The 55,933-nt window shown below is 52.5% G+C and carries 51 protein-coding genes and 2 tRNA genes; 45 read left to right on the top strand and 8 right to left on the bottom strand.

Annotated elements, in window-relative coordinates:
- Nucleotides 1-132: 132 nt before the first annotated feature.
- Genes dnaJ through L971_RS13875 form a run of 3 tightly spaced genes read left to right on the top strand, consistent with a single transcriptional unit; the run spans nt 133 to nt 2,943 of the window.
- Nucleotides 133-1,236 carry a molecular chaperone DnaJ gene (gene dnaJ, locus L971_RS13885; protein ID WP_024371428.1) on the top strand — a complete coding sequence of 368 codons (1,104 nt, stop codon included), beginning with the start codon at nt 133-135 and terminating at the stop codon, nt 1,234-1,236.
- Between the two features lie 17 nt (nt 1,237-1,253).
- Nucleotides 1,254-2,192: a 50S ribosomal protein L11 methyltransferase gene (gene prmA, locus L971_RS13880; RefSeq protein WP_024371429.1), complete on the top strand. Its 939-nt coding sequence runs from the start codon at nt 1,254-1,256 to the stop codon at nt 2,190-2,192.
- Between the two features lie 4 nt (nt 2,193-2,196).
- Nucleotides 2,197-2,943: a 16S rRNA (uracil(1498)-N(3))-methyltransferase gene (locus tag L971_RS13875; protein ID WP_047376355.1), complete on the top strand. Its 747-nt coding sequence runs from the start codon at nt 2,197-2,199 to the stop codon at nt 2,941-2,943.
- A gap of 35 nt (nt 2,944-2,978) precedes the next feature.
- On the opposite strand, the gene L971_RS13870 is transcribed toward L971_RS13875, so the two are convergent.
- Entirely contained in the window at nt 2,979-6,644 is a 3,666-nt protein-coding gene (locus L971_RS13870; protein WP_052200413.1) for a S8 family serine peptidase, read from the bottom strand.
- Between the two features lie 318 nt (nt 6,645-6,962).
- Here L971_RS13870 and L971_RS13865 point away from each other — a divergent pair, with 318 nt between their 5' ends.
- From L971_RS13865 to L971_RS13740, 26 genes are all read left to right on the top strand, one after another.
- The gene (locus tag L971_RS13865) at nt 6,963-7,607 is read left to right on the top strand and encodes a trans-aconitate 2-methyltransferase (RefSeq protein WP_024371432.1); all 645 of its coding nucleotides are present in this window, start codon (nt 6,963-6,965) and stop codon (nt 7,605-7,607) included.
- On the top strand, nt 7,604-8,071 hold the full coding sequence (locus L971_RS13860; RefSeq protein ID WP_021065678.1) for an S-ribosylhomocysteine lyase: 468 nt from the start codon (nt 7,604-7,606) through the stop codon (nt 8,069-8,071). The genes L971_RS13865 and L971_RS13860 overlap by 4 nt, the downstream gene beginning before the upstream one ends.
- Nucleotides 8,072-9,010, top strand: coding sequence for a PLP-dependent cysteine synthase family protein (locus L971_RS13855; RefSeq protein ID WP_024371433.1), 939 nt, complete (start codon nt 8,072-8,074; stop codon nt 9,008-9,010). It begins immediately after the preceding gene.
- A complete protein-coding gene (locus tag L971_RS13850; protein ID WP_047376351.1) occupies nt 8,976-10,133 on the top strand; it encodes a bifunctional cystathionine gamma-lyase/homocysteine desulfhydrase in 1,158 nt (385 codons plus the stop codon). Before L971_RS13855 ends, L971_RS13850 begins: the two co-directional genes overlap by 35 nt.
- A 146-nt stretch (nt 10,134-10,279) precedes the next feature.
- The gene (rarD, locus tag L971_RS13845; protein ID WP_231557616.1) at nt 10,280-11,143 is read left to right on the top strand and encodes an EamA family transporter RarD; all 864 of its coding nucleotides are present in this window, start codon (nt 10,280-10,282) and stop codon (nt 11,141-11,143) included.
- A 90-nt stretch (nt 11,144-11,233) separates the two neighbouring features.
- Nucleotides 11,234-11,899: a deoxyribose-phosphate aldolase gene (gene deoC, locus L971_RS13840; protein ID WP_024371436.1), complete on the top strand. Its 666-nt coding sequence runs from the start codon at nt 11,234-11,236 to the stop codon at nt 11,897-11,899.
- 77 nt (nt 11,900-11,976) lie between these two features.
- On the top strand, nt 11,977-12,171 hold the full coding sequence (gene rpsU, locus L971_RS13835; protein ID WP_029334745.1) for a 30S ribosomal protein S21: 195 nt from the start codon (nt 11,977-11,979) through the stop codon (nt 12,169-12,171).
- A 33-nt stretch (nt 12,172-12,204) separates the two neighbouring features.
- Nucleotides 12,205-12,654, top strand: a complete 450-nt coding sequence (locus L971_RS13830) for a GatB/YqeY domain-containing protein (RefSeq protein WP_024371437.1) — start codon at nt 12,205-12,207, stop codon at nt 12,652-12,654.
- Between the two features lie 133 nt (nt 12,655-12,787).
- Complete coding sequence (locus L971_RS13825; protein ID WP_024371438.1) at nt 12,788-13,300, top strand: NfeD family protein; 513 nt, start codon at nt 12,788-12,790, stop codon at nt 13,298-13,300.
- A complete protein-coding gene (gene floA / locus L971_RS13820; RefSeq protein ID WP_024371439.1) occupies nt 13,297-14,280 on the top strand; it encodes a flotillin-like protein FloA in 984 nt (327 codons plus the stop codon). The genes L971_RS13825 and floA overlap by 4 nt, the downstream gene beginning before the upstream one ends.
- Nucleotides 14,281-14,285: 5 nt before the next feature.
- Complete coding sequence (locus L971_RS13815) at nt 14,286-14,735, top strand: hypothetical protein (RefSeq protein ID WP_024371440.1); 450 nt, start codon at nt 14,286-14,288, stop codon at nt 14,733-14,735.
- 186 nt (nt 14,736-14,921) lie between these two features.
- On the top strand, nt 14,922-15,878 hold the full coding sequence (locus L971_RS13810; protein WP_029334746.1) for a PhoH family protein: 957 nt from the start codon (nt 14,922-14,924) through the stop codon (nt 15,876-15,878).
- A 17-nt stretch (nt 15,879-15,895) separates the two neighbouring features.
- Entirely contained in the window at nt 15,896-17,977 is a 2,082-nt protein-coding gene (locus tag L971_RS13805; RefSeq protein WP_047376346.1) for an HD family phosphohydrolase, read from the top strand.
- Nucleotides 17,955-18,431 carry an rRNA maturation RNase YbeY gene (gene ybeY / locus L971_RS13800; protein ID WP_047376345.1) on the top strand — a complete coding sequence of 159 codons (477 nt, stop codon included), beginning with the start codon at nt 17,955-17,957 and terminating at the stop codon, nt 18,429-18,431. Before L971_RS13805 ends, ybeY begins: the two co-directional genes overlap by 23 nt.
- Complete coding sequence (locus tag L971_RS13795; RefSeq protein ID WP_024371444.1) at nt 18,428-18,772, top strand: diacylglycerol kinase family protein; 345 nt, start codon at nt 18,428-18,430, stop codon at nt 18,770-18,772. Before ybeY ends, L971_RS13795 begins: the two co-directional genes overlap by 4 nt.
- 43 nt (nt 18,773-18,815) lie before the next feature.
- Nucleotides 18,816-19,724: a GTPase Era gene (gene era / locus L971_RS13790; protein ID WP_047376342.1), complete on the top strand. Its 909-nt coding sequence runs from the start codon at nt 18,816-18,818 to the stop codon at nt 19,722-19,724.
- 3 nt (nt 19,725-19,727) lie between these two features.
- Nucleotides 19,728-20,477, top strand: a complete 750-nt coding sequence (gene recO / locus L971_RS13785) for a DNA repair protein RecO (protein ID WP_024371446.1) — start codon at nt 19,728-19,730, stop codon at nt 20,475-20,477.
- 290 nt (nt 20,478-20,767) lie between these two features.
- Nucleotides 20,768-21,661 carry a glycine--tRNA ligase subunit alpha gene (glyQ, locus tag L971_RS13780; RefSeq protein WP_369793398.1) on the top strand — a complete coding sequence of 298 codons (894 nt, stop codon included), beginning with the start codon at nt 20,768-20,770 and terminating at the stop codon, nt 21,659-21,661.
- Nucleotides 21,654-23,708, top strand: a complete 2,055-nt coding sequence (glyS, locus tag L971_RS13775) for a glycine--tRNA ligase subunit beta (protein ID WP_047376340.1) — start codon at nt 21,654-21,656, stop codon at nt 23,706-23,708. The genes glyQ and glyS overlap by 8 nt, the downstream gene beginning before the upstream one ends.
- 21 nt (nt 23,709-23,729) lie before the next feature.
- Nucleotides 23,730-24,359: a helix-turn-helix transcriptional regulator gene (locus tag L971_RS13770; protein ID WP_024371449.1), complete on the top strand. Its 630-nt coding sequence runs from the start codon at nt 23,730-23,732 to the stop codon at nt 24,357-24,359.
- Nucleotides 24,346-25,179: a pyruvate, water dikinase regulatory protein gene (locus L971_RS13765; RefSeq protein WP_024371450.1), complete on the top strand. Its 834-nt coding sequence runs from the start codon at nt 24,346-24,348 to the stop codon at nt 25,177-25,179. The genes L971_RS13770 and L971_RS13765 overlap by 14 nt, the downstream gene beginning before the upstream one ends.
- 120 nt (nt 25,180-25,299) lie before the next feature.
- The gene (gene dnaG, locus L971_RS13760) at nt 25,300-27,117 is read left to right on the top strand and encodes a DNA primase (RefSeq protein WP_052200410.1); all 1,818 of its coding nucleotides are present in this window, start codon (nt 25,300-25,302) and stop codon (nt 27,115-27,117) included.
- A gap of 35 nt (nt 27,118-27,152) precedes the next feature.
- On the top strand, nt 27,153-28,247 hold the full coding sequence (gene rpoD / locus L971_RS13755) for an RNA polymerase sigma factor RpoD (protein WP_024371452.1): 1,095 nt from the start codon (nt 27,153-27,155) through the stop codon (nt 28,245-28,247).
- Nucleotides 28,248-28,379: 132 nt separating this feature from the next.
- Complete coding sequence (gene cccA, locus L971_RS13750; protein ID WP_024371453.1) at nt 28,380-28,718, top strand: cytochrome c550; 339 nt, start codon at nt 28,380-28,382, stop codon at nt 28,716-28,718.
- 102 nt (nt 28,719-28,820) lie between these two features.
- Nucleotides 28,821-29,537: a class I SAM-dependent methyltransferase gene (locus tag L971_RS13745; protein WP_024371454.1), complete on the top strand. Its 717-nt coding sequence runs from the start codon at nt 28,821-28,823 to the stop codon at nt 29,535-29,537.
- Nucleotides 29,537-30,649: a Nif3-like dinuclear metal center hexameric protein gene (locus L971_RS13740; RefSeq protein WP_029334753.1), complete on the top strand. Its 1,113-nt coding sequence runs from the start codon at nt 29,537-29,539 to the stop codon at nt 30,647-30,649. The genes L971_RS13745 and L971_RS13740 overlap by 1 nt, the downstream gene beginning before the upstream one ends.
- A 42-nt stretch (nt 30,650-30,691) precedes the next feature.
- Here the strand turns inward: L971_RS13740 and L971_RS13735 are convergent, their stop codons facing one another.
- Nucleotides 30,692-31,645, bottom strand: coding sequence for a 4-hydroxy-3-methylbut-2-enyl diphosphate reductase (locus tag L971_RS13735; RefSeq protein ID WP_024371456.1), 954 nt, complete (start codon nt 31,643-31,645; stop codon nt 30,692-30,694).
- 120 nt (nt 31,646-31,765) lie between these two features.
- Between L971_RS13735 and L971_RS13730 the strand changes: the two genes are divergently transcribed.
- The 5 genes from L971_RS13730 (at nt 31,766) to L971_RS13710 (ending at nt 37,423) form a co-directional block, all read left to right on the top strand.
- Nucleotides 31,766-33,529 (top strand): ATP-binding protein, encoded by a 1,764-nt coding sequence (locus tag L971_RS13730; RefSeq protein WP_047376336.1) that lies wholly within the window; start codon nt 31,766-31,768, stop codon nt 33,527-33,529.
- On the top strand, nt 33,526-34,461 hold the full coding sequence (locus L971_RS13725; RefSeq protein WP_029334754.1) for a sugar ABC transporter substrate-binding protein: 936 nt from the start codon (nt 33,526-33,528) through the stop codon (nt 34,459-34,461). The genes L971_RS13730 and L971_RS13725 overlap by 4 nt, the downstream gene beginning before the upstream one ends.
- A gap of 61 nt (nt 34,462-34,522) precedes the next feature.
- Nucleotides 34,523-35,866, top strand: coding sequence for a DEAD/DEAH box helicase (locus L971_RS13720; protein WP_024371459.1), 1,344 nt, complete (start codon nt 34,523-34,525; stop codon nt 35,864-35,866).
- Nucleotides 35,867-35,947: 81 nt separating this feature from the next.
- Complete coding sequence (locus L971_RS13715) at nt 35,948-36,850, top strand: deoxyribonuclease IV (protein WP_029334756.1); 903 nt, start codon at nt 35,948-35,950, stop codon at nt 36,848-36,850.
- Between the two features lie 3 nt (nt 36,851-36,853).
- Nucleotides 36,854-37,423: a hypothetical protein gene (locus L971_RS13710; protein WP_047376334.1), complete on the top strand. Its 570-nt coding sequence runs from the start codon at nt 36,854-36,856 to the stop codon at nt 37,421-37,423.
- Nucleotides 37,424-37,461: 38 nt separating this feature from the next.
- Here the strand turns inward: L971_RS13710 and L971_RS13705 are convergent, their stop codons facing one another.
- The 3 genes from L971_RS13705 to L971_RS13695 form a co-directional block, all read right to left on the bottom strand.
- Nucleotides 37,462-37,632 (bottom strand): DUF1427 family protein, encoded by a 171-nt coding sequence (locus L971_RS13705; RefSeq protein ID WP_174233462.1) that lies wholly within the window; start codon nt 37,630-37,632, stop codon nt 37,462-37,464.
- A gap of 90 nt (nt 37,633-37,722) precedes the next feature.
- Entirely contained in the window at nt 37,723-39,888 is a 2,166-nt protein-coding gene (locus L971_RS13700; protein ID WP_047376333.1) for an RNA degradosome polyphosphate kinase, read from the bottom strand.
- Nucleotides 39,885-41,420, bottom strand: a complete 1,536-nt coding sequence (locus L971_RS13695; RefSeq protein WP_047376332.1) for a Ppx/GppA family phosphatase — start codon at nt 41,418-41,420, stop codon at nt 39,885-39,887. Before L971_RS13695 ends, L971_RS13700 begins: the two co-directional genes overlap by 4 nt.
- A 185-nt stretch (nt 41,421-41,605) precedes the next feature.
- Here L971_RS13695 and L971_RS13690 point away from each other — a divergent pair, with 185 nt between their 5' ends.
- The 4 genes from L971_RS13690 to L971_RS13675 are packed head-to-tail and all read left to right on the top strand — an operon-like array spanning nt 41,606 to nt 45,077.
- Nucleotides 41,606-42,364, top strand: a complete 759-nt coding sequence (locus tag L971_RS13690; protein ID WP_029334760.1) for a metal ABC transporter ATP-binding protein — start codon at nt 41,606-41,608, stop codon at nt 42,362-42,364.
- The gene (locus L971_RS13685) at nt 42,361-43,218 is read left to right on the top strand and encodes a metal ABC transporter permease (RefSeq protein WP_024371465.1); all 858 of its coding nucleotides are present in this window, start codon (nt 42,361-42,363) and stop codon (nt 43,216-43,218) included. The genes L971_RS13690 and L971_RS13685 overlap by 4 nt, the downstream gene beginning before the upstream one ends.
- On the top strand, nt 43,211-43,633 hold the full coding sequence (locus tag L971_RS13680; protein ID WP_024371466.1) for a Fur family transcriptional regulator: 423 nt from the start codon (nt 43,211-43,213) through the stop codon (nt 43,631-43,633). Before L971_RS13685 ends, L971_RS13680 begins: the two co-directional genes overlap by 8 nt.
- 46 nt (nt 43,634-43,679) lie before the next feature.
- Nucleotides 43,680-45,077 (top strand): bifunctional ADP-dependent NAD(P)H-hydrate dehydratase/NAD(P)H-hydrate epimerase, encoded by a 1,398-nt coding sequence (locus L971_RS13675; protein ID WP_047376331.1) that lies wholly within the window; start codon nt 43,680-43,682, stop codon nt 45,075-45,077.
- Between the two features lie 37 nt (nt 45,078-45,114).
- Here L971_RS13675 and L971_RS13670 read toward each other — a convergent pair whose 3' ends face one another.
- Together L971_RS13670 and ispG are read right to left on the bottom strand one after the other, a co-directional pair.
- Nucleotides 45,115-45,699 carry a hypothetical protein gene (locus tag L971_RS13670; RefSeq protein ID WP_034799070.1) on the bottom strand — a complete coding sequence of 195 codons (585 nt, stop codon included), beginning with the start codon at nt 45,697-45,699 and terminating at the stop codon, nt 45,115-45,117.
- 71 nt (nt 45,700-45,770) lie between these two features.
- Nucleotides 45,771-46,892, bottom strand: a complete 1,122-nt coding sequence (gene ispG, locus L971_RS13665; RefSeq protein ID WP_024371469.1) for a flavodoxin-dependent (E)-4-hydroxy-3-methylbut-2-enyl-diphosphate synthase — start codon at nt 46,890-46,892, stop codon at nt 45,771-45,773.
- Nucleotides 46,893-47,113: 221 nt separating this feature from the next.
- Between ispG and L971_RS13660 the strand changes: the two genes are divergently transcribed.
- The gene (locus L971_RS13660; protein ID WP_231557615.1) at nt 47,114-48,784 is read left to right on the top strand and encodes a methyl-accepting chemotaxis protein; all 1,671 of its coding nucleotides are present in this window, start codon (nt 47,114-47,116) and stop codon (nt 48,782-48,784) included.
- Between the two features lie 17 nt (nt 48,785-48,801).
- On the opposite strand, the gene L971_RS13655 is transcribed toward L971_RS13660, so the two are convergent.
- Nucleotides 48,802-49,269, bottom strand: a complete 468-nt coding sequence (locus tag L971_RS13655; RefSeq protein WP_024371471.1) for a hypothetical protein — start codon at nt 49,267-49,269, stop codon at nt 48,802-48,804.
- Nucleotides 49,270-49,464: 195 nt separating this feature from the next.
- Here L971_RS13655 and L971_RS13650 point away from each other — a divergent pair, with 195 nt between their 5' ends.
- From L971_RS13650 to L971_RS13625, 6 genes are all read left to right on the top strand, one after another.
- A complete protein-coding gene (locus tag L971_RS13650; RefSeq protein ID WP_029693757.1) occupies nt 49,465-51,090 on the top strand; it encodes a Na/Pi cotransporter family protein in 1,626 nt (541 codons plus the stop codon).
- A gap of 111 nt (nt 51,091-51,201) precedes the next feature.
- Nucleotides 51,202-51,275 (top strand) — tRNA-Met (locus L971_RS13645).
- Between the two features lie 7 nt (nt 51,276-51,282).
- A tRNA-Ile gene (locus tag L971_RS13640) sits at nt 51,283-51,356 on the top strand.
- 113 nt (nt 51,357-51,469) lie between these two features.
- Nucleotides 51,470-52,939 (top strand): alpha-amylase, encoded by a 1,470-nt coding sequence (locus tag L971_RS13635; RefSeq protein ID WP_024371473.1) that lies wholly within the window; start codon nt 51,470-51,472, stop codon nt 52,937-52,939.
- 84 nt (nt 52,940-53,023) lie between these two features.
- Nucleotides 53,024-53,632, top strand: a complete 609-nt coding sequence (locus L971_RS13630) for a superoxide dismutase (RefSeq protein ID WP_024371474.1) — start codon at nt 53,024-53,026, stop codon at nt 53,630-53,632.
- Nucleotides 53,633-53,786: 154 nt separating this feature from the next.
- Nucleotides 53,787-55,844, top strand: a complete 2,058-nt coding sequence (locus L971_RS13625; RefSeq protein WP_052200408.1) for a penicillin-binding protein 2 — start codon at nt 53,787-53,789, stop codon at nt 55,842-55,844.
- Nucleotides 55,845-55,933: the final 89 nt, after the last annotated feature.

Raw genomic sequence — 55,933 nt, 5'->3', positions numbered from 1 at the left:
TGAAGACCTCGACGATCGTAAATAATAAAACCGATAGGAGGGTGCCAAAGCAGGTTTCTGCTTTGGCTCTTTCTATGTTAAGGTAGAGTCGGTAAAAATTGAACTTTATGTACAAGAATAGGAGAGAGTGAAGTGGCGAAACGAGATTATTATGAAGTGCTTGGCCTAGATAAATCGGCCTCGGCGCAGGACATTAAACGAGCGTATCGTAAGCTCGCGCGTGAATATCACCCGGACATCAACCAAGAGCCGGATGCGGCCGATAAGTTTAAAGAACTCGGCGAGGCGTATGAAGTGTTATCCGATGAACAAAAACGGGCCCAATACGACCGATTCGGCTTTGAAGGGGCAAGCCAGTTCGGCGGCGGTGACTTCCAAGGCGGGTTCGGCGATATCTTTGACATGTTCTTCGGTGGCGGCGGACGTCGTCAAGACCCGAACGCGCCGCGACGCGGTGAAGACTATCAATACGTCGTCGATCTCGACTTTATGGAAAGTGTCACTGGGAAGACGGAGACGATCGAACTCGAGATCGAAGTCGAATGTGACACGTGTATGGGCAGCGGGGCCAAACCGGGAACGAAACCGGAGACGTGTGGACGTTGTGGCGGCAGCGGTGTCGAGACGGTCGAGCAGAACACGATTCTCGGACGGATGGTCAACCAACGCCCATGTAGCCAATGTCACGGCACCGGGAAGACGATCAAAGAGAAATGTTCGACATGTCACGGCTCAGGCCATGTGAAGAAAACGCAACGCGTCGAAGTGAAAATTCCAGCCGGTATCGACAACGGTCAACAAATCCGGATGTCTGGAAAAGGAGGCCCCGGTTTCAACGGTGGACCGGCGGGAGACTTGTACGTCGTCGTCCGTGTCCGCGGTCACGAAATCTTTGAACGGGTCGACCAACACATCGCGATGGAGATGCCGGTCACGTTCACCCAAGCGGCGCTCGGTGCTGAAATCGAAGTTCCGACCGTACACGGTAAAGTCAGCTTGAAAGTTCCTGCCGGCACGCAGACCGGATCAAAATTCCGGTTGCGCGGCAAAGGGATGCCGAGCGTCCGAGGCGGTGGGCACGGGGATCAATACGTCACAATCGTCATCATGACACCGACAAACATGACCGATCGTCAAAAAGAACTGCTCCGCGAGTTCGAAGAGATTAGCGGAGAAGCAGGCGTCGAAGAACAACACGGGTTGTTCCAAAAGATGAAAAAGTTTTTTAGTCACTAAAAGGAGCGTGTGAAGCGATGAAATGGTCTGAAATTTGTGTCCACACGACACAACAGGCAGTCGAAGCCGTATCAAACTTATTACATGAAGTGGGGGCGCAAGGGGTCGTCATCGAGGACGTGGAAGACTACGACCAGATGATGGCCGAAGACCATTTCGGAGAGATTTGGGACGTTTCTGGACGTGACTCGTACCCGACGTCAGGTGTGTACGTGAAAGCGTACGTCCCGACGTCGAGTGATTTCCAAGACACGCTTGCCGCCTTTAAAAAAGAAGTCGACCGTCTCCGGGACGTGCTCGACGTCGGCACCGGTGACGTGACGGTGGCCGAGATGGACGAGGAGGACTGGGCCCATTCGTGGAAACAGTACTACAAACCCGTCAAAATCTCGCAACAGCTCACGATCGTCCCGTTATGGGAAGACTACGTGCCGCAACCGGAAGAAAACGTGATTTTACTCGATCCTGGGATGGCGTTCGGGACGGGGACGCATCCGACGACGATGTTGTGCATTCAAGCAATCGAGAACTACATCCAACCGAATGATCGCTTGATTGATGTCGGGACGGGATCGGGTGTACTCGCCATCGCGGCGGCGAAACTCGGGGCAAATCATGTCGAGGCGCTCGATTTAGATGCCGTCGCCGTCGAGTCGGCACGACAAAACGTCGAGACGAACGGTGTCGGCGACGTCGTCAACGTCAAGACCGGTGATTTGCTGAAAGGGATGACGGGTGAGTATGATCTCGTCGTCGCCAATATTTTGGCCGACGTCATCATGCTCTTCATCGATGACGCGTATGCGCGCGTCAAACCGGGCGGCTATTTCATCACATCGGGTATTATCGGACAAAAACGGGCGGAAGTGACCGAGGCGTTGAAAGCGGCCGGGTTCATGATCGAAGAGACACGGGTCATGGAAGATTGGGTTGCCATCATCGCGAAAAAGGGGTGAGGGCATGCAACGATACTTTCTAAACCGTGACGCGTTCGCGCATGACCTCGTCGCACTGCCAGCGGACGTCGCCCATCATATCGGCACGGTGCTTCGGGAAAGCCCAGGCTATCAACTTGTGCTCTTGGATGGGACCGGATATGAATACGTGGCCGAGGTGGTGACGCTCGATAAGAAATCGGGGATGGCGCGTGTGATTGAGAAGCGGCGGGCGACGACCGAACTGCCGATCGACGTGACGCTTGCTTACGCGCTCCCGAAAGGCGACAAAGTCGAACTCGTCGCGCAAAAAGCGACCGAACTCGGTTTGCATCACTTGCTGCTCTTCGAGTCGAAGCGCTCTGTCGCGAAGTGGGACGTGAAAAAAGCACCGAAGAAAGTCGAACGCCTTCAAAAGATCATGCAGGAGGCGGCCGAACAATCGTACCGCGCCGTCGTCCCGACGTGTTCTTATATCAGCTCACGAGAGTTGTCAGGACAGCTCAAGGCATATGATGCCGTCGTGCTCGCCTATGAGGAATCGGCGAAAGACGGTGAACAGTCGTCATTTGCCACAATCCTGCAGACACTAAAACCCGAGGCGCGTCTTCTTGTCATCGTCGGTCCCGAAGGCGGATTCGACGTGGACGAAGTGGCCGGATGGATAGAACAAGGTGGAGTCGCATGTGCGTTCGGTCCCCGAATCCTTCGCTCGGAGACGGCGCCGCTCTATGCGCTCGCTGCCATCTCCTATGCGCTCGAATTGACGTGAAACAGCTCTTGCCGCGTGCGGCAAGAGCTGTTTTTTTATTTCTTCGTCAAGGTGATCGTCTCTTTCGTGACGTTCCCCGCGAGGTCGACCGCCTCGAACGTGAACGTGTTTTCGCCTGAAACGACAGGCAACGTGAGCGTCTCGGTCCGTGAGAATGGACGCATCTCATACGGCGCCTTAAGTGCTTGGCTGAACTTCAAATCTCCGTTGACGAGAAGTTTCACTTCGTCAAAGTTGTCTTTCACCGTCACGTCTAAGCGGACGGTCTGTTGATTTTTATTAATATTTTTAGGAAGCTTCCCGAACGAGATCGTCGCCGGTGTCGCATCGACGAAGATCGTCCGTTGGAAATTGGCGACGTTGCCGGCCGCGTCCTCCGCGACGAAACGCAGTTTATGGACACCGTCGACAAACGTCCGCGTCGTGTTGAAGTCGTAACGCTTCGTCGATTCGTTGAACGTGAGCGGGACATCAATGCCGTCGACTTGGAACGACTGGATGGCCGATGCGTCTTGGATCGATCCTGAGATCGGGATGACCGAAGTCGCATACGGTGCGAGCGCGAGCGGCGCGGTCAAGAAAACTCCAGGTTTCTCCGCGTCTGTCGAATAAGCGACCGCTTTCGTCGTACTGTTACCGGCGTGGTCGGTGACGCGCACGCTGACGTTATCCGTCTCGCTAAGTGAGGCGAACGTGTGCGACGCCGAGGCGTTCATCGACGTGGCGACCGCTTTGCCGTTGACGAGATACTCGACCGAGCGTACGCCGGCGAAGTCGTCTTTTGCTTGGACGGCCAAACTGTCTTGAAGCCATTTCGCTGTGAACGTCGGATCCGTGTAGTCGACTTTGACTGGGAAGCGAAGTTTTTGTGCCTCTTTTTTCATGTAATCGATGCTTGCTTCGATCTCATAGAAGTACTTTCCGGCCGGAGCTGGTTTCCCGTTCAACTGACCGTCCCACTTGTAGTCGGCTGAATAGTAGTACGGTGTGTTGCGTCCGCCGTCGAAGTAGTTTTTGCGTAACTCATCGTCTTGACGGAGCGTACGGACGACGTTGCCAGCTTCGTCGACGATGCGATATTTGACGTCTTTGGCGTTTCGGAGCAACGAGAACACCGGTGTGGCTGCGTCTTTCACTCCATCACCGTCCGGAGAGAAGGCGATCGAATCGAAGTTCAATGAATTATCGAGGTTCACGCCTAGGTAATTCCCGGTCTGATCAACCATTCCTGCCGTTTCGTAGAACGATCCCGACTCATACACCGATGCATCGAAGATCGGTGCTTTGCCCCAGTCGCCTTCGAATCCGACGAATGGCACGACGAGGTCCGGGTTGCCTTCTGATCCTTTCGAATCGGTCAAGCGGACGAAGCCGTCGACGAAGTAGCCGTTCTCGAACACGTCTTTCGCTGCCACGAGGCCGCTCAACGTTTTCGGGTTCAACACTTGTGCTTTCGAGACATCGACAGCGACTTTGATTTCTGTCTTTTGCTTCGGTTTTAGCTTCACAGCGTTCACACGTTTACCATTGATCGTCACTGTCGCGTTTTGAAGCGGCTGGGCTTCCATCGCGTTTTGAATGACACCTGCCGTGCGCTCGATTGCGAGGTCAGTCTGGAGTGACGACGACACGTCGTACGAGACGGCTTCGTTCGACAAGTTCTCGACGACAAGCGTGAACGTCGCTTTACTGCGGTTCAATTCTTTCAGTGCGACTTTCGCTTCTTTCGACGTTTTCTCGTAAGCGACGGCCGGAGTCGAGACGGCGGCATGCAATTGCATCAAGCCGGCTCCACCACGACGTGGCGTGTACGGGATGTTTTGTTTCAATTGTTGGTTGTATGGACCGATGTCGGTCACGGCTTTCGACGTGTTGATTAACAAGTTCTTCGCCATCGTGACCCGGTCGACGCCGTCGAGAACAAACTGTTCGTCGACACGTTGAAGGACGAGGGCGGCTCCGCCTGCGACGTGAGGGGCTGCCATCGACGTCCCGCTCATGAGCCCGTATTGGTTATCGTTGAGCGTCGAGAAAATCTGACCGCCTGGAGCCGAGATTTCAGGTTTGAAGTCAAGGTTTGGCGTCACGCCCCACGATGTGAAGTTCGATAAGGCGCCGGCCGCGCGGTTGGCGACGCTAATACGGTCCCCGTTGAACCCGATGCGCATCTGTTCGCCAGCGACGAGACGGTCGCGTAACTCGTTCCCGTCTTTAATGCTGAGGGAGGCCATCGGAATTTTTGGGTTGGCGAGCGCCATGCTGACGTAGTCACCATGACCGACCGCGCCTCGCACGATAACTCCGGCCGCGCCTTGCGCTTCGGCCGTCAGTTGGATGTTCGAGTAGAAGTAGGCACCGTCGCGAACAGCAACGACAATCTTCCCTTTGACGTCTTTGCCGACGTATTGGCTAGGCTGACCGTCGCCGACGTAGACGATATCATATTCGCCGTTTGAAAATGCAGGTCCGTCTTGTTTCTTCCAACCGATTTTCTCGGTCTTCTCGCCTGAACGGACCGAGAAGGCGTCGAGTTGGATTTGGTCGTTCTCGAGAGAGGCGACCGATGTCGAGGCGGAGCTGACACTCGGGGCACCGACGACGCCCGTGTCCGGGTTATTGGCGTAAGGCAAGTCGTAGCCGTTTCCGAAGTAGGCCGAGTTTCCTGCCGAGATCGACATGAACACACCGTTGTCGACTGCGCGCTGGACGGCTTGTTGTTCTGGCGAATCCGCACTGACGAACCCTGCCGTCGAACCGAGGCTCATGTTGATGACGTCGGCACCAAGTTTGATGGCATCGTCGATCGCTTTAATATAGATGTCCCCGTAAGTCGAAGCGTAGTTCGGGTCATTACTGAACACTTTAAGACCGAGTACTTGTGCTTCCGGCGCCACACCTTTCAAGCCACCGGTCGCTTCATCCCCGTTCGCGGCGACCGTGCCGGAGACGTGCATCCCGTGCATCGAGGCGCCCGGTGAATCGTCGCGGATGTCATCGTTCTCATCGTAGTAGTTGTAGGCGTATGGAACTTTATCGTTTATGTAGGCACCTGCCAAACCGAAGTCGGTAACAGCGGACGCTACTTCTGATTCGGATAGCTCGGCTTTTGAGCGGTCGCTCAATCGGAAGTCGCGGTGGTCCGCGTCGACGCCTGTGTCGATGACGGCGACAATCGTTCCTTCACCCGTATAACCGTAGTCGCCCCATGTTTGTTGCGATTGGACCATGCCGTTGCTCGTCACCATGTCAGGCTTCACTTCCGGACGCTCATATTCGTTGACGAGGTGGATGGCGGCAACTTCAGGTAACGCCTCGACTTTTTGAATGTCTGACGTCGTCATGAACGTACTGAAGCCGTTGAACACGGTCGTGAATTCTTCGATCGGCTCAGCTTTCACACCTTTTTTTGAAATCGCATCTTTCGCTTTCTTTTGTTCCGCTTTGACGAGACCGTGGGCCCGGTCTTTCTCTGTTTTCGTGAGGGCGTTAAACTTCTTTCCTTTTTGTTTCGCTTGCTCGATGGCAGGGGCGCCGATAAGCTCGACGACGACGCGTACTTTTTCTTGCTTGTCCGTGACTTCGATACTTTGTTTCACAGATGGTTTCGCGAGTACAGGTTCAGCACCGAGACCGAGTAGGCCTGGCGTCAACGCGAGGCACGTCGCGAGGGATACGTTTACGTAAAACTTAGGTTGTGGCAAAATGATGTCCTCCAATCAATTTTTAAATGATTTAATCCATTTGTGGAAAATCATAGCGGAATAACGATGATAAATCCTGTATTTTTTTAAACGATAGGGTAATGAATTTGAACAAATTAAAAAATTCTGACAATTACTTTTGACCTACCTCTCCATCGGCGAGGTAGGTCTTTTTTCATTTAGTGTGAAAAAAACTAAAAATTCATCTCATTCAAAAACAATTCACTTGAGATTTTTTTGGAAAGTTGGTATTGTCGGTGTATAGAATTCATATAAAACATATCAACATAGTCGGAATAAAAAGGATGAGGTGAATCGATGGGGCTTCAGTTCATGGAAATCTTCAAAGAATGGGCGTCGCAGTACGATGAGACAGTGAGCGGGCACGACGAACAATATAAAGAAGTGTTCGCCGGATACGACACGATGCTTGACGAGGTCGTTGAGCAGTTAGAAGGGCGCGTCATGGAGTTTGGCGTCGGGACAGGTAATTTGAGTGCCCGTATTCTAAAACAGCACGAGTTGATTGCGATCGAGCCTTCTGATGAGATGCGGGAGGTCGCGGTTCAAAAGCTCGGGATTGAAGTGGAGACGGGCGACTTCTTGAACTACCCGGCCGAGCAACGCGTTGATTCGATTGTATCGTCCTACGCGTTCCACCATTTGACGGACGACGAAAAACGTCAGGCAATCGAGAGTTACGTCAACGACCTCGATTCCCCTCGCTTCGTCCTGCTCGACACGATGTTCGCGTCTGTCGAGGCACGAACGGAAATCATCGATTGGGCCGTATCGCAAGGTTTCACTGACTTGGTAGAAGATTTGAATCGCGAGTATTATCCGTACACAGACACGATCCGCTCGATTTTAGAAGACAACGGATACGCTGTGCAGATGGAACAGAAAAACAAATTCGTTTGGCTCGTCGTAGCCACGAAACAATCAGGAGGAACGCAATCATGAAAAGTTATAAAGTCGAAAGCTTTAACTTAGACCATACAAAAGTACAAGCGCCTTACGTCCGTTTAGCCGGAGTGAAGAAAGGAACGGCCGATACGATTTATAAATATGACATCCGCTTCATTCAACCGAACGAGGGGCTCATGCCGATGCGGGCCGTCCACTCGCTCGAGCATTTGATTGCTGAAAACAGCCGCAGCCATTCGAATCAAATTATCGATGTATCGCCGATGGGTTGCCAGACAGGCTTCTATTGGACGATGCTCAACGATGGGGATTACGAAGCGATGCTCGACCTCGTCGAAGCGACGCTCCGCGACGCTGCGAACGCGACGGAGTTACCGGCGCAAAACCCGATTCAATGCGGAAGCGCGAACCATCACGATTTTGAGGGCGCGAAAAAGCTCGCGGCCGATATGCTAGCGAAGCGTGACGAATGGCACATCATCTTCAAGGACGAGGCGTAAATGATCGTCCGGGATGTGTATGAGCTCGTCGGACATACCCCGCTGATCGAGTTGACGACGTTACCTATCCCGAAAGGTGTCAAAGTGTTCGGCAAGATGGAAATGCGAAATCCTGGCGGGAGCGTGAAAGATCGGCTCGGCCTTCAGTTGATTGAGCGCGCCATCGAGCGGGGACAACTTAAACGCGGGGGGATGGTCGTCGAACCGACCGCTGGGAATACAGGGATCGGACTAGCGCTCGCCTGTCAAAAGTTCGGGATTAACCTGATGACGGTCACCCCAGAAAAGTTCAGTCAAGAAAAACAGGCGCTTATGCGCCTGCTCGGGGCGACCGTCATCAACACGCCGACAGAACTTGGTATGAAAGGCGCGATTGAACGAGCGAAAGCGCTGGCACTTGAGCACGACGCGTATTTGCCGGAACAATTCTCGAACCCGGACAATCCGGACGCGTACGTCGAAACGCTCGCCTTGGAATTGCTGCACGACATTCCGCACATTGACGTATTCATTGCGGGAGCAGGTTCCGGGGGGACGTTCACGGGTGTCGCGAAAACGCTTCGACCGAACGGTACGAAAACGATCGTCGTCGAGCCAGAAGGATCGATCTTGAACGGTGGCGCTCCTGGTCCGCATAAGACCGAAGGAATCGGTGTCGAATCGTGGCCCGTCTTCCTAGACGAAACATACGTGGACGGCATCTATACGATTACAGATGAGGAAGCGTTTTACTACGTCGCCCATATGGCCAAACGTGAAGGTCTTCTCATCGGTAGTTCATCGGGCGCTGCCATCGCGGCATGCGTCAAAGAAGCCAATCAAATGACAGACGGCGTGATCGTCACGATTTTGCCGGATAGTGTGGAACGATATTTAAGTCAAGGGATAGTCGAGGAGGCAGAACATGCGTACAAAAACAGCACTCATTCACGGCGGTAAAACGACCGACCCGCTCACTGGGGCCGTCACACCGGCCATCTATCAAACGAGCACGTACAAACAAGACGGAATCGGGAATCTGCGGGAAGGGTATGAGTATTCACGTACCGCCAACCCGACGCGTACAGCGCTCGAGACGCTGATCGCGGACATCGAGGGCGGGGCACGCGGATTCGCGTTCGCCTCAGGGATGGCGGCAGTATCGACGATTTTGATGCTCTTAAAATCTGGGGACCACGTCATCGTCGGTTCTGACGTATATGGGGGAACGTACCGTGTATTCAATCGAGTCTTTCAATCACTTGGCCTGGAGGCATCTTTTGTCGATACGGCCGATGAAACGGCGGTCCGTGCCGCGCTTCAACCGAACACGAAAATGATTTACGTCGAGACGCCGACGAACCCGCTCTTGAACGTCACCGATTTGAAGCAGATGCGTCAAATCGCGGATGAGGCAGACACGTTGTTCGTCGTCGACAACACGTTCATGACGCCGTATTTCCAAAATCCGATCGAGTTCGGAGCGGATTACGTGCTCCACAGTGCGACGAAGTATTTAGGTGGCCATAGTGACGTCGTCGCAGGGCTCGTCGTTTCTCGGACCGAAGAACTCGGTGAGGACTTGGCGTTCCTCCAAAACTCGGTCGGCGCCGTCCTTGGACCACAGGATAGCTTCCTAGTCGTCCGTGGCATCAAGACACTTGCCGTCCGGATGGAAGAAATCGAATCGAACGCACTCGCGCTCGTCGACTTTTTGACAAAACATGAGGCGGTCGGACGCGTATTGCACCCGAGCGTCGCAAGCGATGAAGCGAAGCGCGTGCATACGTCACAAGCACGTGGATTTGGCGGGATGATCGCGTTTGACGTCGGATCGGCCGAAGCGGCAGAACTCATCGTCGCGAAGACACATTACTTCACGCTCGCGGAAAGTCTTGGCGCGGTCGAGAGTTTGATTAGTGTCCCAGCACGGATGACCCACGCGTCCATCCCTCCGGAACGACGCCTTGAGCTTGGGATTACGGATGGGCTCGTCCGCATCTCCGTCGGTCTTGAGGATGTGGCTGATTTGATTGAAGATTTAGAACGAGCGCTCGCATCCGTCGCGACGATTTCAAACTAAAGGAACAAACAAGAGAGGCGCTGCTTTCGGCACGCCTCTTTTTGTCGTGTATAATATGAAAGAAATGTGTTGAATGTCGATAACGCATCGACTAAACTGACGTTAATTGAATGAGAGGGCAGGTGAATATGTTGAATAAAGGAGTCATGACCACAGTCGGCGCGTACGTCATGTGGGGGGTCCTCCCGATTTATTGGAAGTTTCTACAAGAGATCCCGAGCAGTCAAATCCTCGCGCACCGGATCGTCTGGTCGTTTCTCTTCATCTTGCTCGTCTTAAAGTGGACGAAACAATGGACAGAATTCAATTATGCGCTCAGGCACCGGGCGACACGAAACGCATTCATGTTGAACGGGTTTATCGTCAGTGCGAACTGGTTTGTCTACATATGGGCCGTCAACAACGGTTATATCATCGAGGCGTCACTCGGCTATTACATCAATCCGCTCGTCAGCATGGTGTTAGGGGTGCTCGTATTTCGGGAATCATTAAACCGTGTCCAATGGCTCGCCGTCGGCGTGGCGGCGGTCGGTGTGCTCGTCTTGACGTTCGGGTACGGGTCGTTCCCTTGGATCGCGTTCGTACTGGCGAGCACGTTCGGCTTTTACGGGTTGGTGAAGAAGCGACGTCCGCTCGCCTCGACGGTCAGTCTCGGGATCGAGACGCTCGCTGTCGTCCCGGTCGCGATCCTATTCCTTGGGTTTGAGGCGTCGCGCGAGACACTCACGTTGACGACGTCACCAGTCATTTGGCTCGCCCTTCTCGGCACGGGGGTCATGACCGCGTTGCCGCTCTTATTGTTCGGTTACGGGGCCCAGCACATCCCGTTCACGCTCGTCGGTTTCCTGCAGTTCATCGCCCCGACGCTCAGTCTTGCCATCGGCGTCATCTTATATCATGAACCGTTCACGGCATATCATATCTTCGCGTTCACATGTATATGGGTCGCCATCTTTTTCTTCAGTTGGAACAGTTGGGTCCAGACGAGAAAACGGCGTCAACTCATATAAATGAAAGCTGTTACAAAGGAAAGAAACATGATAATATGTTAGATGTCAGACCTATATGTCAGACTAATTGATCGAAGGAGGAATTTAACGATGGAATTAGCACGTTATATCGACCACACAGCTTTGAAGGCTGAGACAACGAAAGACCAGATTACGAAACTTTGTGCAGAGGCGCTCGAATACAAGTTCGCTAGCGTCTGTGTCAACCCGACATGGGTAGCTTACGCGGCTGAACAGCTCAAGTCAGATGACGAGGTAAAAGTTTGTACGGTCATCGGATTCCCACTCGGAGCCAATACGCCAGAAGTGAAGGCGTTTGAAACGAAGGACGCGATCGCCAAAGGTGCGGACGAAGTCGACATGGTCATCAACATCGGTGCGATGAAAGACGGCGACTTCGACCTCGTTGAACGCGACATTCGTGCGGTTGTCGAAGCGGCGAACGGTACGCTCGTCAAAGTGATCTTCGAGACGTGTCTCCTTACGAAAGAAGAAATTAAGAAAGCGGCTGAATTGTCTGTCAAAGCAGGCGCGGATTTTGTGAAGACGTCAACGGGCTTCTCGACAGGTGGAGCGACGGTTGAAGATATTCAACTTATGCGTGAGACGGTCGGACCTGATGTCGGTGTGAAGGCTTCTGGCGGTGTCCGTGACTTCGAAGGCGCGAAAGCAATGATTGATGCCGGCGCGACACGCATCGGTGCTTCGGCTGGAATCGCCATCGTCACAGGCGGTCGTTCAGATAGCGACTATTAATAACTAGTGGTTGACCTTACGAATTAATTTCACTATAATATGTTATGACGTGTGAAACACGTTTCCTTAGTCGTGTAATTCGGAGGGAGGGAAAACTAGTGGAAACTCGTGTCCGTAAAAACGAATCGCTTGAAGACGCTCTTCGTCGTTTCAAACGCGGTGTTTCGAAAGACGGCACTCTTGCCGAAGTTCGTAAACGTCGTCACTACGAAAAGCCAAGCGTAAAACGCAAATTGAAATCAGAAGCTGCGCGTAAGCGTAAGAAATTCTAATTTCAGTTTCTTTTGTAGAAAGGGTGTTGGCTCATGAGTCTTCAAGAACGCTTGACGGACGACATGAAGCAAGCCATGCGCGCCAAACAAAAAGATCGTCTCACGACGATCCGGATGGTGAAAGCGTCGCTCCAAAATGAGGCTATCAAATTTGGCCGACAAGATCTTACCGAGGAAGAGGAACTCACGGTGCTCAACCGAGAGATGAAACAGCGCAGAGACTCCCTCCGAGAATTCGAAAGCGCTGGTCGTGAAGATCTTGCTTCTAAAGTTGCTGACGAGATTGTCGTGCTAGAGGCCTATATGCCTGAACAGCTTTCTGAAGAGGATGTCACCGCGATCGTCAAGGCAGCTATTGCCGAGACGAACGCGGCGGGTCCGTCTGATATGGGTAAGGTGATGGGCGTCGTCATGCCTCAAGTTAAAGGCAAGGCAGACGGTGGTCTTGTGAACCGAATTGTCAAACAACAATTGACGAACTAATGAATTGGCAGTGTCTTTTGGAAATTCCAAAAGATTCTGCCTTTTTTTGCGTATTCTGAAACCACATTCAATCTCGTTTCGTATACACTAGAGATAAGAGGTAGCTTTTTATTTGGAAGGGGGTAGCAATACGATGACATTTGGTCTCGGAGTGATTCTGACAGTTTTTTTCGTCGGAGTCGTCCTTCTTGGAATTGAAGTGTTCGTTGCCGGTTTTGGATTGTTTGGAGTGCTTGGTATAGGGGCGGTCGTCGCCAGTCTGATTATGGCAGGCGCCACGATCGGCCAGCTGTGGCTATCGCTCGGTTTGGCCACGGCCATCGTTGCCGGACTTGGATTTTGGGCGTACCGACGTTTGCAATCGAATCGGTCGCTCATGTACAAGGGCTTGATTTTGACGGACTCGACGTCGTCAGAAAAAGGGTACTTGTCACACGCTGACAAACAAAGTTTGCTCGGTAAGGTCGGCGTCACGTTGACACCACTTCGTCCAGCGGGTACCGCTGAGATTGAAGGAGAACGAATCGATGTCGTGACAGAGGGTAGCTATCTCGATCAACAAACTAAAATTCAGGTGTATAAAGTGGATTCAGGACGCGTCGTCGTCCGAAGCTTTGTAGAGCCGAAGGAGGATGTAACAGAATGACACCAGAACTATTGACCACGTTACTCATCTCAGGTGGAGGTTTGATTGCCCTAGCGGTATTCTTCACGTTCGTACCGGTAGGATTATGGATTAGCTCGTTCGCGGCAGGCGTCCACGTCTCGATTTTCACGCTCGTCGGGATGCGTCTCCGTCGCGTCGTCCCATCAAAAATCGTCAACCCGCTCATTAAAGCAGTTAAGGCCGGTATCGGATTAAACACGAACCAGCTCGAGAGTCACTTTCTTGCTGGTGGTAACGTCGACCGTGTCGTCAACGCGTTGATCGCGGCTCACCGCGCCAACATTGAATTAACGTTTGAGCGGGCGGCAGCCATCGACCTCGCAGGTCGTAACGTGCTAGAAGCCGTTCAAATGTCGGTCAATCCGAAAGTGATTGAGACGCCGTTCATCGCCGGTGTGGCGATGGATGGGATTGAAGTGAAAGCGAAAGCTCGGATCACAGTACGTGCCAACATCGACCGCCTCGTCGGTGGTGCCGGTGAAGAGACGATTATCGCCCGTGTCGGTGAAGGTGTCGTCTCGACGATCGGTTCGCAGCACAACCATAAACACGTTCTCGAAAACCCAGACTTGATTTCGCGTACGGTGTTGACGAAAGGTCTCGATTCAGGAACAGCGTTCGAAATTCTCTCGATCGACATCGCGGACATCGATATCGGTAAAAACATCGGTGCGGTGCTTCAAACGGACCAAGCCGAAGCCGACAAAAAGATTGCCCAAGCGAAAGCGGAAGAGCGCCGCGCGATGGCGATCGCTCGCGAACAAGAGATGAAATCGTCGGTTGAAGAGATGCGCGCGAAAGTTGTCGCGGCCGAAGCCGAAGTACCGCTCGCGATGGCCGAGGCACTCCGCCACGGCAAGCTCGGCGTTATGGACTACGTCAACTACTTGAACGTCCAAGCCGATACAGACATGCGCAAAGCGATCGGTCACCCAGTCGAATCTGACAATAGAGAGTAATCGATATGGATGGATTATGGATCTTACTTCTCGCCGCATTCGGGATCGCCTCGGCGGTCATGAAACGGATAGAGAAATCATCGTCGACGACGGGAGAACGTCCGCCGAGTTCGGACTTGAAACGTTATCTCGATACGGTCGGCGATATGATGAAAGAAGTGGAAGGTTCGCTTGACGAGCCGAAACAAGGGCAGACGTTGCGTCGTCGTGTCGCGACCCCTGTCGAAAAACCGGCAGAAGGTCGCATGTTCGACCCAAACCGTCACGCCCCGAAGGCGCCAGAACGTTCACCAAAAGTGAGTTCGGAATTCGAGCAAACGGTGAAGATTCCATCGCTCACCGAAGTGGAACAGAAACGTCCGTCGCGGTCGCCGCGTATGTCGATGAATCAAGTGCGACAAGCGGTCATCTGGAGTGAAATCATTCAGCCACCGGTCTCAAAACGCCGACGCTGACTATGGCAGTGCCTGTCGAATCGCCTCACCGCGCTGGATTCTCAAATCTAGCCCGTCGAGGTCGGTTCTGACGGCCACTGCTTTTTTGTCTGTTCGAAAAGACGGTCTTTCTTTCACGGACGGCTTGATAGTGCTAAAGTAAAGAAGGAACAAACTATTCAAGAGGGGGACTACATTCCATTGATTATGACTGATAAAATTCCGTTCGTCATGGAACATGCGAACGAAGCGCAAGCACTCCTCGGTCCAAAAGATGAAGTGTTTGAAGCCATCGAAGCAGAACTTTCTGTCGCTTTGACACCTCGGGGAGAAGAGTTGATCATTCAAGCAGATTCAGCGGACACGCTCGAGTTGACAAAGACCGTCATCAAGACGTTGCAGCAACTCGTTAAAAAAGGGGCTCGTCTGAACGAGAGCGATGCGATCAGCGTCATTCAACATATTAAAGTCGGTAAAGGAGACGAGCTGATCGAGCATTATGAGCGCGTCGTCTTCACGACGAATAAAGGGAAACCGATTCGAGCGAAAACGGTCGGACAAAGCCGTTACGTCCGCGCCATCGAAAGGCACGACCTCGTATTCGGGATCGGTCCGGCCGGGACGGGGAAAACGTATCTGGCCGTCGTTTTGGCGGTTCGGGCGTTGAAAGAAGGTCAAGTGAAACGAATCATTTTGACTCGGCCGGCCGTCGAGGCTGGAGAGAACTTAGGCTTCTTGCCAGGCGACTTGAAAGAGAAAGTCGATCCATATTTGCGTCCGCTTTATGACGCCTTGTTTGACGTGTATGGGGTTGAACAGACGAACCGCCTGCTCGAGCGCGGGACGATCGAAGTCGCACCGCTCGCCTATATGCGGGGACGGACGCTAGAAGACGCGTTCGTCATTTTAGATGAGGCGCAGAACACGACGAAAGAACAGATGAAGATGTTTTTGACCCGGCTCGGTTTCGGGTCGAAAATGGTCGTCACCGGCGACTTGACGCAAGTCGACTTGCCGAAAGGAAAAGCGTCAGGACTGCAAGAGGCGTTACGTTTGCTTGAAGGGGTCGATGGGATTCATTTCGAACACTTCACGGCCTCCGACGTCGTTCGTCATCCGCTCGTGAAAAAAATCATTAACGCCTATAGCACAGATATCACATGACGAAAGGGGGGGCGCTGATGCAGCAAGCACGTCACTGGACGGTCGCGACGATTTCTATCGTCTTCTTCCTCATCCTTGGAGCGATATTATACTTTACAGTGCGCCCGTCCATCATTAGTGTCGAACCGCTCGGCATCGCGGAACAAGACATCCGTTCGCCGATCACGATCGAAGACCGGGTGGCGACCGAACGGTTGAGGCAAGAAGCGACGAACGCCGTCGGCAGTCAGTTCTCGCTCCGTCGCGAGTTCGCCGATCAACAAATCGCGAAAGTCGAACAACTTTTCGCGGCGTTTGAGAATACCGATGACGAGACGGAGTTATCCGAGATCAAAAACCGGCTCAATTCGACAGAAGCGAACGGGTTTCTCGGTGACGATGAGTTGGGGGCGTTGTTGCAAGCCAACGAGAACACACGACGCACCGTCGAGGACGTCACGGTGACGGCGCTTCAAGAAGTGATGGCCAATCGGATCGAGACGAGTTCAGAGTCGATTGCCGACGCTCGGGACCGTGCGGCCACGGTCCTCGACCAGTCTCCGCTCTCACTCGAGTTCCGGACGATCGCAAAGAGTTTAAGCGATCAACTGATCGTCCCGAACTATGTGTTCGACTCGGAAGCGACGCGACAAAAAGAGCAAGAAGCGGTCGATGCCGTCGACCCGGTCATCATTCAAGAAGGACAGCTTCTCGTCAACCAAGGAGAAGTCGTCACGCGTGAGATTTATCGTAAGCTCGAGTTGACGGGGGCGATCGACCCGAACCGCTCGTTTGCGCCTCTGTTCGGGGCGTACTTGTTGAGTGGGTTATTGACGGCCGGTTTCTTGTTCATGCTCATCCGCTCGAAGATTCAACAGTTGTTGCTGCGACCTAAAATATTGATTACCGTATATGGGCTGCTCTTGTTTCAATTAGGTCTCTTTTTCGGGGTCGGCTATGTCGGGCTGGAATTTACGACATACGCCTACGTCCTCGCACCGACGGCGTTCGTCGTGTTGTTGCTGCGGATTTTGGTTGATGAACGGGTCGCGCTCGCTTCGGCGCTCATCACGATGGTGGCTGGGGCCATCGTCGTCAGTTATGGGCAAAATACGAGTTTCATGACGGTCGTTTATTTTGCGGCCGGCAGCTTCCTCGCCGTCTTTTTGGTCGAACCGAAGATCCAGCGAAAGCGGCTCTTCTTGTCGGGCGTGTTGCTCGGCATCATCAACATCATCATGGTGCTCGCCTTGTTGTTCTTACGAAACACGCAAGTGACATGGGAGATGGCTGCTTACCTTTCTGGTTTCGCGGTCGTGAGCGCGCTGCTATCGATTGTGCTCACGTTCGGCTTCTTACCGTTCCTCGAACCGTGGTTCGGGGTCCTCTCATCCGGTCGCCTCGTCGAACTGATGAGTCCGACCCATCCGCTCCTGCGGAAGTTGTTGATGGAGGCTCCGGGTACGTACCACCACAGCATGATGGTCGCCAACTTGGCCGAGTCAGCGTGTGAGGCGATTGGGGCCGATGGCCTGCTAGCCCGCGTGGCGAGTTATTATCACGACCTTGGCAAGACCGAACGCCCGCTTCATTTCATCGAGAATCAGCAGAACGGGGTCAACCCCCACGATCGTCTCACCCCGGAAGAGTCGGCCGATATCATCATGGCCCACCCGTATGACGGGGCCGATCTTCTTCGGCGCTATAAGCTGCCGCAAGAGATTATTGACATCGCCGAACAACATCACGGTACGTCACTGCTGAAGTTCTTCTACGTCAAAGCAAAAGAGACACGAGATATCTCGGAGTCACGTTTCCGCTATCCGGGACCGAAGCCGCAAACGCGCGAGGCGGCCGTCGTCATGATCGTCGACTCAATTGAGGCCGCGGTCCGGTCACAAAAACAACCGACACCCGATCGCATCCGCCAGCTCGTCAACGGTATCATTCGTGACAAGCTGCAAGATGGTCAGTTTGAAGATTGTGATTTGACGACAAAAGAAGTATGGCGTGTCGGTGAGAGTGCTTGTGAAACGTTAACCGGCCTTTTCCATGAACGCATCGAATATCCAGAACTAAAGAAAGAAGGCGACATCCATGCAAATCATCTCGAACGATGAACATGAGCTATTGACGAGCGCACAACGCGAGCTTGTCGAAGCAATTTTAGTCCACGCCGCGAAAGAAGAAGACGTCGAGGAACCGAGTGAACTCTCGGTCACGTTCTTGACGAACGATTTGATTCAAGAAATCAACCGGGACTGGCGCGGCAAAGATGCCCCGACAGACGTGATCAGTTTCGCGTTCGATGAGATGGGGGAAGACGAGATGGATTTTTTGCTCGACGAAGACGAGCCACGTCTTCTCGGCGATCTCGTCATTTCGGTCGAACGTTGCCGGGAACAAGCGGCGGACTACGGTCACTCGTTTGAACGAGAACTCGGTTTCTTGGCGATTCACGGTTTTTTGCACCTCCTCGGTTACGACCATATGACGCCGGAAGATGAGGCGGAAATGACCGCACGGCAAGAAGAAGTGCTCGCGCACTTTGAGCTGAAACGAGGCGAGGTGTGAGACCGTTCTGGTTCGCCGTGCAAGGAATCTTGCACGCGGCGCGGACCGAACGGAACATGCGGATTCATCTCATAGCGAGCCTCCTCGTCGGTATTTTCGCCATCTGGCTCGAGACGACTTCGATGGAGAATTTATTGCTATTTGGTTGGATCATTCTCGTCATTTCGCTAGAATTATTGAATACGGCTGTCGAACGGACGGTCGACCTTGTGACGAGCGACGTGAAACCACTCGCCAAACAAGCGAAAGACGTGGCCGCCGGTGCCGTTCTCATCGCCTCGTTCGGCGCGGCCGTGACGGCACTCGTCATTTTTTTACCGTATCTTCTCGCGCTCGTGTGAACGGGCGCGTTCTCAGTCAAGACAATTAGAAAGCAGGTGCACTATGTATCAAGAAGATTTTAAATCAGGTTTCGTCTCGATTATCGGTCGCCCGAACGTCGGGAAATCAACATTTTTAAACCGTGTCATCGGACAAAAGATTGCGATCATGTCAGACAAGCCGCAAACGACTCGAAATAAAGTACAAGGCGTGTACACGACAGATGATGCCCAAATCATCTTTATCGATACGCCGGGGATTCACAAACCGAAGCATCGTCTCGGTGACTTCATGATGAAAGTCGCGACGAACGCTTTGCGTGAAGTCGACGCCATCCTGTTCATGGTAAACGTGACGGAACCGCGCGGTGCGGGAGACGATTTCATCATCGAGAAGTTAAAAGGTCTCGATACCCCAATCGTCCTCGTCATGAACAAGATTGACATGATTCACCCGGATGAGATCCCGGCGGTCATTGAGCAGTATAAAGACAAATTAGACTTTGCCGCATACGTGCCTATCTCGGCGCTACAGGGCAACAACGTCGAACCACTTATCGGCGAAATTAAGAAGTTGCTCCCGGAAGGCCCGATGTACTACCCGGCCGACCAAGTGACCGATCATCCGGAACGGTTCATCATTTCCGAACTGATTCGCGAAAAAGTACTCCATAAGACACGTGATGAAGTACCGCATTCGATCGCGGTCGCCATCGAATCGATTAAGAAGCGGAAAGACTCGGAAATGGTCGACGTCGAAGCCGTCATCATGGTCGAGCGGGATTCGCAAAAAGGAATCGTCATCGGTAAAAAAGGGACGATGCTTCGTGAGATCGGTACGGAAGCCCGTCAAGACATCGAGATGCTCCTCGGTACGAAAGTGTACTTGAACCTTTGGGTGAAAGTACAAAAAGATTGGCGTAATAAGATGGGTCAGCTTCGCGACCTGGGCTTCCGCGACGACGAGTATTGAGCCATGTTGCAAAAAGTCACCGGCATCGTTGTCCGTACCGTCAATTACGGTGAATCGAACAAAGTCGTGACACTGTTCACCGAAGAGCTCGGGAAAGTCGCCGTCATGGCCCGAGGTGCGAAAAAACCGGGCAGTCGGCTCCATGCATCGAGTCAACCGTTCGTCGAGGCGGTCTACATCTTTCCGGCGAGCCGGGGACTCGGACAGTTGAAGTCGTCCGATGTCATCACGTCTTATCCGGAAGTTCGGAAAGATGTGGACCGGATGGCATATGCGATGTACTTGCTCGAACTCGTCGATCGCACCGTTGAGGACCGCGTCCCGAACCGGCCGCTCTACCGGGTGTTGAATGATGCGCTCCAGGCACTGAACGCCGGAATGGATCCGGACGTGATCACCCATCACTTTGAATTGCGGATCCTCCACTTGCTCGGCGTCGCCCCGGTATTGACCGGATGCATCCGCTGTAACGACGTGACCGACCCGATGTACTTCTCGGTGACGGCCGGCGGTTTTCTTTGCTCGCGCCATAACGAGGAAGGCTCGATTCGGATGAGTGAACGGCTGGCGAAACTCCTGTACTGGATGAGCCGTCATGAGCTTTCCGAGTTCACGAACGTTCCGCTCACGAAAGAGACGCGCCTGCTCCTCAGGCAGCTGTTTGATGCGTACATGGACTCATATAGCGGTTTGCGTCTGAAGACGAAGCGGGTGCTCGAACAAATGCAGCGACTTCACTTGAACGATGATTGACTTTTTCGACAAGATTCGATACCATAACTTACGATTAGACAAATGAAATAGCGTGCGCAATGAAGGAAATGAGTAACTTTTCAACGATGGATTCAGCGAGTTCGGGCAGGTGGGAGCCGAGCACCATGTGAAAAGTGAATGGCGATTCTGGAGCGCCCACAATCCAAAGAGTGGCCTCGAAGTTGAGGCAAGTAGGGTGGAACCGCGGGTAATCCCGTCCCTATGTGCATGGCACATAGGGGCGTTTTTTGTCGTTTTAATACTTTTGGAGGTGTCAACATATGAAACATATGACCGTGCAAGAAATTATTCTCACGCTGCAAAATTTCTGGGCGTCGAAAGGTTGCCTGACGATGCAGGCGTACGATGTCGAAAAAGGGGCCGGGACGATGAACCCGATGACGTTTTTACGAAGCCTCGGACCAGAACCATGGAACGTCTGCTACACGGAGCCGTCACGTCGTCCGGCGGATGGACGTTACGGGGAAAACCCGAACCGTCTCTACCAACACCATCAGTTCCAAGTCATCATGAAGCCGTCACCAAACAACATCCAAGAACTTTACTTGGAAAGCTTGGAGCTCATCGGCATCAACCCGCTTGAGCATGATATCCGTTTCGTCGAAGACAACTGGGAGAACCCGACGTTCGGCGCAGCCGGTCTCGGCTGGGAAGTATGGCTCAACGGGATGGAAATCACTCAGTTCACGTACTTCCAACAAGTCGGAGGCATCGAGTGTGACCCGATCGCCGTCGAGATCACGTACGGTCTTGAGCGTCTCGCCTCGTACATTCAAGAAGTCGAGAGCGTGTTCGACCTCGTCTGGACGGACGGGTTCAAATATGGCGACATCTTCTATCAGCCGGAGTTCGAACATTCGAAGTATACGTTCGAACTGTCAGACGTCGATATGTTGTTCACGCTGTTTGACACGTATGAAAAAGAAGCGAAGCGCGCCCTTGACGAGAACCTCGTCTTCCCGGCGTATGACTATATCCTTAAATGCTCGCACACGTTCAACCTTCTCGATGCGAAAGGCGCGATCTCGGTGACGGAACGGACCGGGTTTATCCAACGCGTCCGTAACATGTCCCGTGCATGTGCGGCCAAATTTATCGAAGAGCGGGAACGTCTCGGCTTCCCACTCCTTAATCAAGAGAAAGCAGGTGCCCTTGATGCGTGACCTTTTACTAGAAATCGGACTTGAAGAATTGCCAGCCCAATACGTACTTCGTTCAGAAAAACAATTGGCAGAACGGGTGACTGCGTTCTTGACGGACGCCCGTGTCAACTTCGGCGATGTGACTGTCTATTCGACGCCACGCCGTCTCGCCGTGCTCGTTCACGACGTCGAAGAGAAACAGCAAGATTTGACGGAGACACTCCGTGGACCGGCGAAGAAGATCGCCCAAGACGCAGAAGGCAACTGGTCGAAAGCGGCCGCCGGATTCGCACGTGGGCGTGGCCTCACTGTAGAAGACCTTTACTTCGCTGAAGAGAAAGGTGTCGAGTACGTATTTGCCGACCGTCATGAGTCGGGTCAATCGACGATGAGCCTGCTCGCTGGGCTTGAACATGTCGTCCGCGGCATGACGTTCCCGAAAAATATGAAGTGGGGCACGAGCAGCCTGCGCTATATGCGCCCGATTCGTTGGCTCATCGCTTTGTTCGGGGATGACCAAATCGATTTCGAAATTGAAGGCGTCAAGACGGGCAACGTCACACGCGGCCATCGTTTCTTAAGTAAAGGGGACGTGACGATCACGTCACCTCGCGCCTATGCCGAGACGCTCGAACGTGAATTCGTCGTCGCTTCGTACGAAGACCGACGCGAGCGGATCGTAAGTCAAATCGAGTCGCTTGCGATTAATCAGGGATGGAAGGTTCCGCTCGACGGTTCGCTTCTTGAAGAAGTGACAAACCTCGTCGAATGGCCGACAGCTTTGTTCGGTGAGTTCGATGCGAGTTACCTCGACCTTCCGGAAGAAGTATTGATCACGACGATGAAAGAACATCAGCGTTACTTCCCGGTCTACGTGGAAGAGACGTTGAAAAACTATTTTGTGACCGTTCGCAACGGAAACGCCGATCATCTCGAAAACGTCGCCCGTGGGAACGAGAAAGTGATTCGGGCTCGCCTCGCCGATGCCGTCTTCTTCTACGAGGAAGACAAGAAGACGAACATCGATGATCAGCTCGTTCGTCTCGACCGCATCGTCTTCCATGAAAAACTCGGAACGACAGGGGATAAAGTCCGTCGTGTCGAGCAACTCGCGCTCGAGCTCGCACCGCTCTTTAAAGCGGACGAAACGAAAGTTGCCCGGGCCGGAAAGATCCATAAGTTCGACCTTGTCAGTCAGATGGTATATGAATTTACAGAACTTCAAGGCATCATGGGAGAAAAATACGCGTTAATGCACGGTGAAGACAAAGAAGTCGCTGCTGCGATCCGTGAGCATTACATGCCGCGTTTTGCCGGAGACGAGTCCCCGGCGACCGCAACCGGTGCCACACTCGCCCTTGCCGATAAACTCGATTCGATTGCCGCCTTCTTTGGCATCGGTATGATTCCGAGCGGTTCGCAAGACCCGTTCGCGTTGCGTCGCCAAGCACAAGGAGTCGTTCAAATTCTTGGGGATTGGAACATTGAACTCCCGTTGGCCGCTATCTTGTCACAAGTTGTCGAATCTCAGCTTCAAGCAGGACTTTATGATGCCGATAAAGAACAAGTCAAGGCGCAACTGAACGATTTCTTCTCACTACGTTTGAAGTATCGCCTTCAAGAGCGCCAAGTCCGTTACGACGTCATTGACGCTGTCCTGTCGACGGGCCTCGCGGTCAACCGTCTAGACGCTCGTGCTGAAGCGGTGCAGGCGCTCGTGTCAAACGACGCGAAAGCGTTGATTGAACAGTTGACACGAGTCGGCAATATCGCTAAAAAAGGGGAAAGCGGACCTGTCGATCCAGCGTTGTTCGAGAATGATGCGGAAAAAGCGCTTCATGACGCAGCGGAAACGACACTCGAAGCGACACATAACGCGGTTGATCGAGGCGATTACGTCCAAGCGATCGTGTCACTGCGGGCGCTAGAACAACCGATCAGCGCTTACTTTGAAAATACGATGGTCATGAGTGATGTAGATGCCGTTCGGATGAATCGTCTTCATGAGATGAAACGGCTTGCCGCGGCGATCGAACGCGTCGCCGACTTCAACGCACTCGTGCTTTGACCAAAATAGAGGGGGTTGGCTATGCAGCTGAATGAACGCCAACAGAAAATCATCGAGATCGTGAAAGGGAATGGACCGATCACGGGCGAACAAATCGCCCAGGAGCTGTCGCTCACCCGAGCGACACTCCGTCCGGACCTCGCCATTCTGACGATGACTGGCATACTAGAAGCTAGACCGCGTGTCGGCTATACGTTCGTCGGCAAACGGAACTCATCGATGCTCCGCGAAAAACTGGATTCGTTGAAGGTCGGCGACTTCATGTCGTCGGCAAAAGTCGTCAGTGATGAGATGACCGTCTATGATGCGGTCGTCACACTGTTTTTAGAAGATGTCGGCTCTTTGTTCGTCGTCGGAAAAGACAGTGAGCTCGTCGGTGTGTTGTCCCGGAAAGATTTGCTTCGCGCCGCAATTGGAAATCAAGACCTCGATCAATTGCCGGTCAACGTCATCATGACGCGCATGCCGAATATCACGGTGTGCGAAAAAAGCGAGACGCTCATTCGGGCCGGGATGAAGTTGATCGAGAAACAGATCGATGCGATGCCGGTCGTTGAAGAGAAAGAGGGCAAACTCATCGTCCTCGGCCGCATGACGAAGACGAACATGACGAAAGTGTTAATCGCTCTCGCCAATGATGAATCTTTCTGAGGAGGAACCAGGTTTGACAAAAAAACAACTCGTGTTTGTCGTGAGTGACTCGGTCGGAGAAACGTGTGAACTCGTCGTCCGGGCCGCGAGCATCCAATTCCATGAAAATGCCATCGAGACGTTGCGCATCCCTTTCGTCGAGGATGAACAGACGATTCACGATGTCGTCACTCAAGCGAGAGCACAAGGGGCGATCATCGCCTTCACACTCGTCAACGAGGACCACCGGACGTTGATCATCAACCTCGGCCGCGAGCACGGGGTGAAGACGGTCGATTTACTCGGTGACTTGCTCGACGTCCTGTCGGGCGAGCTTCAAGAGAGTCCTCGTGAGAAACCAGGCCTCATCTATCGACTCGACGACGATTATTTCCGGAAAATCGAGGCGATGGAATTCGCGGTCAAATACGATGACGGTCGAGACCCGCGCGGGTTGAAGAAGGCCGACATCGTGCTCGTCGGTGTCTCGCGCACTTCGAAGACCCCGTTATCTCAATACTTGGCCTTGAAACGGTTTAAAGTCGCGAACGTCCCGCTCGTGCCCGAGTCACGCCCGCCGGAAGAGTTGTTCGAACTGCCGCCGGAACGGTGCGTCGGCTTGATCATCTCGCCGGACAAGTTGATCTCGATTCGGATGGAGCGATTGAAATCGCTCGGTTTGAAACCAGAGGCCGACTATGCCCAACTGGAGCGGATCAACCGGGAACTCGAGTATGCGAAAGGCATTTACGAACGGATCGGATGCGAAGTGATCGACGTGACGAACAAGGCGGTCGAAGAGACGGCTGGTATCATCTTGCGTCACCTCGAGCAATCGTGACGCGTCGAGCACTCGCATTAGTAATCGATGTCTTGAAACGGTATAATAGAGTACTGACATTACATTGAAACGGAACGTGAGAAGCGTTCCGTTTCGTTGCGAGTTTGGAAGTGGGGAGTGGTGGAGTTGCCACGGATACCGGATGAAGTCATTGCAGAAGTAAAACAAGCGACGGATATCGTCGACTTGATCAGTGAACGTGTCGAACTGAAGAAACAAGGACACCGTCTCGTCGGGCTTTGCCCATTTCACTCGGAGAACAGTCCGTCCTTCTCGGTCTCACCTGAGAAAGGGATGTACCATTGTTTCGGGTGCGGTGCGGGCGGAAACGTGTTCACGTTCGTGATGGAGACGGAAGGGTTATCGTTTCCCGAGACGATCGAACGTCTCGCCACCCGGGCGAACATCGCCATCGAAGGCGGGGTCGCCGGGGACGAACAGTTAACGCAGGACCAGCTAGTCCGTAAACAGATGCGCGACGCCCATCGCGTCGTCGCCGAACTCTACTATGAAGTGCTGATGAAGACCGAGGCAGGTGAGGTCGGGTTAACGTATTTACGGGATCGTGGTCTAACCGAGACGACGATCACGCAATACAAGATCGGTTATGCGCCTGATCAACGACGCTTCACCGTCGATTCCCTTGAACGAAGAGGGTTTGATCTCGAGGTGATGGTCGAGGCCGGGCTGATCTCGAAGTCAAGGGCCGGTGAATACTTTGACCGGTTCGAAGGCCGGGTCGTCTTTCCGATTGCGGATCGAGACGGCACGATTGTCGGATTCAGTGGTCGGGCGATCGATGAACGCAAACCGAAATATGTGAATACGTCAGATACGCCCCTCTTTAACAAGAGCGAGCTGTTGTTTGGTTTTCCACAGGCGCGTGCGACGATGCGCAAACAAAAGCGTGTCTTCCTTGTGGAAGGGAACGTCGACGTCCTCCAAGTCGCACAAGCCGGGACGAACGAAGTCGTCGCCTCGCTCGGAACCGCCTTCTCAGCCGGACATGCCCGCGCGTTGTCACGGATGGTCGATGAGGTCATCATTTGCTATGATGGCGACGACGCCGGGCAAGCGGCGACTTTGAAAGTCGTGCGCCTGCTCGAGGCGTATCCGCTCGATGTTCAGGTGCTCATGCTGCCTGAAAAGACGGACCCGGACGATTATATCCGGACGAACGGAGCGGAGCAGTGGCAGCGCTTTGTCGATTCGGAACGGCTCTCCGTGCTCGATTTCATGAACCGAACGCTCCGGCGCGGGAAAAACATGAATCGGGAAGGAGAACGGATTCGCTTTATTGAATCTATGCTTGAGGAAATCAGTAAAACTGACAATTCGATTCGTCGCGATTTGTATATAAAGAAATTGGCCGATGAATTCGAGATTCCGGTCGATACGTTATTATCTCGGATGCCGAGGACTGTCTCGAGAGATGCAGTGCCTCAGCCCGTGCGCGAACCGGAACCGGTACGCCGCCGCTCGTCTAAAGCGAATGAACCGCGCTACGTGAAAGCTGAAAAACTGTTGTTACGGGCGATGCTCAGTGGGCCGGAACGCGTGCGTTACGTTCGCGACCGGCTCGGCCTATCTTACCAAGATGAAGTCCATCGGATGTTGGCGACCGCCCTTTATGAGGTCGTTTCTGAAGAGATGACGCTCGACGAGTTCGAGCAGGTCGTGCCGCCCTTCATGGAGCGACATTGCAACGAACGCCCCGAGTATGCGAATCGCTATGCGGAAGTCCGACTCATGTCTGCGCCGGACGAGCTGGGCGAAGAGGTTTTAGATGAATACATTAAGGTCATAAACAGTTATGAGGAACAGCGTCAAATCGAACGGGCGAAAAGGGAAATCGCACACGATGCCGAAAGTATTGTAGACCAGGCATCCAAGTTGCAAGAGTTGATTAACCGAAGTCGCCGTCTACGCGAACGATGAGCGTCAAGGAAGTTTGGAAGGAGTTGAACTGCTAGATGGCAGAGAAGAAAAAAGAGGATTTATTTAACGCCATAGAGGAACTCGAGAAATTAGGGAAGAAAAAAGGCGTCGTATCTATGCAAGAAATCCAAGACCGCCTCAGCCACTTCGAGGTGGATTCAGACTTTATCGATAACTTCATTGAAGATTTGGAAGGCAAGGATATCCGTGTAACCGAGGATGCAGCCGATGCCGAAGAAACGCCAACAAAAAAAGAGGACGAAGAGGTCGATTTGAACGACTTGTCAGTCCCGCCAGGCATTAAAATCAATGACCCGGTCCGTATGTATTTGAAAGAGATCGGCCGCGTCGATTTGCTGAGTGCCAAAGACGAGACAGAGCTCGCGAAACGTATCGAACAAGGTGATGAGGAAGCGAAGAAACGTCTCGCCGAGGCGAACCTTCGTCTCGTCGTATCGATCGCGAAGCGTTATGTCGGCCGTGGTATGCTCTTCCTTGATTTGATTCAAGAAGGGAATATGGGTCTCATCAAAGCGGTCGAGAAGTTCGACTACATGAAAGGGTTCAAATTCTCGACGTACGCGACATGGTGGATCCGTCAAGCGATCACACGCGCCATCGCGGACCAGGCCCGGACGATTCGGATCCCGGTTCACATGGTCGAGACGATCAACAAATTGATTCGGGTTCAACGTCAGTTGCTACAAGACCTCGGTCGGGAGCCTGCGCCTGAAGAAATCGCCAAAGAGATGGAATTGACACCTGAAAAAGTCCGGGAGATCCTCAAGATCGCCCAAGAGCCGGTATCGCTCGAGACACCGATCGGTGAAGAGGACGATTCGCACCTCGGAGACTTCATTGAAGACCAAGATGCGATGGCGCCTCAAGACGCGGCCGCCTACGAGTTGCTCAAAGAACAGCTCGAAGACGTGCTCGACACGTTGACGGATCGAGAAGAAAACGTTCTCCGTCTCCGGTTCGGACTCGATGACGGTCGGACGCGTACGCTCGAAGAAGTCGGTAAAGTGTTCGGCGTCACTCGTGAACGGATTCGCCAAATCGAGGCGAAGGCGTTACGGAAGTTGCGTCACCCGAGCCGTTCGAAACGATTAAAAGATTTCCTCGATTAATCGTGTTTTTGAATAAAATGTGAAGTTTTAGAAGAAAGGAAGGAAAATGAGTGATTTTCCTTCCTTCTTTATTATTTTTTGAGTAAAATAGTGATGGGTAGAAATTTGGAATGAACATGAGGGGGAAATACAATGCGTAATCCATTGTTACCGTTTGCTGCGATTGCGATCGTCGCGATCATTGCCATGGTCTCATTATCGTATTTTGGCGTGAACCAAGCGCAACAAGCTGCAGAAGGTCCGGCTGTCACAGAGATGAATCCGGAAGATTTGTATGCTGCTCAAGGCTGCGCCGGATGCCACGGTGGGAACCTTGAAGGTGGCGTCGGCCCGGCACTTACAGGTGTAGGGGAACGCTTGTCGGCAGACGAGATCACGAACATCATCATCAATGGTAAAGGTTCGATGCCAGGCGGACTTGCGTCGGCTGAAGAGGCAGACATTCTCACGACGTGGTTGCTCGAACAATAATAAGGTGACGTACTCTCGCATAGGCGAGGGTACGTTTTTTGTTGTCCGCCTCCTCAATTTTCGTTAACCTAAGAGAGAAGTAGTCAAAAAGGAGTTGTCCCCATGCAAGAAAAAGTAACGTTAGACCGTCGACTCAAACAAGTCGTCGACTTTATCCCACCAGGCAGCATTCTCGCCGATATCGGCTCTGACCATGCGTACGTGCCTTGTTACCTCGTCCAACACGGGATCGTCGAACGTGCCATCGCCGGCGAAGTGAACCGAGGACCGATGGAAGCGGCCCAGGCGCAAGTCGCGTTGATCGGAGCGACGGACAAGATTGACGTGCGGCTCGGTGACGGGCTGGCCGTCCTCGAAGCCGATGAGGCCACGTGCATCTCGATTTGTGGAATGGGTGGAAGTTTGATCCGTTCGATTCTCGAAGCCGGAAGGAGTAAGTTAGGCGCGGTCGAGCGTCTCGTTTTACAGCCGAACGTCGATGGTGAGCACGTGCGGGAATGGTTGCTCGAGGCAGGTTACGAGCTGGTCGACGAACGAATCGTCGAGGAGAACGATAAAGTGTATGAGATTTTAGTCGGAGAGCGCGGGACGGAGACGCGGTATAGTGAAGACGAGACAGAGCGCAAATGGCAGCTTTTATTCGGTCCGTTCCTTCTTGAGCGTCGCCCGGAGCCGTTCAAATTGAAGTGGGGCCGAGAGGCGGACAAGTTGGACTACGTGCTCGGGCAGATGGCCGCAGGTGAACAGACACCGGCATTACTCGAAAAGCGACGGACGTTCGAGACGTTACGCGACAAGATGAGAGAGGTGAGCGAATAATGGCAAACGGTAACCATATCATTCAACTGTTCGAACAATTCGCACCGAAGCATTTGGCGGTCGAAGGCGATAAAATCGGTCTGCAAATCGGTTCACTCAACAAACCGGTCCGCCGGGTCATGGTCACCCTTGATGTGTTGGAACCGGTCGTCGATGAGGCGATTGAGAAAGAGATCGATTTAATTATCGCCCACCATCCGCCCATCTTCAGCGCGCTCAATCAAGTGAACGACCAGAGCGCGGCCGGCCGCATCGTTATGAAATGTATCCAGCACGATATCGCTGTTTACGTCGCGCATACAAACTTGGACGTGTGTGAGGGCGGGGTCAACGATTGGATGAGCGACGCACTCGGACTGCTCGAACCCGAGGTGCTCGTTCCGACATATGAAGAACCGGTATACAAACTGTCGGTCTTCGTCCCGGTGACACATCGGGCCGCCGTGTCTGAAGCGTTAGGGAAAGCTGGTGCCGGCCGTATCGGCAACTACGGCGATTGCCAATTCACAGTGACAGGGAAAGGACAGTTCACGCCGCTTGAGGGTTCTGACCCGTACCTCGGCCAAGCCGGTAAAACGGAGCGAGTCGATGAAGTGAAGATCGAGACGGTCGTGACCGAAAGTAAGAAGAAGCGTGTCATCAAAGCGATGACGGAAGCGCACCCTTACGAGGAAGTCGCCCATGACGTGATACGAGATGAGATTGCCGGGCATACGTTCGGCCTCGGTCGAATCGGTCGACTCGAGAAACCGATGACGCTCGCTCAGTTCTCGGAACATGTCAAAACGAGCTTCGGTGTCGAAGGGGTACGAGTCGTCGGCGACGAGGAGCGTCTGATTGAAAAAGTTGCCGTCCTCGGCGGCGATGGGAACAAATACGTCTCGACCGCCCACTTCAAAGGCGCGGACGCTTACGTGACCGGCGACCTTTATTTCCACGTGGCCCACGATGCGATGGCGCTCGGTCTTTCTGTCGTCGACCCGGGCCATCACGTCGAGAGCGTCATGAAACAAGGCGTCGTCGACGTGCTGCGTCAGAAGTTTGACCACGCTAAGCTAGATGTCGAATTGGTCGTATCGACGGCGAATACGAACCCGTTCCGGTTCAAATAAAAGCAAACAATCCCCGACCTGTCTCTAGGCCGGGGATTGTCGTCATTTGCGAAGCGCCTTCACTTTAGGAAGGATGCTGCGCAACTCGAGATATGGGGTTTTGTCGTGTGTGCTCAAGTCGAGCGGGTCATACTGGGTCAAGAAGTCGATCACTTTTTTCGTGATCGGGGTCGGAGTCGAGGCTCCGGACGTGACGGCGACCGTCTCGACTCCCTCGAGCCAAGCGAGGTCGAGTTCACTCAAGTCACCGATGCGGTAGGCGTTCGTCCCAGCGATTTCTTTCGACACTTGGGCGAGACGGTTCGAGTTGTTCGACTTCGGGTCGCCGACGACGATGAGCAACTCGCAGTCACCGGCCTGTTCGGCGACGGCCTCTTGACGGACTTGGGTGGCGTTACAAATCTCATTATGCACTTCGACGTGCGGATACCGTTCTTGAATTTGTTCAATCAACGCCGAGACGTCCCATTGGCTCATCGTCGTCTGGTTCGTGACGAGAATGTTCGTCTCGTACAACCGGTCCGGCAATACTTCGAGGTCACGCTCGTACTGGACGAGATGGACCTTCCCGGGAGCGACGCCCATTGCGCCTTCCGGTTCCGGATGGCCGTGTTTGCCGATATAGATGACTTCGTATCCGACCGCTGTCTTCTCGCGAATCAAGTCATGGGTGACGAGTACGTCTGGACACGACGCATCGACAATCGTCAGCCCTTTCTCGATCGCGCGTTTACGCACGAGTGGAGAGATGCCGTGGGCGGTGAAGACGACCGTTCCTTCGTCAATCGTCTCGAGCGCCTGCATGCGATCGTCCCCGTCGACCGTCTTGACGCCGAGGTCCTCGAACGCCTGCGTGACGTGACGGTTATGGACAATCATACCGAGTATATGGATAGGCCGTGGTAAATCAGGGTTGGCCACAGCCTCGTTCGCTAATTTCATGGCATCAACGACACCATAACAATATCCGCGTGGGCTGATCTTTTTAATTTTCATTATGCGATGAACGCTCCTTTCGCGATGCTTTCATACGTATAAGTCTAACATTGTTTCGAAAATACGAAAAGAATTGCGTGTATTCATGCTATAATCTTAAGGTTGGAAAGGAGGGACACCGTGGAAAGCTTGAGAACATTGCTTGAAGTTCGAAAATCGTACTTCTTTCAAATTACGTTTATCATCTTCATCATTTTAGGGCTCGTCATCTCATCTTTAGCGTTTTCGGCCGATCGTGTGACGGTGTCCCGAGCCGAAGAGTTGGCGCAACAACAGTTCGATTATGCGATAGACGGCAGTATCGAGAACATGGAGACACGACTCGGAAAGTTATATGAAGACCTCGTTTATCTCGGTGCCTATCTCGGCAACGAACCGTGGATCGAGGAACGGATACGGACCGGGTATTTGAATCAGCGTACCGGGTTCACGTCCATCTTTTATTATAACCTTCAAGACGACGCGTTCACCTGGTACTCGCAACGCCAAGTGCCTGCGATGATGTTGAAGGCGGACCCTAAGTTCACGGACGTCATCACGTCAGGCGGTAATGACATTTATATGAGTGAACCGATCTCCATCTCAGGGGACGTCGGTACGTATTTATACGTGCCGGTGTTGGAAGATAACCGGCCGGTCGGATTGTTCGGCGGAAGTATCAGCGTGCTCAACTCCGACCTTTACCGGCGTGTCCTTGAGTCAGCGAACGATAACATGATCTTATATTTGTTGAACGAGCGCGGTGAGGTGCTATCGACCTCGTTCAACCTCGTCACGGATGCAGAGCGGCGCTTGTCACGTGAGGTCGTTGCAGCGGCGAGAGACAAAGACGCCCGCTCGATCATGAGCACGGATTCGGACGTCTATATGTATGAACCTGACGCCCGCGTCAATGGCTGGAGCGTGCTCGCCAAACATAGCACGGATTCTGTGTACGAGGCCGTGTACGCGACTAGATGGCAATACTTGCTCATCACGCTCGTCACATTTTTCTTGAGCATCCTCGTCGGGTTGCTCTTATCGAAAACGTTGACGAGTCCGCTCACCGAACTCGTTCAAAGCATTAAACGACAACAGTCACTTGAACCGATCCAACTCGAACGGACGGGCTCGAAAGAAGTGCAGACATTGCTCGACACGTATAACGATTACTCGAGACGGATGGAGACGTCGAGACGCGAACAATTGAGCCAACAACAGCTGTTGCTACAGCAAGAGAAACTCGCGTCGCTCGGACAGCTTGCCGCTGGAATCGCCCACGAGATCCGTAACCCGCTCACGCCGGTCCAAATCACGTTGCAAATGGTGAAGGAAGGACATAGCAGTCAAGAGATGCTCGACCTCGCGCTCTCGGAACTCGACCGGGCGAACCATTTGATCACGACGATGCTCACGCTTGCGAAACCCGATCAGTCAAGACGGGACGAAGAGTGGCTCGATATGGCCGAGTTTGCGAGCCGGCTCGAGTTTTTACTCGACGCCGAGTGTTACAAACGGGTCACGAACTGGGAGTTGATCGTGCCGAACGAGATGCCCCCGTTCTATTGCTCGAACGATATGCTCGTCCAAATCATTTACAACTTGTTCAAAAACGCCGTCGAGGCGGTCGATCCAAAAGGGGCCGACGGCAGTGTCACCGTGACGATTCTGTTCACGGAACGTGATTATCGCTTCCTGATCGAAGACAACGGTGTCGGCATGACGAAGTCGCAAGTGCAAGCGATTGGATCTGCGTTTTATACGACGAAAGAGAACGGGAACGGGCTTGGTCTTTACATGATCCGGGAGTACTTGAAGGCTGTGAACGGTACAATGGAAATTGAGAGTGTCGAAGGGGAAGGGACCGCAATGATGATCAAGATCCCGAGGCGGTCAGACGTATGAAGGGATTTCGCCATTATTGGCTTTGGTTGCCGATCGTATGGGCAATGACGATTTTACTCATCACGTCGATCCAACTTCCGGAGCAAAAGTCAAAAGACAATGAAGTCGGTTTCGTATTCGTCAGCGACAAGCACGAGCACGCCAATAAATTGTTGGCCGCTTTCGTCAGAACGGCCAACCAAAAAGGATTCATCCCTGTGCCGACGACGAGCGAGGATTCCCGTGTCCTCGAAAAAGAAAAACTTGATTCATTGATCGACCGCGGCGTCGAGGCGATCTTTGTGACGACACTCGATGAGACGTTCATCCGCCCGTCTCTCGAGCGAGCCGAACGCGAAGGCATTCCGATTATCGCCATCGACCGGATGATCGACCACGAGAGTGTCATCACATCCGTCGTCTCGGACAACATTGAAATCGGCCGAATGGCCGCGAATCATATCGCGGCCAAACACGCGGCGCTAGAACGTCCCATTCGCGTCGTGGAAGTAAGAGGGACGGCAAAAGTCCGCTCGACGATTGACCGGAGTCTCGGGTTGACCGAATACGACAAGGCTCATGACGATTTAGAAGTTGTTGCCTCCTTGACCGGCAACTTCGACACGTTCCAAGCCGAGATCGAGATGTCACGCTGGTTGAAAGAAGAGATACCGTTCGATGCCGTGTTCTCGCACAATGATGACAATACGTTCGGCGTCGTCCGTGCGCTCGAGAGCCATGGGTTGACGAAGAAGACGATCGTATCGGTCGATGGCGTCACAGAGATTTATCCGCTCATCCATAGCGGGAAAGTTGACGCGACGGTCGTGCAGTCCCCGAACGAAATGATCGAGGTCGGCTTTAAAGCGCTCGAACAACATTTAAATGGGAAAAAGATTTCCCGGTACTACTATTCGTCGAGCTATTTATATGAAGGGCTCGTAAAAGATTAATTGACAAATGATTAGATTCCGCTATGCTAGGAAAAGTGGAAAGAAACAGGAGGTGTATCGATTGAACAGCTTCCAACAGTTCAAATTGTTACCGTTTATCGTCGATGCCTTGACAGAAAAGCGCATCACAAAGCCAACCGACATTCAATCACGGATCATTCCAGCCGCGATGAATGGTCGTGACATCATCGGAAAATCACAGACCGGTACAGGGAAGACGCTTGCGTTTCTCTTGCCTATTTTAGAAGCAATCGATCCAAAAGAACAATCGGTCCAAGCAATCGTCGTCGCCCCGACGCGCGAACTCGCTTGGCAGATCCACGAAGAGTTGAAAACGCTCCTCGTCAAACAACCGGATTACATCAAATCGAGCTTGATCGTCGGCGGTACCGACCGCGAACGTCAAATCGAGCGCATGAAAAATCCACCGCAACTCATTATCGGGACACCGGGACGTCTTCTTGACTTGATGAAAGTACAAGCGTTGTTCCCGCACAAAGTCACGCATTTCGTCGTCGATGAAGCCGATCAAATGCTCGACATGGGCTTCTTGCCAGAAGTCGACCGGATCGCCCAGTCGTTGCCGGAAAAACTTCAGACGATGGTCTTCTCGGCCACTATTCCAGAGAAGCTCGAACCGTTCTTGAAGAAGTATTTGCATGACCCGCGCTACGCAGAAGCGAGCGCCGAGCATCGTGTCGCACCGAAAATCAAGCACCACACGATCCCGGTACGCCATCGTGATCGCAAAGAGCTGACGGTCGAAGTCGCCAAAGCGATCAATCCGTTCGTCTGTCTCGTGTTCACGAACACGAAACAAGAGGCGGACGAGCTTGAGTCGACGTTCCGTGAGGCTGGCCTCAACGTCGGGACACTTCATGGTGACATGCAGGCTCGTCGCCGGAAGCAAGCGATCAAAGATATTAACGACGCGAAGTATCAATACGTCATCGCGACCGACTTGGCTGCACGCGGCATCGATATTAAAGGTGTCTCACACGTCATCAACTTCGGCATCCCGAAAGACCTCGACTTCTACACGCACCGTGTCGGTCGGACGGGTCGCGCCGGGGCGACCGGTGAAGCGTACACGCTTTACGAAGATCACGAGAACGGTCCGATCAACCGTCTTGAAGAGCGCGGGTTCACGTTCACGCACGTCGACGTGCGAAACGGGTCACTCCAGCCAATCAAGACGCGCAAACGTCGTACGACAGACCGGAAGATGAAAGTTTCGCAGACGGCCCACAGCCGTATGGCCGGGGAAATCAAGAAGGCGAAGAAAAAAGTCAAACCGGGCTATAAGAAGAAGTTCAAGTATAAGTTGAAAGAGACGGCTTCACGTGAGCATATGCAAAGTCAGCGCCAAGAGCGCCGTGAAATCCGTAAAAAAAATAAGCGTTAAGCCAAAAGAAGAATCGACTTCGTGGAGTCGGTTCTTCTTTTTGTGTACACTGAAATGAGAAGATAAGAAGGGAAGATGACTATGTTAAAAATTGGTTCACACGTTTCAGTTTCCGGGAAAAAGATGCTGTTGGCCGGCAGTGAAGAGGCTGTCTCTTACGGGGCGACAACGATGATGGTATATACGGGTGCGCCCCAAAACACGCGGCGCAAACCGATTGAAGATTTAAATATCGAGGCCGCGCTCGCGCACATGGCCGCACACGATATCGAAGAAATCGTCGTCCACGCCCCTTATATCATCAATTTGGGCAACACGACGAAACCAGAGACGTTCGAACTCGCCGTCTCATTTTTGGCTCAGGAAATTAAACGGGCCGAGGCGCTCAAAGTCGCCCGACACGTCGTATTACACCCGGGTGCCCATGTCGGGGCTGGAGAAGAAGTAGGGCTCGCCCGCATCATCGAAGGGTTGAACGAAGTGCTCACGGGTGACGAGACGGTCAACATCGCACTCGAGACGATGGCCGGTAAAGGGAGTGAGCTCGGCAAGACGTTTGAAGAACTTGCGACGATCATCGATGGTGTCACGCATAACGAGCGGTTATCGGTCTGCCTCGACACGTGTCACGTCCACGACGCCGGCTACGACCTCGTCGGTGATTTGGACGGTGTCATCGAGCAGTTCGACCGCATCGTCGGACTCGACCGGCTTGGTGTCATCCACGTCAACGACTCGAAAAACGTGCGTGGGGCGAAAAAAGACCGTCACGAGAACATTGGCTACGGCGAAATCGGGTTTGACGTCTTGAACCGAATCATTCACCACGAGGCGTTCGCGCATTTGCCGAAAATTTTAGAGACACCTTATATCCCGATCAGCGAGAAGACGAAAGTCGCACCATACAAACAAGAGATTGACATGTTCCGGGCAGGCGCGTTCGATGCCGAATGGCGGGAGCGTTTCACGCTCGCGCACCAGTAAACGATGAATCGGCTTCGAATCGACCCAGGCGCGTTTGATGCCTGGTCCGCGCTGCCGGTCTATTTTCAAGAACAGAGCCCGTTCTATCTCGAGGGCGAGGTGTCGACCCCGACTGCGTTCATCGAGCTTGTCGGTCACGGCATCGTCGCAGAGGCGGACGTACTGCTCGTCGAGACGACAGAGCGGCCCGACGATCGCTACTGGTTGGTACCGTCCGTAGCGGTTGGGGTATACAGTCTCGTCGATTTACTTTCCGTCGACTTTCACCATCCACTGCTTCGAACTGGGTCTTATGATGCGACGACTGACTACGTCACGTTGAAGCGCCTGTGGGATGATGGATACCGTGTCCCATCGAAACGGTGGACCCGTGACTCGTATGAGGCGCATCTCGCGCGCGAACGACAATTTGAGTATCATACGCCGCCGACGACGCTGTGCGAACATTGTGCGTCTGATCTGTCAGTCCGTTATGGGCAGCAGCTGGCCGAGCGATTGATGGAATGCCACTTGGAGGCTGACGAGCAGATATGGGTATGTCCGACATGCCATCAGGCGATCCATTTCAAATAGAAAAGGAACGATGTCCACGTGGACATCGTTCCTTTTTGTTAAAATGGCCAGTTCGCGAGAGCGAATTGATATACCTTCATGCCGAGGAAGACACCGAAAATCCCGACGACCCCTGGGAGAACCGGTGGGGCCGGCAACGGTAACTTCAAGGCAGTGAAGATCATGCCACAGATCAGACCGGCGAGCAACGAGAGTAAAAGTTCTTGCATGATGATTCCTCCGTATAATGAAATGAAAACGTTTTAACAGCTTGACCGAATTAATTATACAACGTTATTTCTCCTTTGAGAAGTCTAACATCAGTCATCTGTCATTTTCTCGTTTTCAGCACGCAACCGGAGAACTTCGCGTTCGGCCCAGTTCGATGGCTCCCGCTCGAACACGCTCGGAATGTTGTTCCAACGGCCGCCTGTATACTGGTGGATGATGATTTGAGACTGGATCCGCTCTTGACCGGGTTCTTGCTTGATGTAGACGTATTTGCCGTCCGATCGTTGAATTCGTGCTTTGACGTTATCGACGAGTTGAAGGGCGATCATGTCTTTAATGTACGTTTTATGGCCAGAGTCAAGGATTGGGAACAAAATCTCGATTCGTTTTTTCATGTTACGCGTCATCCAATCGGCCGACGAGCAGTACAGATCCTCTTTTCCGTTTTGATAGAAGTAAAAGATACGGGAATGCTCCAAGTAGCGATCGATAATCGAGATGACGCGGATGTTGTCGGACACCCCTTTTATACCGGGGCGGAGACAACAGATGCCGCGGATAATCAAATCGATTTTGACACCGGCTTGGGAGGCGTCATACAACTTTGTGATGATCGACTTGTCGGTGAGGGAGTTCATCTTCGCGACGATGCGGCCGTTCCCGTACTTCTCGTGTAGTTTGATCTCGTCTTGAATCTTTTGCAAGAAAAAGTCGAGCATGTCGTCGGGAGATGTCTCGAACTCGTGCCACGACGGGCGCTCTCCGTAACCGGACAGCCAGTTGAAGAAGTTCGTCGCGTCCTCGGCGAGTTCCTCGTTCGTCGTCAACAGTCCGATGTCGGTGTATAGTTTCGCTGTCGAATCGTTATAGTTTCCGGTACCGAGATGAACGAAGCGTTGAAGCACACCGCCTTCTAAAATGCGGACGACGAGTGTGATTTTCGAGTGTGTCTTCAACTCTTTATAGCCGTAGATGACGTGGGCACCGGCTTTCTCGAGCTGTTTCGCCCACTGGATGTTTTTCTCCTCGTCAAACCGGGCTTTCAGTTCGACGAGAACCGTCACTTGTTTGCCGCTCTCGGCTGCGTCGGTGAGCGCTTTGATAATCGGTGAATCGCCAGACACGCGGTAAAGCGTCTGCTTGATGGCAAGGACGTTCGGGTCTTTCGCCGCTTGGGCGATGAAACGGACGACAGGGTCGAACGAGTGGTACGGATGGTGGAGTAAATAGTCGCGCTTGAGCAGACTTTTGAATAAATCCTTCCCCGACTCAAGGCCTTCCGGGATGAAGGGGATCAACGTCTCATTGATCATCTCATCGTATTCGATCCCGATTTTATTGTAGACGCCGAACAGGAACGTCAAATCGATCGGGCCATCGACGATGAAGATATCGCGGTCGTGCAAATCGAGAACGTCTTGTAACATGAACAATAGCTCTTTGCTCAATGAGCGTTGTTGCACTTCGAGCCGGATGGCGACCCCGTAGCGTCGCTTCTTCAACTCTTTCTCGATTTGTTTCAACACGTCCGGGCTGCCTTCTTCGTGGAACGGCATGTCAGCATTACGGGTGATCCGGAACGGCATCGTCGACTCGACTTCAAACCCTTTGAATAACGAGTCGACGAACTGGATGATCACGTCCTCGAGCAACATGAGGTCGGTATGATCTTCATCGTCTGTCGGTAACTCGAGGTAGCGCGGCAAGACGGCAGGCACTTGGACGAGAGCGAGCCGCTTTTTCCCTTCCTCTTTGGAAGCGATCTCGACGGCGATGTTGAGCGATTTCGACAATAGCATCGGGAAAGGGCGATAAGCATCGACGGCGATTGGCGTCAACACGGGAAACACGTGTGTCCGGAAGTACAGCTTGACAAAGTCGAGCTGTTCTTTGTTCAAATGCTTCGGACGTAAAAAGCGGACGTTTTTCGTCGCGAGTTGTTTCGTGATTTTTTTATAGGCCGCATATTGCATCTCGACGAGTTCTTGCGCTTTAATCGAAATCGCCTTGATTTGTTGTTTCGGTGTCAGTCCGGCTTTGTCCTCGGGACGGTTGAAGCCGGCGAGCACCTCGTCTTTCAAGCCGCCGAAACGGACCATGTAAAACTCGTCGAGGTTCGAGCTGAATATGCCGAGAAATTTCAATCGTTCCATGAGCGGATTGCGCTCGTCCATCGCTTCTTCTAACACTCGCTCGTTGAAGCTGAGCCAGCTGAGTTCTCGGTTGTTGAAGTGTTCTGGTAAGTAGGTCGTCATGAAGTGATCCTCTCCTCTATCCGTAACTCGATTGACATTTCAATCACTCGCTCCAAATGTTTCTTATGGCGGATGCCGCGCTGTACTTCAAACCGTGGGGATGTGGCCGTATGAAGGGTGAACACGAGCCCGTCGTCTGCGACGTCGACGTCGATATTCTCGACGACTTGTCGTTCGGTCAAGTCGAAGGCATCGACGAGCTTGACGATCGAGCCGAGCAGCTCAAGGCTTCTCAACATCTTCGAATCGAACCATTCTGGGAATCCTTCGATATGTTGGTCGAGCAGGCGACGTGACTTATAAGACGAGACTAAGGCGAGTGCGAGCCGGTCCTCATTGTTCAATCCTTTGAAGTCGCTCGTCGTGATCAAGTGGAACGTGTGGTCGCTCTTATTGTTATGGTCGATATATTCCCCGACGTAGGCGAGGCGGCACGCGCCTTCCAATAGGCCCGGTTCATACGGTTTCGGCTTGATCGCTTTCGCTTCAATCAGTCCGGTATAGATTTGGCGTGCCAAGTGGATGAGGTGGCGGTGTCGGGTCGGGTCGACGTCGTATTGGTTTTCAAAGTGACGGAAGCTCTCTTCTTTCACGTCGGCGAACCGGACCTCGTTGTTCGCCTTTAAGTAATATTCATAAAACAGACCTTCCCGCAAACCGTTGTTGCTCATCGTGAACTCAGGCACTTTCAAATAACGGGCCAGCTCCGCGATGGCGGTCACGGCCGGGCCGATGATGTCGACTCGGTCTTTCGATAACCCGTCGAGCCGGCCGAGTTGTTTACTCGACGTGTCGACGAGTTCTTCAACGACTTGATCGAGCCGCTCGGCGTCAATCGTGTATTGATGAATGCCTTCAAGCGGGAAATGCGACATCGACTGTTCGACGCGGACCAAGTTTCGGGCCGTCCCACCGACACCGACGAGCGGTACACCGTGCGGTTCGAGCCAATCGAGTTGTTTGAATGATTTTTTTAAAAACGAGACGAGTTGTTTACGTTCTTCTTTCGTCATGACGTCGCCTTTCATGAAGTCGTTCGTCAGTGTGACGGCACCGAACGGGAAGCTATGATAGAAAACGAGCTCACGGTCTTTAAAGTACGTCACTTCCATCGAACCGCCGCCGATATCGACCGAATAACCGTCCTCGACATAGGTCGAGTTGACGATGGCCGAATATCCATAAAACGCTTCTTCATAATCGCTCAACAACCGAATCTCAATCCCGGTCGCCTGACGCACTTCTTCTAATATGGCGTCCGAATTGTCGGCGTTACGAATCGCCGCTGTCGCCACCGGCAACGTCTCTTTGACGTCATGATGACCGTTCAGGCTTACAAAATGTCGCAACGTCTCGATCAACGAAGCGATACCGTCCGAGGACAACTCATTCGCTTCCGTGATATGGCTCGACAATCGCGCCACTTCTTTCACGTTCAATCGTTCAAAGTACTGTCCGTGCCCATTCACTTCGAATATGACGTTACGGATCGAGTTCGACCCGATATCAATGACTGCTAATTTTTTCTCCACGAAAAATCCCCCTCTATGCGTTACTATCAGTTTACAACGAATCCACCTCAAACTCACATGGATTTCATGTGAAGATGTGTATAACACATCGTCTCAAACTTGAAGCGATGCTTAATATTCTGTATAATACAGACGCCAAGCAAGTAGAAATGATTACGATTTATTTAATGAGAGAAGGTTATCTTATGACGACATCTGTCGTAAAACTAGACCACGTTTCATATTATTATGAAGGTACGGCCGCGTTGCAGAACGTGTCCATCGACATTAAGCAAGGCGATTTCGTCGCCGTCGTCGGGGAGAATGGTTCTGGCAAATCGACGTTGATTCGGTCGATCCTTGGATTGTTGACGCCAAAGACGGGTTCTGTCGAGCTGTTCGGTCGCCCGCAAGCCCAATTTAAAGACAAGTCCCGTATCAGTTACGTTTCCCAAAAAGCTGCATCCTTTAACTCGGGGTTCCCGGTGACGGTCGAAGAAGTCGTCGCCATGGGACGGTATGGACGGCTCGGCTTGTTCAAGCGTCTTAACATCGAGGATCGGGCTGCGATTCAAAACGCGCTCGAGACGGTGAACATGTGGCAATATCGAGACAAAAAGATTGGCAGCCTGTCCGGTGGCCAGCAACAGCGGGTATTCATCGCTCGCGCCATCGTCAACCAACCGGATCTCCTCATCTTGGATGAGCCGACCGTCGGGGTCGACCAGAAACATTTGCGTGACTTCTATGAAGTGCTCCACTTGTTGCGCGAGCACACGACGTGCACGTTCATTTTGGTGACGCATGACTTGAACGTCGTGACCGACCTCGTGACGAAAGTCGTCCATCTCGACCGCGGTCGGATGGCGTGCAATTGTGGATTGAAAGAGTATAGCGAACTGAGTGAATTGAAGTCGATCAAGCCGTATCCCGTCAAACTGCTCGTTCACGAGGGCACGTCATGATCGCGGATTTATTCACGTACAGCTTTTTACGCTACGCGTTCGTCGCAGCCGTCGTCATCGGGTTTACGGCCCCGCTGATCGGCTCGTTCGTCGTCGTCCGCCGCATGAGTTTGATTGCCGACGCCCTGTCACACGTGACGCTCGCCGGCATCTCGCTTAGCCTGTTCCTTGGGCAATACGTGTTGTTGTTCTCGGACTTGAACCCGCTGTATCTCGGGACGCTCGTCTCGGTGCTCGCGGCGTTAGGTCTCGATTGGCTTCGAAACAAGTACGTTCACTTCCAAGAGTTGTCGATCCCGATCATGATGTCGGCGGGAATGGGATTGAGCGCGATTTTCATCTCCTTGTCCCGTGGCTTCTCTGTCGACTTATCGACGTTGTTGTTCGGTTCGATCTCAGCGGTCAGTCCATCAGACATCGTCTTGATCCTTGCGGTGTCGTTCGTCACGTTGCTCGTCATCACAGTGTTTTATAAGCAACTGTTGTTTTTATCATTCGACGAAGAGCAAGCAAAAGTATCGGGATTACCGAGTACGTTGCTCCATATGCTGTTCATGTTCGTCGTCGCGCTCGTCATCGCCGTCAGTATGCGCATCGTCGGCACGTTGCTCGTCTCGAGTCTGATCACGCTGCCCGTCGCGGCGGCGCTCCGGTTCACGAAGAGCTTCAAACAGACGATCATGTGGTCCATCATCTTCGGTGAGGTCGCGACTATTGGCGGGCTCGTTCTCGCATACGAACTCGACGTCGCACCGGGGGGCGTCATCGTTCTCCTCGCAGTACTCATCTTGGCGGTCGTGATGGGAATTGAAAAAGTCGGTACGTTGCAGAAGAAGGAGGCCACACATGAATGAAACAGAACAATTGACACGTTTGCAGTCATCATCGCTCAAAGTGACACCGAAACGAATCGAGATGTACGCTTATTTGGCGAACGAAGAACGATACGTCAGTGCGAAGGACGTCCTCGACTATATGCGTTCAAAACATCCGACGATGAGTTTTGACACGGTGTACCGCAATTTGAAGTCGTTCGCCGAAGAAGGGCTGCTCGAGGCGACAGAATTGAGCGGAGAGAAGGCGTTCCGTGTCACATGCGGGGCGTCACATCATCATCACCACTTGATCTGCCGGGGGTGCGGCAAGACGAAACTGCTCGACTTATGTCCGATGCGATACGTCGAGGCACTCGATCCCGACTTTGAGGTCGTTGATCATAAGTTCGAGATTTATGGGTATTGTAAACAATGTAAGGCGGGAAGGGATTGACGCAGTCGATCCCTTTTTTGCTACATAGGAGAAAGGGGCGGAAGAGATGATTTATACGGCGAACGACATCAAACGGACCGACGAGACGGCAGCGAGGCTCGGCATGCCTGAAGAAGTGTTGATGGAACGCGCGGCTTCCGCGCTGGCGAGTCGACTCGCAGTGCCACCGTCCGCGTCCGTGCTCGTCGTCTGTGGCACCGGCAACAACGGCGGAGACGGGTGGGTCGTCGCCCGCGAGCTCGTGCAGCGCGGCCACGACGTTTTCGTCTGGACACCGCTCGGGGAACCGAAGTCCGCGGCGGCTGCGGCGCACGCCGCTTATGCGAAACAGTTTGTCACCGTCGTGTCTGAACCGGGACCTACCGACCTCATCATCGATGCGTTGTTCGGGATCGGGCTGGACGGTCCCGTCACTGGACAGGCCCGCGCTGTAATTTCATGGCTGCGCGACCAAGAGACGCCGATTTTTTCGATCGATGTCCCATCCGGTGTCACAAGTGACGCGGCGGACAGATTCGACGGCCATGCCGTCAAAGCGACGGCGACGTATACGTTGCACGGTTATAAACGGAGCGCGTTCTTACCGAAAACGGCTCCCTACTATGGAAAGGTCGAACGTGTCGATATCGGGTTGCCGCACACATCTTCGTGGCGTGTGCTGACGGAAGCCGACTTTGACGAGACGTTGCTCGCGCGTGACCTGTTCAGTCATAAAACGACGTATGGCCATGGCCTGTTGATCGGGGGGAGCACCCACTTGATCGGGGCACCGTTTCTTGCGGCCAAAGCCTCACTCCGCACCGGGATCGGCTTGCTCGACGTGGCGCTCCCGGAAACGGCGTCGCCTTTAAAAGCGACGCTGCCAGAAGCGATGTACTATGATATCGAGACAATCCCGGAGAAAGACTACGCGGCGACGGCGATCGGCCCCGGCATGATTGAGGGGGAAACGCTAGAACGAGTTTGGGAATCGGTCCGACAAAAGCAACGTCCATTGATCGTGGATGCTGGTGCGTTGACGGAAAGCCATCTCGAGGCGTCTGGTCCGATCACGCTCACCCCGCACCCCGGCGAGTTGGCTCGGTTGACGGGGAAATCGGTCGAGGAAATCGAGGATGACCGTTTCGAGGCGGCGCGTCAGTTTGCGATGAAGCACGGTGTCCATTTGATTTTGAAAGGGACGTATACGTTGATCGTGACGCCGGACGGAAGCGGTGCCGTCAACACGGTCGAAGCGTCGGCGCTCGCGAAAGGCGGGAGTGGGGACGTCCTGACCGGTATGGCACTCGCGCTATGGGCACGCAGTCGGCGTATCGAACCGAGACACAACCCGAACGAGCAAGCGGTGCTCTGGCACGCCCTCGCGGCTAGACGAGCGAGTGATCAGATTCACCCGGCGAGCGTTCTCGCGACTGACGTCATCGAGGCGATCGGGCGCATATAAGCATATAAAAAGAGGAATCTGTGCAGATTCCTCTTTTTTAGCGGTTTGAGATTGAATTCGTCGTCTCGAAATGGTTGACGAGATGAAGCGCCTCGCTCCATGAATGGATGCGACGGACGCCTTCAGGCAACGGTTTGCGGTTGTAGGGCGCGTCAAACAAAAGCACCGGAATTTCGGTCTGCTCATGGATCGAGATGGCGTTCTCGTAGCGGTCCTCCATGAACAAGTCGAGCGACAGTTCTTTGACGACTCCGACTTTGTCGTGGCTTCCCGTCATGATAAGCGAGTCGAGCGGGAGCGTCTGTCGTTTGATCCAGTCCTCGGTGACCGAACGGACGGCCTCGCTTCGGGCCGTGACGTAATGAAGACGATGGGACTCACGTATACGCCACAAGACGTCGCTTACTTCCGTATGGGGGAGCGAGCGACGATAAATCTCTTCCTCGTGTCCGTGCTCGATCATAAACTTCCAAAAATCATGTTGGGTCATATTCGTATACGTGTGTAGCTCATATTCGGTCGCCTGATGATAATCGATCGCATAACCGAGAGCATCATTCATATAGTGAAAACAGCTTTGCGGGTCCGTGACGGTCCCGTCGAGATCGATGCCGATATGCATGTTGTTCCCTCCTGACTCATAACGTCTATTGTACCAAAAACCCGCTCGGTTGCAACCGAGCGGGTGACGTGTTATTTCGATTGATTGGCGAGTTCTTGCTCTTCGAGTTCACGTGCGGCGAGTTTTTCGGCGACGATGGCGTCGATTTCTTTCTTCAACTCTTCGACCATGGTCGCTTCCGGAACTTTTCGGATGATCTTGCCGTGGCGGAAGAGCAGTCCTTCGTTACGTGCACCGGCGATTCCGATATCCGCTTCGCGCGCTTCCCCTGGCCCGTTGACCGCACATCCGAGCACGGCGACTTTAATGTTGACGTTGATGTTTTGGATGTACTCCTCGACTTCTTTCGCGATAGAAATCAAATCGATTTCAATCCGGCCACACGTCGGACACGAGATGAGCGTCGCAGCGTTCGCGGCGAGCCCGAACGACTTGAGCACTTCCTTGGCGACTTTGACTTCTTCGACCGGATCGTCTGAGAGTGAGACGCGCACCGTCGAACCAATCCCAAGCGAGAGGATCGCGCCGAGGCCGGCAGCTGATTTGAGTGACCCTGAGAAGAGCGGGCCCGACTCGGTGATCCCGACGTGGAGTGGATAGTCGAACGTCTTCGCAGCGAGCGTATACGCCTCGAGGGCGAGGTTCACGTCTGACGCTTTGAGCGAGATGATCGTGTTATAGAAACCGAGGTCTTCAAGGATTTTGACGTGGTGCATCGCACTCTCGACCATGCCTTGGGCCGTCGGGTAACCATATTTCTCGAGGAACTGCTTCTCGAGCGAGCCGGCGTTGACACCGATTCGAATCGGGATGCCTTTCGCTTTCGCCGCGTTGACGACGGCTTCGACTTTCTCACGACGGCCGATGTTACCCGGGTTGATCCGAATTTTATCGACGCCGCTCTCAATCGCCTTGAGTGCTAACTTGTAGTCGAAGTGGATGTCGACGACGAGCGGGATGTTGATGCGACTCTTGATTTCAGCAAGAGCGTCTGCGGCCCGTTCGTCCGGACAAGCGACACGGACGACTTGGCAACCGGCTTCTTCGAGACGCAAAATCTCGGCGACGGTCGCTTCGACATCGTGTGTTTTTGTCGTCGTCATCGACTGGATGACGACTTCGTCTGATCCCCCGATAATGAGGTTGCCGACACGGATCGGACGCGTTAATGAACGGTGTAAAATTTCTGACATATACATGATCTCCTTCTTTTGGAAAGGTTCCAATCGATATAAGATGATAGGTTTCCTATTTATCATAACGAAATGTTTGTGAAAAAGCACCCAGCAAGCGTTCATGAGATGTGCTCTTTACAAAGTCTAACGTTATCTTAACAGATGCTTCATAATTTTCCACCGTCTCGAGACCGATATATCGGACGTAGAGAAAGAATGGAAAGGTGAGGATCGGATTGATGATGTTAAAAAGATGGGGAAGACGGAAGTGGAGGATCGAACGGAGATTGCAATGGACGCTCATGCCGATTGTCATCGTCTTATTTTTGACGACGTTCGGATGGTTCGCGTTGCAAGCGGAACGACAGTTGACCACGGAAGTAGAAAAACGGCTGTACCGCGAGGCGACGGTCGTACGGGAGACGGTCAAGGCGACGTATGGCGCTTACGTCACGAGTGAGAAACTGCTCGCCCGCTCATTGAAATCCACATACATGCAGCAAGCCTCCATCTTGTCGGCGGACGGACTGGAGGCAAGTCAATATTTATTGCGAGACGGTGGGGTGGAACGGCTGACAGGGAAAGAGATTCGGTCGTTCGAGTCTGATGTCGCCGCCTTGGCAGGGACGGGTGCCCGAGTAATCGAAGGGACGGATACGTTCCTGTCCATTGTGCCGATCCCGGAATTGAAAGCGGATTATATACTTGTCGTCTCGAAACAGTCCGTACTCGGAACGATGTGGTCGCTTCGGCAAAGTGTCACCGTCATGATTCTCTTGTCCATGGTAGGCATCATATTATTGCTCAATCGCATGATTCATCGCGAACTGAGACCGGTGACGTTGTTCGCCGAGCATTTACGAGATGCCGTCAAACGCAGGACGTTCACACCGGTCGACTTGCGGGCGAAATCGTTCGAGATGAGTCAGCTCGAAGGAGAGTACAACACGTTGATCGGGTTGTGGAATACGTCCATCGATACGATGACGGAGACGTCGACGGCGTTCGAGTCGAGTTTGCCGACCTTTATGAGCCAGTTAGGGCGGAACGCCGAACAACTGACCGGATTTCAAGAAGTGGTTCGTGCCGTTGAACAGACGAGCGCATCGTATCAATCCTATACTGTCGAGACGACAAGCCGTTTTTCAGACGTCACGGATCGAATCAACGAGCTCCAAGAGGATATTCAACGCGTTGATGAGCAGGCGGAGAGATTGAAACTGACACTCATGGAAGAGCGGTCATCGTTCAGCTCGCTCCAAGGCGTGAGTAGCCAGTTCGAACAGAAAGCGACCTCGATTCGTCAGCGATTGCTCGAAAGTGAGACAGTATCTGTCGAAGCGGAACGCGCGCTTCAAACGATCTTATCGGTTGCGGCAGCGACGAAAATGTTGGCGCTCAACGCCTCGATTGAAGCGGCGAGGGCGGGCGAACACGGTAAAGGGTTTGCCGTCGTGGCTCATGAGGTCGGCCAACTCGCGAAAGTGACGAACGATTCGTCGGTGTCCGCCGTTGCGGCCATAGAGGCAATCCGTCGCGAGCGAGAGGTTACTTTGAAGGATATGGACCTATTAAGCGGAGACATTCTGCGTTTAGGCGAACAACTTTTTCGACTCGAAGCAGGAATCGAGACGATTGATCACGGCGTGCGTCATCAAATCGACTTCTATCAATCCATCGGCGACAAGACGGCGAAGACCGGAGCGGAGTTGTTGCAAATGGCCGAAGCGGTCGAACCACTCCAAGAAATCGGTCGAGCGCTCGATGAGAAGTTGAATGGACTATACGAGGGCGTGTCCGGCTTTGCGGACGCCCAAACGATGTTGAACGATACAGGCGATGAGCTCGGACATCAAAGTCAACGCCTACAACAAGTATTGTGTGAGCTTGTCCCGACAGAAGAGTCATAAAAACAAAGCCGAAACCGTCAATCCGGTTTCGGCTTTGTTGCGTGTTTCTTCTTTGCAGGAATAACTGTCAGCGGCACCGTCAAATACAGGATGATCAATCCGATTCCGACATAAAGAAAAGCGGGGGACAGATGAAACAAGACGATAAGTATGAACATCGGGACGATTGTCATCGCAACCGCATACGGCCAAGCTTGTCGATATGGCCAAGCCTTCCTTTGACGTACTCTCGTGATGAGTTGGACATAGAGGGCGGCAAGGGCGACCGTTATCATATAGAAGAAGAAGACGGCAAAGCCATGTAAAAACAACCACATCGGTGCAAAGAAGTCAGGTTGTAACATGATGTAATCAACGATCGTGACCAAAACGGCAAAGCCGATACTCGCAATCATATAAGCGTGGAGCGGGGCGAGACGGAGGCGTAGCGCCTGTTTCGTAGGGATGAGACTATGTCGTATAAATGTAGTGGTCGACTTAAGCATAGGTTAAACTCCAATCTGTTATAGTACAAACTCAAAAAAACAAACAAAAATCATACAGCTGTTTAATAAAACCTTAACATTAAACGTGTTTACATTCGGTTGGTGAAGAAGGCATAATGAGTAGGGCATTAACAACCAAGCAAACACAACCAATTCACAATTAAAAGGAGTACAAAAATCGTGGAATTACAAGAAATGTTATTCATGTTTTTTGGAGGTCTAGGGATCTTCCTATTCGGAATCAAATCGATGGGAGACGGCCTTCAGAAGTCAGCAGGAAATCGTCTGCGCGACATCCTTGATAAGTATACAACGAATCCATTTCTCGGGGTACTCGCCGGGATTATCGTAACTGTCTTGATTCAATCGTCGTCAGGTACGACCGTCATCACGGTCGGACTCGTCAGCGCCGGCTTCATGACACTCCGTCAAGCGATTGGGGTCATCATGGGGGCGAACATCGGGACAACTGTCACGGCGTTCATCATCGGTTTCGATGTCGGGGCGTACGCGCTTCCGATGATTGCAATCGGTGCCGTCTTCTTATTCTTCTTTAAGAAAGAGCGGTTCCAACATCTTGGACAAGTAGTATTTGGACTCGGTGCACTTTTCTACGGTCTTGAACTCATGGGTGACGGGATGCGTCCGCTCCGTTCAAGCGAGTACTTCATTGACTTGACTCAATCGATGAGTGACAATCCGTTTCTCGGTGTCATCGTCGGTACAGTGTTCACGGTTCTCGTTCAATCGTCTTCAGCTACAATCGGGATTTTACAAGAACTTTACGCAGGTGGTTCGATCGAACTTGATGCCGCCCTCCCGGTTCTATTCGGTGACAACATCGGGACGACGATTACGGCAATCCTTGCCTCAATCGGTGCTTCAGTAGCAGCTCGCCGCACAGCAGCGGCACACGTTATCTTTAACTTGATTGGTACGGTCATCTTCTTGATCATCTTGCCACTCTTCACACAATATATTTTCTGGATCACAGATTTGCTCGCCATCGAGTCGAAAATGCAAATCGCCTTCGCTCACGGTACGTTTAACATTGCGAACACGTTCATCCAGTTCTGGTTCATCGGAGCGATTGCTTGGATGGTCACGAAACTCGTACCAGGCGAAGATTCGATTGTCGATACGAAAGCTCAACATTTAGATCCAATCTTCATCCAGCAGTCGCCTTCGATTGCTGTCGAACAAGCGAAATACGAAGTCATTCGCATGGGCGATTTCGCGAAACTAGGTTTGGACGAGGCACGTAACTACATGGCGACTGGCGATAAGAAACACTCTGAAAAGTCAGCTCACATTGAAGAAGCGCTCAACTCGCTCAACGCGAAAATCACGGATTATCTCGTCAAACTTGCTGCGGTCGATTTGACAGAGCAAGAGTCGAAAGAGCACAAGACGTTGATGCATGCAATCAACGACATCGAGCGAATCGGTGACCATGTTGAGAACATCATCGAGTTGATTGACTATAAGACAGCGACTCGCGTGACGCTCTCGGCAGACGCGCAAAAAGAATTGACTGAAATGTATGATTTGACACGGGAAACACTTGAGAAGTCGCTTCAAACGCTCGCAAGCGGGGATATGAACGAAGCCCGTCAAGTGATTGAAATGGAAGCGAAACTCGATATGCTCGAGCGTCAGTTCCGTAAGAACCACGTCGTTCGCCTCAACACAGGTGAATGTGACGGCCAAGCTGGTATGTTCTTCGTCGATATGCTCTCGAACTTGGAGCGCATCGGTGACCATGCGATGAACATCACAGAGATCACGCTCGAAGATTCAAACAACGAAATGACGGTATAACGTGTAATAACCTTCACCCGATTTGTTCGGGTGAAGGTTTTTTACTGCCTTTCGTGGCTTTTCATTGACAGTGATGGCTTCATTCAGTATATTATTACTGTATAACAACATGGCGGTGTAGCTCAGCTGGCTAGAGCGTACGGTTCATACCCGTGAGGTCGTGGGTTCGACTCCCTCCGCCGCTATTTATAAGGACCCTTAGCTCAGCTGGTTAGAGCAGACGGCTCATAACCGTCCGGTCGTAGGTTCAAGTCCTACAGGGTCCATTGGAGACAGCTTTCTTATATGAAAGCTGTCTTTTTTGTTTTCAAAGTCCAAGACGTGGGTAAATATCCGTTAGCATTTTGTTTTTTGAAAAATATGAAATGAGGCGAATGAGATGGAACGAAATCATACGATGATGCAATTCTTTGAGTGGCATGTCCCGGCTGACCAGAAACATTGGAAACGATTGAAAGAGCGGGCTGAGGAATTAAAAGAGGCAGGCATTACAGGCTTCTGGTTGCCCCCGGTCACGAAAGGTCAAAGCGACGAGGACACAGGGTATGGCATTTACGATTTGTATGATTTGGGCGAGTTTGATCAAAAAGGTACGATCGCCACGAAATATGGGACAAAACAAGAGCTACTCGAAGCGACCGAACACGTTCAGTCGCTCGGGATGCAAGTGTATATGGACGTCGTCTTGAACCATAAGGCCGGAGCGGATGCGACCGAGAAGTTTAATGTGTTAGAAGTCGACCCGGACGACCGGACGAAAGTGTTGTCTGAAGAGCCGTTCGAGATCGAAGGTTGGACGAAATTTGACTATGAGGGCCGAAACGGTAAATATTCGAAGTTCAAATGGAACTTCCATCACTTCAACGGAACCGATTACGATGCGGCGACGGAACATAGCGGCATCTTCTTCATCCTAGGTGAAAATAAAAAATGGAACGACAACGTCGATGATGAGTTCGGCGTGTACGACTATTTAATGTTCGCGAACATCGATTATCATCATCCGGAAGTGAGAGAAGAAGTGCTCAACTGGGGCAAGTGGTTCATCGAAGAGACGAAATGCGATGGGTTCCGTCTCGATGCGATCAAACACATCAACTACGATTTCGTCAAAGAGTTCAGCCAGACGATGAAAGACGAGAAAGGTGAAAACTTTTATCTCGTCGGCGAGTTTTGGAAGTCGGAGCTCGAAGATTGTCGCGCGTTCTTAGATAACATCGATTATCACGTCGATCTCTTTGACGTGCCGCTCCATTACAACTTACAACGGGCGTCGGTCGAAGGCGAGTCGTTCGACATGCGGACGATCTTTGACGACACGCTCGTCCAGTCCCACCCGCTTCATTCCGTCACGTTCGTCGATAATCATGATTCGCAACCGGCCGAGGCGCTTGAGTCATGGGTCGAGGATTGGTTTAAACAGATCGCCTACGGTTTGATCTTACTTCGTCAAGACGGTTATCCATGTGTGTTTTATGGAGACTACTATGGCATCAACGGACCTCATCCGGCTGAAGGGAAGAAGGAAGCGATCGATCCACTCCTCTACGCACGCCGTGAAAAAGCTTATGGCCAACAGGACGACTACTTCGATGACGAGCACGTGATCGGTTGGGTCCGACACGGTGTTGAAGAGATTGAACGCTCGGGCTGTGCCGTCATCATATCGAACTCAGAAGAAGCCGAGAAACAAATGTTCGTCGGGGAACACCGTGCCGGAGAGAAATGGATCGATTTGACGAACACGGTCGATGAGGTCATCGAGATTGACGAAGACGGAAATGGGGTATTTAAAGTGGCGGCAGGGTCTATCTCGGTTTGGGCGTTGCCGGAGGAAGACGTTGAATAAAGCGTTACAATTGAGAATGGCGTCACAAATCTGTTACATTTAAAACGAACGTTGTTCACACCAAATTTAAGGGGGATTTTAGTTATGGCTAAATTTGAATTACCACAACTTGATTACGCATACGATGCACTCGAACCACACATTGACGCACGCACGATGGAAATCCACCATTCAAAACATCACAACACTTACGTCACAAACGTAAACAATGCACTCGAAGGAAAAGACGTGGAGTATTCTTCACTTGAAGAGTTGCTCCAAAACCTCGATTCACTTCCTGCTGACATTCAAACGGCAGTTCGTAACAACGGTGGCGGACATTGGAACCACTCGTTCTTCTGGAAGTTGCTCAAGAAAAATGAAAACGGGGCGCCATCTGGTGAACTCGCTTCAGCAATCGACGAGGCGTTCGGCAGCTTTGATGCGTTCAAAGACGAGTTCGCGAAAGCGGCAGCTGGTCGTTTCGGTTCAGGATGGGCTTGGCTCGTCGTGAAAAACGGAAAACTTGAAGTGACGTCGACACCGAACCAAGATTCACCAATCATGGAAGGTATTACGCCGATCCTCGGACTTGACGTTTGGGAGCATGCGTATTACTTGAACTATCAAAACCGTCGCCCAGACTACATCCAAGCGTTCTTCCACGTCATTGACTGGGATTACGTGGCGAAGCTTTACGCAGACGCAAAATAATCATCATTCCCGGGATTCGGTAGAATCTCGGGATTTTTTATACATTTAATTATTTTGTAAACAAATTATGATATAGTGAAAATCGAGTCAAAAAATAGAAATATCGAAAAATATTATTAATAGAAGCAACTGATTGAGGGAGGAGACAATTGAATTGGCTAGACATCGCGTGAAAGTGCCAAAAAAACGGCGCAACCACCTTCCGTTGCGCTTGAATCTACTATTTTTCATCGTGTTCATGTTGTTCGCGACGCTCATATTCCGTTTAGGGGTCGTTCAAATCGTGAACGGGGAACTGATTGCCCGTGAAGTCCAAAAGACAGAGTCGAGTAAGATCAAATACGAGGTGCCGCGCGGGAAGATTTACGATCGCAACGGTCAAGTGCTCGCCGACACGATCTCGAACTATTCGGTCATGTACCGGCGGTCTCAAGTGACGAAGACGGAAGAACGTCTAGATGTCGCCGTCAAGCTCGCCGAAATTTTGGACGTCCCGGAAAAAGATCGAAAAGTGACGGAGCGAGACCGGAAAGACTATTGGATCGCCGTTGACCCGGACCGATCGCGAGAACGCGTCCAGGCGTTGCTCGCCGATTTATCGGAGGAAGCGCGGGCGGCGCTGTCGAACCAAGACGTCGACCAGTTGCTCCTCGATTCGATTACAGATGAAGAGATCGCATTCGACGATGCGACCGAAGAGATTATCGCCATCAAACATAATATGGAAAGTGGATATGCGTTAGATCCGCAGCTCATCAAAGTAGGGGCATCGCCAAAAGAGATCGCTCTAATTGAAGAAAATTTAGAACTGTTGCCAGGCGTCAGTGTCGAACCGTATTATCAGCGTGAATATCCGTTCGGGCAGACGTTCCAAAGCTTCCTCGGGAGCTACCGACAGATTCCGGCCGAGCAGCGTGCCTCGTATCAGGCAAAAGGTTACGGGTTAAATGACCGCGTCGGTACGTCTTATCTCGAACAGCAATATGAGGATGTGTTACGGGGGACACCGGCCTACGACGTATTTACGACATACAAAGGCCAACCGGTCGGCGAACCGACCCGTGTCAGCGGGAATCCAGGGAAAGACATCGTTTTATCGACGGATATCGTGTTCCAAAAAGAAGTCGATGAGATTTTGCAAAAAGCGATCCGGGCCGGACGCGCCGGCAGCCCGAACTTTGACCGTGCGTTCGTCGTCGTGATGAATCCGCAGACGGGCGAACTGCTCGCCTTATCCGGACAAGAGCTTGACTTAGAGACGAATGAATTCAAAGACGTCTCGACAGGAACGGTACTTCGCGCGAGCCAAATCGGTTCAACGATTAAAGGGGCGACGGTCGCCTTCGGTCTCGAAGAAGGTGTCATTCGTCCGGGTGAATACATTTATGACACCCCGATTCGGATTGGATCTTCATTGAAATCTTCGTACCGGAACATGGGGAACATTAACGACCTCGACGCGCTCGCGCTGTCGTCGAACATTTATATGTTCCAAATCGCGCTTCGTCTCGCGGACTATTATTCGACGGGACAAATCGTTGGGGAAAATGTGACGGAAGCGTTCAATACAATGGAACACTACTATAAACAGTTCGGCCTCGGCATCGAGACCGGCATCGATCTGCCGTTCGAGTCGACTGGTTTCAGAAGTGTCCCGGACCGTGTCACGCTCCTGATGGACATGTCAATCGGGCAGTTCATCTCGTATACGCCGATTCAACTGGCGCAATACACGTCGGCACTCGCGAACGGTGGCTACCGTGTCCAACCGCACTTGTTGAAAGAAATCATCGAGCCTGGGTCGCTCGATGAAGAGAACAAGCAAGTCGTCAGCACGTTCCAACCGAACGCGCTCAACAAAGTCAACATTCGCGACGAATATATCGAACGCGTGCGTCAAGGGTATCGTCAAGGCGTCGAGAGCGGTACGTCGCGCATCTTGCAACAGACAGGAATGACGGCCGCCGGAAAGACCGGTACGGCGCAAGCCATCGCCGAAGGACCGGACGGACAAGCGAAACGGAATGCGAACGGAGAACCGATCAAGACGTTCAACTCGAACCACGTCGGGTGGGCACCGTACGACAATCCTGAGATCGCTTGGGCCATCATCATGCCGGGTCTCGAAGCGGAAGGCGTCAACACGCGCGTCGCCCACGACATCATGAAGGCATATTTCAACCTTGAAGATGTACAAGCACAACTCCAGTAAAGGAGCCACTTCTGAACTGAACCAAAAAAGTTAGACACTAAATAATTTGTCAGGCGACTTCGAGAACCTGGGTCCGGTATTCCACCGGG

The sequence above is a fragment of the Exiguobacterium sp. ZOR0005 genome (assembly GCF_000798975.1).
Taxonomy (GTDB): Bacteria; Bacillota; Bacilli; order Exiguobacteriales; family Exiguobacteriaceae; genus Exiguobacterium; species Exiguobacterium aurantiacum.
This window is presented reverse-complemented; position numbering and strand designations above follow the sequence as displayed.

Coding starts and splice junctions, on each gene's coding strand:
- prmA (WP_024371429.1), top strand. CDS start 1,254: ATGAAATGGTCTGAAATTTGTGTCCACACGACACAACAGGCAGTCGAA.
- L971_RS13875 (WP_047376355.1), top strand. CDS start 2,197: ATGCAACGATACTTTCTAAACCGTGACGCGTTCGCGCATGACCTCGTC.
- L971_RS13865 (WP_024371432.1), top strand. CDS start 6,963: ATGGGGCTTCAGTTCATGGAAATCTTCAAAGAATGGGCGTCGCAGTAC.
- L971_RS13860 (WP_021065678.1), top strand. CDS start 7,604: ATGAAAAGTTATAAAGTCGAAAGCTTTAACTTAGACCATACAAAAGTA.
- L971_RS13855 (WP_024371433.1), top strand. CDS start 8,072: ATGATCGTCCGGGATGTGTATGAGCTCGTCGGACATACCCCGCTGATC.
- L971_RS13850 (WP_047376351.1), top strand. CDS start 8,976: ATGCGTACAAAAACAGCACTCATTCACGGCGGTAAAACGACCGACCCG.
- rarD (WP_231557616.1), top strand. CDS start 10,280: ATGACCACAGTCGGCGCGTACGTCATGTGGGGGGTCCTCCCGATTTAT.
- deoC (WP_024371436.1), top strand. CDS start 11,234: ATGGAATTAGCACGTTATATCGACCACACAGCTTTGAAGGCTGAGACA.
- L971_RS13830 (WP_024371437.1), top strand. CDS start 12,205: ATGAGTCTTCAAGAACGCTTGACGGACGACATGAAGCAAGCCATGCGC.
- L971_RS13825 (WP_024371438.1), top strand. CDS start 12,788: ATGACATTTGGTCTCGGAGTGATTCTGACAGTTTTTTTCGTCGGAGTC.
- floA (WP_024371439.1), top strand. CDS start 13,297: ATGACACCAGAACTATTGACCACGTTACTCATCTCAGGTGGAGGTTTG.
- L971_RS13815 (WP_024371440.1), top strand. CDS start 14,286: ATGGATGGATTATGGATCTTACTTCTCGCCGCATTCGGGATCGCCTCG.
- L971_RS13810 (WP_029334746.1), top strand. CDS start 14,922: ATGACTGATAAAATTCCGTTCGTCATGGAACATGCGAACGAAGCGCAA.
- L971_RS13805 (WP_047376346.1), top strand. CDS start 15,896: ATGCAGCAAGCACGTCACTGGACGGTCGCGACGATTTCTATCGTCTTC.
- ybeY (WP_047376345.1), top strand. CDS start 17,955: ATGCAAATCATCTCGAACGATGAACATGAGCTATTGACGAGCGCACAA.
- era (WP_047376342.1), top strand. CDS start 18,816: ATGTATCAAGAAGATTTTAAATCAGGTTTCGTCTCGATTATCGGTCGC.
- recO (WP_024371446.1), top strand. CDS start 19,728: ATGTTGCAAAAAGTCACCGGCATCGTTGTCCGTACCGTCAATTACGGT.
- glyQ (WP_369793398.1), top strand. CDS start 20,768: ATGACCGTGCAAGAAATTATTCTCACGCTGCAAAATTTCTGGGCGTCG.
- glyS (WP_047376340.1), top strand. CDS start 21,654: ATGCGTGACCTTTTACTAGAAATCGGACTTGAAGAATTGCCAGCCCAA.
- L971_RS13770 (WP_024371449.1), top strand. CDS start 23,730: ATGCAGCTGAATGAACGCCAACAGAAAATCATCGAGATCGTGAAAGGG.
- L971_RS13765 (WP_024371450.1), top strand. CDS start 24,346: ATGAATCTTTCTGAGGAGGAACCAGGTTTGACAAAAAAACAACTCGTG.
- rpoD (WP_024371452.1), top strand. CDS start 27,153: ATGGCAGAGAAGAAAAAAGAGGATTTATTTAACGCCATAGAGGAACTC.
- cccA (WP_024371453.1), top strand. CDS start 28,380: ATGCGTAATCCATTGTTACCGTTTGCTGCGATTGCGATCGTCGCGATC.
- L971_RS13745 (WP_024371454.1), top strand. CDS start 28,821: ATGCAAGAAAAAGTAACGTTAGACCGTCGACTCAAACAAGTCGTCGAC.
- L971_RS13740 (WP_029334753.1), top strand. CDS start 29,537: ATGGCAAACGGTAACCATATCATTCAACTGTTCGAACAATTCGCACCG.
- L971_RS13735 (WP_024371456.1), bottom strand. CDS start 31,645: ATGAAAATTAAAAAGATCAGCCCACGCGGATATTGTTATGGTGTCGTT.
- L971_RS13725 (WP_029334754.1), top strand. CDS start 33,526: ATGAAGGGATTTCGCCATTATTGGCTTTGGTTGCCGATCGTATGGGCA.
- L971_RS13715 (WP_029334756.1), top strand. CDS start 35,948: ATGTTAAAAATTGGTTCACACGTTTCAGTTTCCGGGAAAAAGATGCTG.
- L971_RS13710 (WP_047376334.1), top strand. CDS start 36,854: ATGAATCGGCTTCGAATCGACCCAGGCGCGTTTGATGCCTGGTCCGCG.
- L971_RS13705 (WP_174233462.1), bottom strand. CDS start 37,632: ATGCAAGAACTTTTACTCTCGTTGCTCGCCGGTCTGATCTGTGGCATG.
- L971_RS13700 (WP_047376333.1), bottom strand. CDS start 39,888: ATGACGACCTACTTACCAGAACACTTCAACAACCGAGAACTCAGCTGG.
- L971_RS13690 (WP_029334760.1), top strand. CDS start 41,606: ATGACGACATCTGTCGTAAAACTAGACCACGTTTCATATTATTATGAA.
- L971_RS13685 (WP_024371465.1), top strand. CDS start 42,361: ATGATCGCGGATTTATTCACGTACAGCTTTTTACGCTACGCGTTCGTC.
- L971_RS13680 (WP_024371466.1), top strand. CDS start 43,211: ATGAATGAAACAGAACAATTGACACGTTTGCAGTCATCATCGCTCAAA.
- L971_RS13675 (WP_047376331.1), top strand. CDS start 43,680: ATGATTTATACGGCGAACGACATCAAACGGACCGACGAGACGGCAGCG.
- L971_RS13670 (WP_034799070.1), bottom strand. CDS start 45,699: ATGCATATCGGCATCGATCTCGACGGGACCGTCACGGACCCGCAAAGC.
- ispG (WP_024371469.1), bottom strand. CDS start 46,892: ATGTCAGAAATTTTACACCGTTCATTAACGCGTCCGATCCGTGTCGGC.
- L971_RS13660 (WP_231557615.1), top strand. CDS start 47,114: ATGATGTTAAAAAGATGGGGAAGACGGAAGTGGAGGATCGAACGGAGA.
- L971_RS13655 (WP_024371471.1), bottom strand. CDS start 49,269: ATGCTTAAGTCGACCACTACATTTATACGACATAGTCTCATCCCTACG.
- L971_RS13650 (WP_029693757.1), top strand. CDS start 49,465: ATGTTATTCATGTTTTTTGGAGGTCTAGGGATCTTCCTATTCGGAATC.
- L971_RS13635 (WP_024371473.1), top strand. CDS start 51,470: ATGGAACGAAATCATACGATGATGCAATTCTTTGAGTGGCATGTCCCG.
- L971_RS13630 (WP_024371474.1), top strand. CDS start 53,024: ATGGCTAAATTTGAATTACCACAACTTGATTACGCATACGATGCACTC.